Origin of the sequence: Micromonospora sp. D93, assembly GCF_018070365.1 — a bacterium.
GTDB classification, from domain to species: domain Bacteria; phylum Actinomycetota; class Actinomycetes; order Mycobacteriales; family Micromonosporaceae; genus Micromonospora; species Micromonospora ureilytica.
The window spans coordinates 1-56819 of record NZ_JAGPXW010000038.1 but is presented as its reverse complement, the minus strand read 5'-3'; the positions used below and the strand labels follow the sequence as shown (position 1 = coordinate 56819).

Here is a 56819-nt window from a genome sequence, read left to right as displayed (position 1 = left end):
CGGCGTCGACGTCCCGGACGGCCGCCTCGAACGAGTAGTCGCCTGAGCGCTTCGACTTCCTGCCGCGAGCCCGCTCGTCGTAGGTGATGTGCCGGAACCCGGTGCCCAGGTCGGCGATGACCCGCCGCCAGTAGCCCTGGGTGGCGAACTGGCCGTTGAGGTAGACCACGGGGGTGCCGGGACCGCCGGTGTCGGTGACGGCCAGGGCCGTGTCGTCGACCGACACCATGCCGGTCCACGCCGTACTGGTCGAGGACATGCTGTTGTTCGTCATCTCGATCCGTCCTTTTCAGAGGCTGCGGGCGTGGATGTCGCCCTGCATGGTGCTGGCGTGGATGTCGAGCTCGATGGTGCCGTCGTTCCTGAGGGCGTTGCTGACCCGGCCGTGGCCGGTGCCGGCGTCCAGGGCGGCCGAGATGCCGGCCGCCGCCGCGACCGAGATGTCGCCGGACTGGGTACGGAGGACGACTTTGCCGCGCATGGCCTCGCCGATCCTGATGTCACCCCGGCCGGTGCTGATCTCGGCGGCGCCGTGGAGCCGGCCGACCTCGACGTCGCCGTCGATCGCGGTGAGGCGAACGCTCGCCGCCTCGTCAATCTTGATTTCCCGGTACGCCCCGTCGAAGGCGACGTCGCCGAGGCGGCCGACGCCCCGAAGCTCGGCGCTGGCGGTCCTGGCCTCGACATGGGAGTCGGCGGGCACCCGGACGGTGACCTCCACAGAGCCGGAGGGTCCGAAGAGTTTGTTGATGGGACGTGCGGTCGTGATTCGCAGGACGCCGTCGGCATAGACGACGGTGGTCTGCTCGGCGGCCCTGGTGTCGCTGCTCTTGGTGGGGTCGGCCGGGAGGATCTCGACGGTGGTGTCGGCGCGGTCCGCGGCGATGAGCTGGATGCGTCCGGCGGGGATGTCCAGGACGGCGGAGATGGGGGCGGGGGTGTCGAACGTCTGCATCGTGCTCTCCCAGGTTGGCGCTTGTTTCTGATGTGGGAAACGCTACGTTGCTTTCCAGTTTTTGCAACAACCTTGTTGCAGCAAATCAGTGTTTTCGCTGCTCAACCTCGTAAAGTTGTTGCAACGACCCTGAATCTAATGCAACGCCATCCCCATCTTCGTTGCATTGGCGTGCGGGTTAACGCTATGGTGACGGGGTCGGGGCGGCCGCCCTACGGGACCACGAGGGGGATCGCGATGCCGGGAGGCAGGCTCAGCCAGCAGGAACGCCAGCAGATCGCGCTGGGGCTGGCCGACAGCCTCCCCTACGCCGAGATCGCCCGACGCCTCGACCGTCCCACCTCAACGGTCACGCGTGAGGTGATGCGCAACGGCGGCCCCACCGGCTACCGCGCCGACCTGGCCCACCACGCGACCGAGCGCCGCGCCCACCGGCGCAAGCCAGTCCCCTCCCGTCAGGCCGAGGCGGCCCGCCGACCAGACGGACGCGACGCCCAGGCCATGGCCGACTACGAGGAGACGTTCACCACCGTCCTCATGGCCTCCGGTCTGAACAAGATGGGGGCCCGAGTGTTGACCAATCTGTTCCTCACCGACTCAGGCAGCCGCACCGCGTCTGAGCTCGCCCAGCGCCTCCAGGTCAGCCCGGCGTCGATCTCCAAGGCGATCACCTTCCTGGAGAGCCAGAGCCTCGTCCGCCGCGAACGCGACGAACGCCGCCGCGAGCGTTACGTCGTCGACGACGAGCTCTTCTACCAGGCGACGATCGCCAGCGCTCGGGCCAACGACCATCTCGTCGCGACCGCACGCCAGGGCGTCGCCCTCCTCGGCGCGCACACTCCCGCCGCCGCCCGTCTGGAGAACATCGCCCGCTTCCTCGACTTCATCAGCGAAAGCATCACCCGCTCCGCCGAACAGGCCCGCGAGGTTCTCCGCAGCAGGCCTTCCACCGCGACCAGCCACGTGCCACCGGGTCACAGCGACCAGGCGGCGATCCGTTCGTAGCGCGCTCGGCCGCCGCGAGGCGCAGACGGGCGACCTGTGCGGCGAGATGATTGACGGCCTGGACGGACGGCCGGACCGCGACGAAGAGTCGCACAGCGTGTGGCCGGTCAGCGGTGCCGCTGCCGAAGCCCAGCTCGGGCCGCCGGAAGGGCCAGCCCGGCGGCGTGCAGCACGCCCTCCACCCGGACCCGCTCGATCTCCTGATCGACGCCCTCCAGCTCGGCGAGGTGCTCGGTGATGCCGAGGGCGCGGCAGGCGAGGCGAAGCCGGTCGTCGTACGCCTGGAGCAGCGCGCTGTGCCAGACCATCGACCGGCCGGTGCCGCCGACCCGCTGACCACCGAGACGGCGCAGGTCCGCGGCGAGCTGCTCCAGCGGCCGACGGTCAGTGCTGTCGAACTGGCTGAGGTCGATGTCCCGGGTCAGCGCGTCGGCCTCGACGGCCCGGTCGAGACGGGCGATCGTGCGCTTCTCCCGTCGGCGGTCACGCCACTCGGACCAGCCGCAGACCACCCGGTCGAGGATCTCGTCGTAGCAGAAGAGCAGCGCGAATGCCGCCGGCAGACTGGCCACGGCGAGGAACGCCAGGGCCAGCATCAGCGCACGTCCGACTCCCACGTATCGACGCTAAGCCCCACCGTGCCACCCCGCCAGCGATTTGGCCGCATCCGCGCAACGGGACGCGGCCAGCGCCGGTGGTAAACCTCAGCAGTCGGTGGAGGTGACGTAGAAACGGGGCATCGGCAGCACCCGGAAACGCAGCCGGGCGCCGGAGTGGCGCAACTGCCAGGTGAGGGCGATCAGCGCGGCGGCCAGCGAGATGAGCCCGCCCATCCAGATGCTGGCACCGGCACCGTAGTGCTCCGCGACCCAGCCGATCAACGGCGCGCCGACCGGGTTGGTGCCCAGGAACACCAGCACCCACAGGGCCATCACCCGTCCGCGGAAGGCCGCGTCGACGCCCATCTGGATCCGCTGGTTGGCGGCCTGCGCGAAGAACACCATGCTGAAGCCGGTCGGCACCAGCAGGGCCACGACCAGCCAGTACGCCGAGGAGAGGCCGACCAGGGTGCCGAAGCTGGCGCAGGCGATCGCCGCGCCGAGCACCAGCCACACCGACGGGCGGCTACGGCGACCGGTGCCGCTGAGCGCGCCGCCGAGCGCGCCGACGGCCAGCGCCGTGCTGAACAGGCCGAAGGAGGCAGCGCCGGTGTGGAAGACCGTCTTCGCCAACGCGGCGAGGGTGAGCTGGAAGTTGAAGAGCGACATGCCGATCACCGACATGATCGCCATCGGCAGCAGCAGGTCGGGGCGACGCCACACGTACCGCAGGCCGTCGACGACCCGGGCGGACGCCCGCTCGTCGCGCGGCAGCAGGGCGTCGCGGTGCAGGTCGGCCGTACGCATCCGGACCACGTTGACCAGGGGCGCGATGGAGCTGACAGCGGTGAAGAGGAAGACCGGGCCCACGTCGAACGCGGCGATGGCCAGGCCGGCGACGGCCGGGCCGACGATCCGGGCGGAGTTGAACACGGCGGCGTTCAGCGACAGCGCGTTGGGCAGCAGCGGCGTGCCGACCAGTTCGGAGACGAACGCCTGCCGGACCGGGGTCTCCACGGCATTGGCCGTGCCGAGCAGCGCGGCGAAGGCGAAGACGTGCCAGAGCTGCACCAGGTCGGTGAGGACCAGCAGGGACATGCCGAGCGCCAGCAGGCTCCAGAAAGCGTTGGCGGCGAAGAGCAGCACCCGCTTGTCGTACCGGTCGGCGAGCCGGCCGGAGAGCAGGGTGAGCAGGAGCACCGGGGTGAACTGGCAGGCGGTGACCACGCCGAGCGCGGTCGCCGAGTTGTTGGAGAGCTCGAGGACGAGCCAGTCCTGGGCGATGAACATCATCCAGACGCCGATCAACTTGATCAGCTGCCCGGATGCGAAGAGGCGGTAGTTGCGGACCTGTAGGGACTGGAACATCGTGCTCAGCTTCGCCTGCACTCTTGGTGCGCCTCCTCCGGACGTACGCGTCATCGACAGGTGACGGCACGGACCCGGTGGCGCGGGTGCGGCTCAGGCGCGAGCGAGCTGCTGGAGAATCTCGGCGGCCCTCTGCAGGGTCTCCCGTTCGTCCTCGTCGAGTGCGGCCAGCCGGTGGGCCAGCCACTCGTCGCGGGCCCGCTCGAACTGGTCGAGCACGGCCTGCCCTCCTTCGGTCGCCGCGAGGATGACCTGCCGGCCGTCGGTCGGATGGGGTGTCCGCCGCACGAGGCCGCGGTCTTCCAACTTCCCGACGATCTTGGTCATCGTCGGCGGCTGCACCCGCTCCACGTCGGCCAGCTCCCGGGGTGTCATCGCGCCCGCCAGCCGCAGGCTGGTGAGCGCGGAGACCTGGGTGACCGTGAGGTCGCCGACCGGTCGGGCCTGTCGGACCCGCCGGTTGAGTCGGGTGATCGCATCACGCAGCTGGGGAGCCAGCTGCGCCGGTGGCACGCGTTCCGCCGTCACCGTCCGCTCCGTCACAGTAGTTAGCCTAACTAATGAGCATGGCTAACGAGATCCGTTATGACCAGGCTCACGAGGGGATTCAGATGGTACGGGCGGGGAACCCTGATCGACTCCCCGCCCGGACGTGTCTCAGAGCACCAGGGACTCGATCGGCCCACGCAGGAAGTACAGCACGAACAGCGCGGCCACCCCGTACAGCAACGGGTGGACCTCCCGGGCCTTGCCCCGCGCCAGCTTGACCACCACGAAGGTGATCAGACCTGCGCCGATCCCGTTGGAGATCGAGTAGGTGAACGGCATCAGCACGATGGTGAGGAACGCCGGAATGGCGATCTCGTAGTCCGACCAGTCGATCGTCCGCACCGCTGTCATCATCAGGAAACCGACCACCACCAGGGCCGTCGACGCCGCCTCGAACGGCACGATCACGACAAGTGGCGCCAGGAACATCGCGAGCAGGAAGAGCGCGCCGGTGACCAGGTTGGCCACGCCGGTCCGCGCACCCTCCGCGACACCGGCGGCACTCTCGATGTACGACGTGTTGCTGGAGGTGCTGGCCGCACCGCCGGCCGCCGCCGCGATCGAGTCGACGAGCAGGATCTCCTTGGCCTTCGGCGGGGTGCCCTGCTCGTCGAGCAGGCCGCCCTCCTGGCCGACCGCGACCATCGTGCCCATGGTGTCGAAGAAGTCCGTGATCAACAGCGTGAAGATGAACATCAGCACGACCAGCCAACCGGCCCGGCCCCACGAGTCGAGCACGTTGAACTTGCCGAGCAGCGACAGGTCCGGCAGGTCGACCACCGTCTTGGGCAACTCCGGCACGTTCAGCGACCAGCCCTTCGGGTTGGGCTGTCCGTTGACGAACGACGGGCCGATGTTGCCGATCGCCTCGACGATCACCGCCAGCACCGTCGAGGCGAGGATGCCGATCAGGATCGCGCCCTTCACCCGACGGACCACCAACACCAGCGTGATCAGCAGGCCCACCACGAAGACCAGCATCGGCCAGCTCACCAGCTTGCCGCCGATGCCCAGGCCGACCGGAACCGTGGTGTTGGCGGCGTCCGGGATGCGCCGGACGAAGCCGGCGTCCACCAGGCCGATGATGGTCAGGAACAGGCCGATGCCGACCCCGATCGCGGTCTTCAGCTGGGTCGGCACCGAGCGGAACACAGCGGTCCGCAGACCGGTCAGCACCAGCACCGCGATGATCAGACCCTCGATCACCACCAGGCCCATCGCGTCGGCCCAGGTCATCTCGGGAGCGATCTCGTACGCCACCAGCGCGTTGACGCCCAGACCGGCGGCGAGCGCCAGCGGGAACCGGCCGACCACACCCATCAGGATGGTCATCAGACCGGCCACCAGCGCGGTCGCGGCAGCCAGTGCGGGAATCGGAAGGCTCTTGCCGTCACCGTCGACGGCGCCGCCCAGGATCAGCGGGTTGAGCACCACGATGTACGCCATCGTGAAGAAGGTCGCCAGGCCACCGCGTACCTCACGGCTCAACGTCGAGCCACGGGCGGAGATCTCGAAGAACCGGTCGAAACCGTTACGCGGATGAGCGGGATTGGGAGGTGTGCCGTTCTCGGGCGGCGCTACTGCCATCAGGTCCTCGCAGGTGATCTTCCAGTTGTCGCGCGCATCGTCCCAGATCGTCGGTGGGCAGGGGAAGCAGATCCCGTACGCTTGCCGAATGCCGAACGAGCAGCCACCGCGGCCCGCACCACTGGATCCGCCGATGGTGCCGTTCGCCCTCGCCGGGTTGATCGCGTGGGCGGTGGCCGGGCTGGTCCTGCTGATCTTCTTCCGGGGTTGGCTGACCGACCACGGTCACCAGAACTGGCTCTGGACCTGCCTCGCCGGTTTCCTCTGGGGCTTCCCGGGCCTCGCCGTGATGATGCGGCACGACGCCAACCGACGCCGACGCCGCGCGAGGTGACCTGGCCACCGCGCCGGACCACTCCGGCGCGGACGATCAGGAGTGCCCGTACGGCTCCGCCGGCTCAGCGGCCTCGACCGAGCCCGGTGCCCGGCTGACCGACATGGCCTCCACGGCGCTGTCGTCGTACACCGTGGGCAGTTCCTCGACCGCGGTCTCTGCCGCCTCGATCAACGTCTCGGAGTGAGCGCCGCAACCGTGATCGGCGCTCACCACCCGGCCGTCGTCGGGGGCGTAGAAGTTGCCACACGCCCCGAATGCCTGCCGCATCGCACCGGCCAGCGGCAGGTAGAAGCCGCAGGTGCCGCAGCGGGCGGCGGTCGGAGCGGCGGTCGAGATGGCCGCGGCGGGGCCGTGGTCACCCTCGTACCAGCGCTGCGCCGTGTCGATGCGCCCCTCCCGGGAGAGCACGCGGGCGCGCCCGAGGCCCAACTCCCATGCCGTCTCCTCGACCGCCGGGTCGTCGGAGAGCAGGTAACCCGGGACCAGTCGATCGTCGTCGGGGGAGGTCGGGAGCAGGTCGCCCGGGCCCAGATCGCCCGGCTTGAGACGCTCCTGCCAGGGCAACCAGCCGGGCGCGAGCAGCGCGTCCGGGCCGGGCAGCAACACCGTCTCGCAGATGGTCACCGTCTTGCTGCGTGGCACCCGGGTGACGGTGACCGCCCAGCGCCAGCCGTTGTAGCCGGCGAGACGGCATTCGAAGTAGTGGGTGACCAGCCGATCACCCTCGGCCACGACCTGCAGGTGGTCGCCGACATCGTCGGCGTCCACCTCGGTGATGCCTGCGCGGGCCACCTCGACGGCGGCGGCGCAGACCTGGTCGAGACGGGCGGCGCGGGTGGAGGCGGGCCTGGTCACCTCACCATTGTTCCCCATGCGCCTCGCAGGGGTGACAGGGACTCCCGGGGAACCTTTCCCAGCGGTGGTGCGGCGTACCCGGATCGGATGGGCGAGGATGGTGCACATGCCGTCGTACTCCCGCTCCGGGCGATCCGTCCTCGGCCGGACCGTCGGCACCGGCATTCGTGCCATCCGTCTGCTGTTACGCGGTTCGGTGGGCAGCGGCCGCTGGGTGACCCGCCGGGCCGGTCGGGCCCGCGCCCGGGGCGCCGGCGGCGAGGTCGGCATGGTTCGCCTGTTCGACCTGCACGCGCTCTCCTGTGCCGGTGACACTCTGATCGCCATTGGTCTGGCCGGCACGATCTTTTTCAACGTGCCGCTCGGCGAGGCCCGCAGCAAGGTCGCCCTCTACCTGCTGGTGACCATGGTGCCGTTCGCGATGCTCGCCCCGGTGGTGGGCCCGCTGCTGGATCACTTCCGGCACGGCCGGCGGTACGCCCTGGCCGCGACGATGCTCGGCCGCGCCTTCCTGGCCTGGTTGATCTCCGACTACATCCACGGCTTCGGGCTCTATCCGGCCGCGTTCGGGGTGCTCGCGCTCTCCCGGGCGTACGGCGTGGCCCGCTCCGCGGCGGTGCCCCGGTTGTTGCCGGAGGGCCTCGGCCTGTCCCAGGTGGGTGCCCGGGCCAGCGTCTACGGCACGGTCGCGGGCGCGCTGGTGGCGCCGATCGGGTTGGCCGCGTTCTGGTTCGGGCCGCAGTGGCCGCTACGGGTCGCGTCGGTGATCTTCCTGGTCGGCATGGTGATCTCGCTGCGGCTGCCACCGAAGGCTGACTCGGAGCCACCGGAGCGGGTCCCCCGGCCACTGCGCGCGCTGGGCCGTCGCCGTGGCGATCGGCCGCTGGGCCGGGGCCGACCGTCCGGCCGGCTGGTGATCGCCACCCTGATCGGCGCGGCGACGCTACGCGCGCTCTACGGCTTCCTGCTGCTCTTCCTCGCCTTCGCGATCAAGAAGGGCGACCTGACCACCGTGGTGTTCGGTCGGGATCTGGGCGCCGAGTGGGCGTTGGGTGTGGTCGGCGGGGCGCTCGCGGTCGGCACCTTCCTGGCCACCGCCATCGGCACTCGACTGCGCATCCATCGGCCGACCGCCATCCAGTCCAGCAGCATGATCATCGTGGCCGGGGTGGCGGTGCTCGCCGTCATCCAGTTCTCGCTGCTGATGGTCGCCCTGCTCTGCCTGGTCGCCGCGATGGCCAGCGGGATAGCCAAGCTGGCAGTGGACGCCTCGATCCAGGAGCGCATCCCGGAACGGTTGCGGGCCAGTTCCTTCGCCCACTCCGAAACGGTGCTGATGCTCGCCTTCGTCGCCGGCGGCGGGCTGGGGCTGGTGCCGTTCGATGGTCGGATGGGCATCGCCGTCGCCGCCGGGGTCGGCGTACTGGCCGCGATCCGAGGTGTGCTGGCCGCCGCCCGGCTGCGCGGCGAGAAGCTGGCCGGCCGGCCGCTCGGCGACGACGAGCTGACCGAGGCCGAGCTGGCGGACGAGCCAGGAGACCCCGCACCCACGTCACCGGCGCCGGCCCAGACCAGCTCCCCGCAGCACGACGACCCGAGCCTCGCCCCGCCGGGCTACCACATCTACCGTCCGTCGTCGGCGGTTGGCGGGCCGGGAGGCGGGGCCGACGACGAAACCCGGCGCGAGTCCCCCGGCTCACTCTCGTGACCGGTCTGCTGGTGGTGACGGCGGTTCCCGCCGAGGCGGACGCGGTCCGCGCCGGGCTGACCGACCGCACCGTGACCGTCACCCCGATCGGTGTGGGCCCGGCCGTCGCCGGTGCCGCCACCGCCCGGCTGCTGGCGCTGGCCGAGGCCGCCGGCCGCCCGTACCGTGCGGTGGTCAGCGCCGGTGTGGCCGGCGGCTTCACCGGCCGGGCCGAGGTCGGCGACACGGTGCTCGGCACCGCCAGCATCGCCGCCGACCTGGGCGCCGAGTCGCCCGACGGTTTCATCCCCGTCGACGAGCTGGGCATGCCGCTCGCGATGCTCGGCGCCGGCAGCAGAATGCCGGCGGACCCGGGCCTGCTGGCGGCGCTGCGGGCCGCCCTCCCGACGGCCACGGCCGGCCCGGTGCTCACGGTCAGCACCGTCACCGGCACCACCACCAGCACCGACGAGCTGCGCCGGAGGCATCCGGAAGCGGTCGCCGAAGCCATGGAGGGGTACGGCGTGGCGGTCGCCGCGGCGCAGGCCGGGGTGCCCTTCGCCGAACTACGCACCATCTCCAACCCGATCGGCCCCCGCGACCGGGACGCCTGGCGGCTGCACGAAGCCCTCGCCGCCCTGACCGCGGCAGCCCCGGCGCTGCGCTGACCCGGCGCTGCGCTCAGGAGAAACAGCGCTTGCCAGGGTTTCCCAGGCGCAGTGCGGCTGGGCGGCGTGCCTCGATCTCGAAGCCGCACGCCCGCAGCAGGTCGGTGCCGGATCCCTCGGCGATTGCGGCCGCGTCGTCGATGCCCGCCTCGCGCATCCCGGTCACCAATGCGGTCACCAGCCGGCGCCCAAGCCCCAACCGCCGGTACCGGGCATCAACGAGCACGCCGTCGAGCACCATCTCCCGCTCCGGCTGGTCCGGATGCCACTCCCCGTACTCCAGGAACGGGCTCCGCTCATGGGCCCGCAGCTCACCAACCAGTTGCCCGTGGGGCAGTTCGGCGACGTACCGCCAGCAGGTGGCCGGCAGGTCGCTACCGGTCACCCGACGCACCTGCGTAGTCCGCCGCACCTCGGCACCCCACCGCCGGTTGTCGCGATAGCGCCGGTTCAGCTCGTACGCGGCCGGTGGCAGCGGAAGTGGATACCGCTCAGGCGGCAACCGGTACCACTCCGCCCACCAGGCGCCGGGCCAGTCCCGAGGCTCGTGGACCGGCCAGACGTCCAGGTGAGCCGGGTACCGGCGGCCTGCCTCGTCCCGCATGTCGTCATGCGGGACCGGCGTGGGTTCACTGACGCCGGAGATCAATGGTGGGACGCCAATCGCCACCTTCCCACCCGCCGCCCGCACCAGGCGCTCCACTGTCCGGAATCGGGGATCGACCGCCCGTCCCGACTCGATCCGGGCCAGCGTCGGCTGCGGCACCCCGGATTTCTCGGCCAACTGCCGCTGACTCAGATCGGCCGTACGCCGCAAGGCTCGGAGCGCCGGGCCGAGATCGGCTCCGCTGGCCTCGTCGATGTGGTCACTCGCCTCGGTCACAGTCCGATGTTCCCGACTCGTCAGCGAGCTATCAACACCCTTCGTCGGGCTGTGGATAACCCTGTGGACAACCCCTCCGACCGGTGGATGACCTACTTCTGCGGATCCCTTTGGAGCTGAATCGTTTGCGGCATCACCACTTTCCCGGACCCGCCGCGGTCCAGCCGCTCCCAGCTCCCAGCTCCCAGCTCCCAGCCCTCAACCTTCGGCTCCCAGCCCTCAGACCTCGGCCGTCGGCCCTCAGCTCCCAGCCCTCAACCCTCAACCCTCGGCCCCCAGCCCTCGACCCTCAACGCCAGCGCCCGGCCTCCGGCCCTGGCTCTGGGCTGCGGGCTAGCGGGCTAGCGGGCTAGCGGGCTAGCGGGCTAGCGGGCTAGCGGGCTAGCGGGCTAGCGGGCTAGCGGGCTAGCGGGCTAGGACCCCAACTCCGGACCACGGTCACCGACTCTGGGCGATTCGTTTACGGCATCAGCTCCAAAGGGAGAGTGGGGAGGGTGCCCGACCCTGCTGGGCCAGCCGTTTCCGCGCGTCGTTCACCCGGCGGGCATTCATCGGAGTTCGGGCCGCCGCCCGCTCCGACGCGGATCACGGTTACGGGTGTCGGGCGCCAGTCGCCAGTCGCCAGTCGCGGATCACCGGTCACGGGTCACGGGTCACGGTCACGGTCACGGTCACGGTCACGGATCACAGTTGCGGGGTGGGCACGGGCCCCGGGCAGAGGACGGGGCTAACGTGAGGGGGTGGCGCTCTCCCTGGCGATCTCGCCCTGCCCCAACGACACGTTCGTCTTTCACGCGCTGGTGCACGGGCGGGTGCCCGGCGCGCCTGCGGTCGAGGTGACGTACGCCGACGTCGACGTCACCAACACGGCGGCCGAGCGGGGCGCGTTCGACCTGGTGAAGGTGAGCTTCGCGGCGCTGCCATGGCTGCTCGACGACTACCACCTGCTGCCCTGCGGCGGCGCGCTCGGTCGCGGCTGCGGCCCACTGGTGCTCACCCGGGGCGACCGGGACGGCGGGCCGGACCGCACCGACCTGACCGGCGCCACGGTGGCGGTGCCGGGTGACCGGACCACCGCGTACTTGCTGTTCCGGCTCTGGTCGGCCGGGCGGCCGCCGGCCCGGATCGAGGTGGTCCCGTTCCACGAGATCATGCCGGGCGTGGCGGCTGGGCGTTACGACGCCGGGCTGGTCATCCACGAGGCCCGATTCACGTACCACCGACACGGCCTGAGCGCCCTTGTCGACCTCGGCGAGTGGTGGGAGGCCGACACCGGCCTGCCCATCCCCCTCGGCGCGATCCTGGCCCGTCGTGGGGCGGTGGACCCGGAGGCCGCGGCCGGCTGGGTCCGCGAGTCGGTCCGGCAGGCGTGGGCGGACCCGACGGCCAGCCGGGAGTACGTGCTGGCGCACGCCCAGGAGATGGAACTCGACGTGGTGGACCGGCACATCGGCCTCTACGTCAACGAGTTCACCGCAGACCTGGGCGAGGCCGGTTTCGCCGCGGTGGCGGCACTGCTCGACCGGGCCGCCACCGCCGGCCTGGTGCCTCAGACCTCCAGCTCGCGGGCCACCGCGTGGACCAACTGAGCGATCTTCTGCGCGGACTTCTTGTCCGGGTACCGACCCCGGCGCAGGTCGGGCTGGACCTTCGCCTCCAGCACCTTGATCATGTCTTCGACCAGGCCGTGCAGCTCCTCGGCCGGCCGACGGCGCAGCTCCGCCATCGACGGCGGCGCGTCCAGCAGCTTGACTCCCATGGCCTGGGCGCCCCGGCGGCTGTCCACCACACTGAAGTCGACCCGCTGGCCACCCTTGAGGTCGGTGACACCCGCCGGCAGCGCCCCCTTGGGCAGGAACACGTCGCCGCCCTCGTCACTCGTGACGAAGCCGTATCCCTTGGCCGTGTCGTACCACTTCACTCGACCCGTAGGCACCTGAAAACCCCTGCTTCACTTGAGCCGCTACTGCTCCAAGGCTAGCTGGATCATCCCGTCGAGCGCCGCTGGGAATTCGGTGAGCTCGTTCAGCACCACTTCCGCCCCGGCCGCGCGCAGCTCATCGGCGGAGCAGGGGCCGGTCGCGACACCGATGCCGGGCACCCCGGCCGCTGCCGCCGCCACCATGTCCGCGACGTGGTCACCGACGTAGTGGGTGGCGCCGTGCTCCCGCAGCGCTGTCGCCTTCTGCTCGGCGAACAGGTCGCCGGCCAACTCGTCGACAGTGAGGCCGAGGTGGTCCAGGTGCAGCCGGGCCAGCCGGCCGATCTTGGACGTGACGACCAGCACCCGGCCACCCCGCGCACGGATCGCGTCGATGGCCTCCCGTGCGCCGGGCAGCAGGAGCGTCGGGGTGATCGCGTACGCCGGATACAGCTCGCGGTACACCTGCACGGCCGACTCGACCTGATCCAGGGGAAACCAGTGCGCAATCTCGGTACGCAGCGGCGGCCCGAGCCGGGACACCGCCAGGTCCGCGTCGACCGGCACACCGGTCCTCGCGGTCAGCGCCCGGTACGTCGCGGCGATGCCGGGGCGGGAATCCACCAGGGTCATGTCGAGGTCGAATCCGACGGTCAGTGCGGGCATGTCGAGAAACGTACCGGCTACTCCCAGTCGGCCGGACGTCCGAGGGGCGCGGAAGCCCGGTGCCGGGCTAGCGTGGAAAGACGATGACCACCTCACTCGCCGACCACCTGCGGTCGCTGCCCGACGAGTCACTGGCCGCGCTCCTCCAGCTGCGGCCCGACCTCGTCGTGCCCGTGCCGGCCGACGTCTCCGCCCTGGCCATCCGGGCCCAGTCCCGGGTCTCCGTGGCCCGCGCGCTGGACGGTCTGGACCAGTTCACCCTCCAGATCCTCGACGCCGCCCGCCTCACCCGAAATCCGGACGACGCCACCACGGCCACCGACAGCGTGCTCGCGATGGCGACCGCCGGGCCGCAACCGCCGGCTCCGACGGCCGTCCGGGCCGCCGTGGGCCGACTGCGTGCGCTCTTCCTGCTGTACGGCCCGGAGCACGCGCTCCAGGTGGTGCCCGCCGTCGACGAAGTCTCCCCGCACCCCGCTGGGCTCGGCCGGCCCGCCGCGGACCTGGACCCGCGCACGGCGGCGCTCTGCGCGGACCCGGCGAAGCTCCGACGGACGGTGCTCGCCGCCCCGCCCTCCGCTCGGGCGATCCTGGACCGGTTGGCGGCCGGCCCGCCGGTGGGCAGCGTGCCGCCGGGGGCGTTGCAGGCGCCGCCGCTCGGCGCGGAGGACCCGGTCCTCACCGACCCGACCAACGGTGGCGCGCCGACCGGCTCCCCGGTGCGGTGGCTCGTCGACAACCGGCTGCTGGTCCCCGTGACGACCGGCTCGTCCACGGCCAGCGGAACTGTGGAGTTGCCCCGCGAGGTCGGCCTGCTGCTGCGCCGCGACAGCGGTCCGCTCGGGCCGCTGCGCACCAGCCCACCGCAGGTGGCCGCCGCACCGCGCGAGCCGAAGGCGGTCGACTCGGCCGGGGTCGGGCAGACCATGGAGGTGGTCCGGCACACCGAGGGGCTGCTGGAGCAGCTCGCCGACGAACCCGCGCCGGTGCTGCGTTCGGGCGGCATCGGTGTGCGGGATCTGCGCCGGTTGGCGCGTACCGCCGGGCTGGACGAACCGACCACGGCGCTGCTGCTGGAGGTCGCGTACGCGGCAGGGCTCGTCGGTGAGCTGGAGATGCCCGGTTCGGTCACCGGCCGGTACGGGGCGGATCAGCAGGTTCTGCCGACCGGCGGGTACGAGGTGTGGCGGGCCGCCTCGCTGGCCCAACGGTGGGAGCAGCTCGCCCGAGCCTGGCTGACAATGACCCGGCAGGTGGGGCTGGTCGGCCGCCGTGACGACCGGGACCGGCCGATCACCGCGCTCTCCGCCGAGGCCGAACGGGCCAGCGTGCCGGCCACCCGACGTGCGGTGCTCGGCGTACTCGTCGATCTGGAGCCGGCGACGGCGCCCACCCCGGAGGAGGTGCAGGACCTGCTGGACTGGCGGGCCCCACGCCGCAGCCGGGGCCGGGACGCCGCCCACCGGGAGGTGTTGGCCGAGGCCGCACAGCTGGGCGTGACGGGTTTGGGGGCGCTCACCTCGTACGGTCGGCTGCTGCTCGGTGACCTGACGTCGGCCGACGAGCGGGGCGGCGACGACCCGCTGGGCGTGCACGCGGACGTCGAGAGCGGCGACCCGTCCAGTGCCGCCCGGGCGTTGGACGCGTTGCTGCCCGCACCGGTCGACCACTTCCTGGTGCAGGCCGATCTGACCGTGGTGGTGCCCGGCCCACCCGAGCCGGCGCTCGCCGTCGAGCTGGAGGCGATGACCGAGCTCGAGTCGGCCGGCGGGGCCAGCGTGCACCGGGTGACCACGGCTAGCGTGCGGCGGGCACTGGATTCCGGCTACACGGCCAACGACCTGCACGACGTGTTCCGGCGCCGGTCGCGTACCCCGGTCCCGCAGGGACTCACCTACCTGATCGACGACGTGGCCCGTAAGCACGGTGGTCTACGGGTCGGCCTGGCCGGGGCGTACCTGCGCAGCGACGACGAGACGCTGATCAGCGAGGTGCTGGCCGACCGGCGGCTGGAGTCGTTGGCGCTGCGCCGGCTCGCCCCGACGGTGCTGTGCACGCAGTATCAGGTTGGTCGGCTGCTGGGCGCGCTTCGCGACGTGGGGTACGCCCCGGTGCAGGAGGACGGCACCGGCAGCACAGTGCTGGCCCGGCCGCGAATCCGGCGTGCCCCGCCCCGGGTGTCGGTGACGACTCGGACGATCGACCCGCTGGCCGCCCCGAAGCTGCCGATGCCCCGGCTGCTCGGCGTGGTGGAGCACATCCGGCGCGGTGACGCGGCGGCGCGGGCGGCCCGACGGGCACCGGCGGTGGTGCGCGGCGGCGCGCCGGGGCTGGGTGGCGGCCCGGTGCCGGCGCACACCCACAGCGAGGCCCTGGCGGTGCTCCAGCAGGCGGTCCGGGACAAGGCGCTGGTCTGGGTCGGTTACGTCGACGCGCACGGGGCAACCGCGTCGCGCCTGCTCAAGCCGGTCTCGATCGGTGCCGGCTACCTGCGGGCCGAGGACGAACGGACCGAGATGCTGCACACGTTCGCGCTGCACCGGATCACCGCGGCGGTGGTGGCGGACTGACCGGCGGCGCCCCGCGCGGGCGCTGTGGGTCAGCGGCGGCTACGGCGTACGGTGCCGACCACCGAGATGATCAGCAGCAGCGCGAAGCCGGCGCCGGCGGACTCCCCGACCGAGTCGACGAAGCCCTGCTGGAGCACCAGCCAGCCGAAGAGGAACCACCCGAGGAGGAGCGTCGCGGCGACGGCGTACGCGATCACTGTCGCTCGGGACACCTCGTCGGGTGATGCTTGCTCGTGCTCCGCGATCACGTCACGGTCGACCGTCATGCCCAGCCTCCCCGCCCGGTCCGGCCCTGGACTCCCAGGGTGACACTCGAAAGTCCGGTCGGACAGGGGGTTACCGCCGTGATTCGGTACGTGTCGCTCAGGTGCCGGGGCGCCGGCCGATCAGCACGACCCGGGTGCCGACCTTTCCGAGCTCCCACATCCGGACGGCGTCGGCGTGCAGGAGGTTGACGCACCCGTGCGAGCCGATCGACTTCTCGTGCAGGTAGGTGGTGGTCTCGTGGAAGCCCATCCCCTGGGTGAAGTGCTGCCAGTACGGCAGCCACACCTCGTACGGGTTGGACCACTCCTTGGGGTTGCGGTAGTTGACGGCGTACGTGCCGGCCGGGGTGCGGTAGCCGGACATGCCGGTGCGGGTCACCGTCGGCGCCATGATCACCTTGCCGCCGCGGAGCGCCCAGACGGTCTGCCGGGTCAGGTCCACGCAGAACGTGGTGCCGGTGCCGGCCTTGCAGCGGGTCGTGTCGGTGGTGACGAGGCGCTGGGCCACGTCGAGGGTGGTCGGTCCGGCGCGACCCTCGACGGGGCGGATGCCGTACCTCTTCTGGAACTTCTTGATCGCGGCGCAGTCGGCGGCGGACTGCCGACCGTCCACGGTCACCGCCCCGAACCCGCCCAACCGGGCCAGGTGGGTCTCCACCGCGCGCTGGTGCTGCCCCTGGGGGCAGCCGGCGACTGTCGGCGTACCGGTGCCGGGGGTCGTCGTGGGTGCTGCCGTGCGGGTCGGCTTCGGCGTGGGTTTCCGGGAGGGTTTCGGGGTGGGCACGGCCGGCGTGGGCCGGCCGTGCTGGTCCGGCCCGGACGTGTCGCTCGCCCCCGTTGCCTGTTCCGCCGCACCGGCTGGGGCGGCTCCCCCGCCACCACTCCCGCCGGACTGCGGATCGAACGCGCACGCACCCGCGCCGACCAGCACGACCACCACAAGGGTGACCAGCCGGGAAGTAATCCGGACATGCTCCATGGCACCTCCCCAGACAGTCGTCCCTTTACTAGACGTTCGTGAGTGCCGTCACGGTTGCGGCCGGTGAGCATCTTTCTTCCGTCGTCCCGCATCGTGCAACACTGGATGGTCGGCCAGCGGCGGGTATGCGACCCGTCCCGGCCGGACGGCCAACCGAGGAGAGGACGCTGGCGTGAGCGGTGGACCACTGATCGTGCAGTCGGACAAGACCCTGCTGCTGGAGATCGACCACCCCGACGCGCAGGCCTGCCGGATGGCGATCGCGCCGTTCGCGGAGCTGGAACGCTCGCCGGAGCACGTGCACACCTACCGCCTGACCCCGCTGGGTCTGTGGAACGCCCGCGCCGCGGGGCACGACGCCGAGGGTGTCGTGGACTCGCTGCTCAAGTACTCCCGCTACCCGGTGCCGCACGCGCTGCTGGTGGACGTGGCCGACACGATGGACCGGTACGGCCGACTTCAGCTCGCCAACGACCCGGCGTACGGGCTGGTGCTGCGCGCACTGGACCGGCTGGTGCTGATCGAGGTGGCCAAGAGCAAGAAGCTCGCCGGGATGCTCGGCGACAAGATCGACGACGACACCATCCGGGTGCACCCGTCCGAGCGCGGCCGGCTCAAGCAGGCGCTGCTCAAGCTGGGCTGGCCGGCGGAGGACCTGGCCGGTTACGTCGACGGTGAGGCGCACCCGATCGAGCTGGCCGAGGCCGGCAAGGACGGGCGCAAGCCGTGGACGCTGCGCTCGTACCAGCGGGAGGCCGTCGAGGCGTTCTGGGCCGGCGGGTCGGGGGTGGTGGTGCTGCCCTGCGGCGCCGGCAAGACCCTGGTCGGCGCGGCGGCGATGGCCGAGGCGAAGGCGACCACCCTGATCCTGGTCACCAACACTGTCGCCGGCCGGCAGTGGAAGCGGGAGCTGATCGCCCGCACGTCGCTGACCGAGGAGGAGATCGGCGAGTACTCCGGCGAGCGCAAGGAGATCCGCCCGGTCACCATCGCCACGTACCAGGTGCTCACCTCGCGGCGCGGCGGCACGTTCACACACCTGGACCTCTTCGGGGCCCGCGACTGGGGCCTGGTCGTCTACGACGAGGTGCACCTGCTGCCCGCGCCGATCTTCCGGTTCACCGCGGACCTCCAGGCCCGCCGCCGGCTGGGCCTCACTGCGACTCTGGTACGCGAGGACGGCCGCGAGGGTGACGTGTTCAGCCTCATCGGCCCGAAGCGGTACGACGCGCCGTGGAAGGACATCGAGTCGCAGGGCTGGATCGCCCCGGCGGAGTGCACCGAGGTCCGGGTGACCCTGACCGACGCGGAGCGGATGTCGTACGCGACTGCGGAGGCCGAGGAGCGCTACCGGATGGCGGCCACCGCCCGCACCAAGCTGCCGGTGGTCAAGGCGCTTGTCGACCGGCACCCGGACGACCAGGTGCTGGTGATCGGCGCGTACATCGATCAGCTGCACCAGCTCGGCGAATACCTGGACGCGCCGATCATCCAGGGCTCGACCACCAACAAGGAGCGGGAGCGGCTCTTCGACGCGTTCCGCACCGGAGAGATCCGCACCCTGGTGATCTCGAAGGTCGGCAACTTCTCCATCGACCTGCCCGAGGCGGCGGTCGCGATCCAGGTGTCGGGGACGTTCGGGTCGCGGCAGGAGGAGGCGCAGCGGTTGGGGCGGGTGCTCCGGCCGAAGGCCGACGGCCGGCAGGCGCACTTCTACACTGTGGTGTCCCGGGACACGATCGACACCGAGTACGCGGCACACCGACAGCGCTTCCTCGCCGAGCAGGGGTACGCGTACACGATCATCGACGCCGACGACGTCCTCGGCCCGTCGCTGCCGTCCCTCGACTGACCCGCGCGCCGCTCGATCGACTCCATATCGGCGATGTCGCAGCGCCCACGGCATTTCGACGCCGCGCCGTCGCCGATATGGAGTCGACCTGCACTCAGGCCGAGTTGACCAGGAAGTGGTAGCTCGTCGTGTCGGTCCACACGCCGTCAGCTGTGCGTCCGCGCACCCTCATGGTCTGGAAGCTTGTCGCGATCGGCGCGTAGCTCGCGGTGGCGACTCCGGCAGCATTCGCCGCGACCAGCACCGCCGGCCCGTCGTCGACCGTGTACTCGAATTCGACGACGCCCGGAGAGCCCTGGGTGAAGGTGAAGTCACCCGGCACGCCGACGCCGCCGCCCCACTCATTGGCCGGGTAGGTCACCGAGGACACGAGCGGCGCCGTGCCGACCAGGAACGGGTAGTCCGTCTGTGGCGTGTATTCCCCCGCCTCGGTTCGGCCCCGCACCGAGAAGACGTTCGCCCCGTTGCGATCCATCGTCAGCATGATGTCGGTGCCCAGCGAGTTGGGGGTCTTCGGCACGCTCTGCCAGGTGCCGCCATTGAGCTGGTACTCGAAGGTCGTCACCTCGCCGATCTCCGTGTAGACCGAGAACCTGCCGATCGCACCGATCCCGCCGATGGCCGTGTACTCGTCGTAGCCGCTGTGCACGTTCACGCGCGGATCGCGTACCCGGAACTCGTACCGCCGCTGCGCGCTGGCCGTGCCGTCCGCCGCCCGGCTGGTCACTGTCAACACGGTGCTCCCAGGATGCGGCGGCGTGATCTCGATCGTGGCCCGACCGTCGGGCCCGGCGGCCACGACCTGCTCTTCGCCGTTGTAGTCCACCAGGTAGCGGTACTCCACCACGTCGGAGCGGCCCGGGTTGAAGGTGAACTGGCCCGGCTGGCCCGGCTGGCCGGCGGAGCCGCTCTCGGGGTAAACACTCGACGTCACCACAGGTGCGTCACTGACCTCGAACGTGTAGGCCCGCGTCGGCGAGAAGGACCCGTCCAGGAAGCGCGTCCACACCGCCAGCGTGTTGCTGCCGGAGCGATCCGGGGCGAGGGTCAACCGAGCCTCGTTGTCGACCTGGTCGAGGACCTGCTCGGGCCCGTCGTTGTACCGATAGACGAAGACGTCCACGTTCGGCATCGCGGTGCTGATGTGGAACTCACCGGGGATACCCACGCCGCCCCAGGCGCCGTACTCGTAATAGGTCTGCGAGTAGACGCTCGGCTTCGTGTCGATGACGTTGAACTCGTACTGGACGATTTCCGAGACGGTGCCGTCGGCGCTGATGCTGCGCACCATGAACGTGTGCCAGCCCGGGTCGGCCGGCGTCCAGTTCAGCGCCGCGGTGCCGTCCGCTGCCGCGTCGATGCGTTGCATCTCGCCGTAGAGCAACCCGTACTCGTACGCCACCACCCCGACCCGGCCGGGTCGGAAGGTGAAGCTGCCCGGACGACCCACGACACCGTTGTGGTCGGGGAAGGCGAAGTCGGCCGACTCCACGAGCGGGGTGTCGCGGACTAACACCTCCCCGGTGTACGCGCCGACGAACTCGGTGCCGACGTAACTGCGCACCTCAAGCCGGATGGAACCAGCCTGCGGGAACGTCACAGGGACTTCGGTGGTGCCGTCGTTGCTCGCCGGGACCCTGGTCTCGTCGCCACCACCGATCGTGTAGCCGAACTCGGTGACCCCCTCGACGTTTGTCGAGATCGCCAGTTGACTCGCCAGGCCGACACCACCGACCGTCACCTGCACCTGCGGTGCGGTGGATCGCACGGCGAACTGGTAGTCGGTCACCTCGGAGGAGTTCGACGCGCTGTCCACACTGCGCACGCTCAGGGTCTCGTTGTAGGAGGTGGGCGTGTATTCGAGCGTGACGTTCGCGCCGGGTGCGGGAGCGGCAAGGTAGCTGTACGTCTCGCCGTAGCGTCCCCAGTAGTAGCCGACCACGTCCGACGACCCGTTCGCCGTGAAGACGAACGTGCCCGGCACCCCGGAGCCGCCATGGGGTTGGCCGTCGTCCGGGTATTTCGTCGAGGTCACCACGGGCGGGGCCGGTCGCTGCCCGTCCACCTTCACGTAGCAGGGCTGAGCCCACTTCGAGTAGTCCTGACCGTCAAAGGCGCGAGCGGTCCACGCCACAACTGTCCCGTGCGGGTACTGCGACATCTCCCAGGGGACCTTGGCGAGGGTGCTCCCGTAACTGGAGCCGGGCTGCTCGGACCGCTGGTCCTCGTGGCCGACCGGCCAGGCGGCGAACTGCGCGTTGAGGTACGCGTCACTGCTGTCCGCATCCGCGCCCCGGAGCATGAAGGTGTAGCTGCGCGGGCCGACCGGTTGTGGGTTCTTCTTGGTGCCGCAGGACCAGGATGGCCATTCGAGCCCGAGCTGTTCGACAGTCGGGGCGTGGTTGACATCACTGCGGATCACTGGGTACGGATGGAGCTTGCGGCCGTGCGAGAGCTTGCCCTCGTCGCCGTGCGGCACGGAGATCTCGACGGTCAGGGTCTGCTTGTCCTGATCGGCCAGCCTCTGCAGGGCCGGCCTGATGTCCCAGACCAGATAGCCGGGACAGGTGGCCGAGCCACCGGCCAGGATGGTGCCGATGAGTTCGCGCCGGCGCGGCTCCGACTCCCAACTCGTGGTCGTCTTGATCGGATCGGTCCGCCAGAGCTGGATCGGCTGAGCCGCCGCGCAGTCGGCAGCCGATCGCTCGCCGATGATCAGATCGGCCCGGTGGACAATTGCCTTGCGAAAGCGCGAGACGTCGAAGGTGAAGTAGGACCGCGACCTGTGCTTGTTGCCCCGCGCATCTGCCCAGGCGCCGATCGGCGCGTCTCCGGCAGGGTTGACGAACGACTTTTTCGGTAGATATGAATCTGTGTAGGCCCAACCGGACTTCCGCAGGTCCAACTGTTCATCGGCCTGTGCCGGACTGGCGGTGACGGTGACCAGGCTCGCTCCGAGCATGATCCCCATTGCTGCGGCCAGCATTCTTCGTACGCGCTCGACCATTGTGTCCCCCCGGACGAGAATGGCGCGCCTCGCCATCCCATTCGCGAGAGTATCGATACGCGCCAAGCGTTCACGTCCCGAAATCCCGCTCTGTCGCCGACCGGACGGTAAACGCTGATCGACTCGACTTCCCGCAAGTCGGGCCGTCCGGGGCACTTCGATGCCACGGTTTGGCGAATTCCGAGTCGATCAGCCGTCGGGCGCGAGCACCCGCTCAGCGCCGTCGGGACTCGGCGACGAAGACCCCTCGACCTGGACGACCCACCAGCACACCGTCGCCACGCAGTCTCGCCACCGCCCGGCTGATCGTGGACTGGGAGACGTCGTATTCATCTGCCAGCACCCGCCCGGACGGGAGTTGCGACCCAGGCGGATACGTCCCATCCTTGATCTTCTTTAGGAGGTCGTCGAGCAGCTCGTCCATTGTGGGCGGGATAGGCACGTGGAGCCCCTTGCAGTCGGTTGGCTCGCCCAGTATTGATCAGCCGCTTCGACGCAGGCAACGTATGTAGCGCGAGTGACATAGGTGGGTAGATAACTCGGAGACGTTGTTGACATAGGTGACTCAGTATCGGTAGCGTCGCTCTCGGTGATGCGGTGCCGCTGCGGTCGGTTGGCGCTTCTCGTACTGGTCACGCATCGCTGTTCAGGGCCCCACCCGCCGCGCTCCCCCGCGCGGACCCGCTGCCGTACCCCCGAACGGCCGCAGGTGGGCGGTCTCCGCCGAGCGCAACCGGCGGAGGCCGCCCCTCCACGTCGATCCCATCCGACGAAGGGCAACCACCGTGCGCAACCAGACCCGTCGGCCTGCGAGCCGACGCGACGAGCCACCTCCGACAACAGGGTGGGAAGAGTCGCCGCAGCCCTGGCAGATCTTCGAACGGCGCCGCTACCGATGACCGACCGCTGGGTGATCCACCTGCCGATCACCGCGCCTGACCTGCTGCGCGCCCGGATCTTCGCGCGTACCGCCGCTCGGGTGCTGGTCCGGCTCAGCGCGCGGGTCGAGCCGGGCGGGGTGACCGTCTCGGCGGAGGACCAGCAGGGCGTACGACATTGGGTCTTCTGTGATCGGCCACTGCCCGGCGGTGCGCGGTGCGCCCTACCGGTCGACCACCTCGCGCCGTGCGGGCGACGACCGGGTCAGCCCTGATCGGCAACGCTCACGGGGAGAAGCGGTCCACCAGGACCGAGAGCCGGTGGTCGTGGCCGGCGCGTCGGAGTCGGCCGCTGCGCATCAGCGTGACCAGCCCGTGCAGGCCGGCCCAGAAGGTTTCGGTGACCGTCTCCAGGTCGTCGTCCCCAACGACCGGGCGCACTGTCTCGGACAGTTCGGCGAAGCCTCGGGCCAGGTCCGTCGGGACGTCCTGAGTGGCGAACGGCAGGTCCACGGCGAGGGTGAACATCGCGTCGTAGATCGCGGGCCGCTGCTGGGCGAACGCGACGTACGCGGCTGCCACGTCGGCGACCGCCTGCCGGGGACTGGCGGCCGAGGCTCGGGCCGTGGCCACGGCGTTGGCCAACTCGGCGAAGCCCTCGACGGCTACCGCCGCCATGATGGCGTCCTTGCCCTTGAAGTGGCTGTAGAGGACGGGCTGGCTGTACTCGATTTCGGCGGCGAGCCGCCGGGTGGTTACCGCGTCCCAGCCTTCTGCCAACGCCAGGTCCCGTGCCGCGCTGATGATCGCCTGCTCCCGCTCAGCCCGCTCACGCTGCCGGCGCGCCTGTGTCGACATGACAGGATCCTAGCACCGCTAGCGATCCTGGCGATGCTCTGCTAGCGTCGCTCTCACATCTAGCGCCGCTAGGAATTGGAGCAGACTCATGCTGGCACCCCTCGCCTACGGCCTCGCCGTCGTACTCAGTCTTTTCGTTGCCTTTATCGGTCTGCGGTTCCTGCTGGTGCCCCAGGCCGCAGCTGCGGGGTACGGCGTTCCGGCCCGGCCGGACGGCGATCCCGCCTACCTGACGGTCAAGGGCCTGAAGGACCTCACCTTCGGGCTGCTCGGCCTCACCCTGATCGCCTTCACCACCGCCGACGCGGTCGCGTGGTTCATGCTGGTCGTCGCGCTCGTCCCGCTGGGCGACACCGTCATCGTGCTGCGGAACGGTGGAACGAAGGCCGTCGCCTTCGGCATCCACTTCGCCACCGCCGTAGTGGTCCTCCTCGACGCCGCCCTGCTGTTCGCCCTGTGACCAGCGCGGGTCACGACGTGGGGGGTGGGCAGCGGTCGGGGAGGGTGACCTCGCCGGGGCGGTGGTCGAACGTCTGCATCGTGAACCACTCGTCCAGCTCCGGGTCGAAGAGGTTCTGTAGGCCGAACTGCAACACCTGCCACCAGCGGCTCGGGTCCCGCTGGTCGACGTAGATGTCGCCGAGCGCGAGCGGGAACCGGAAGAACTCCCCCGGCACTGTCGAACCGCCGACGACGCCGACCCGCCAGTGGTCGACGTGCCGGTCCTGGTCACCCTGCAGGATCTCCGGACCCACGTAGCGGGAGGTCTTCAGCTTGTCGTTGAAGATCTGGCGGTTGAAGAACCCGGGGATCTTGCTGCACGCGCGGGGCGGGAACAGCGGGATGTTCGGCCACCTGTAGGTGAGCGTGTAGAGCGTGTTCTCGTAGATCAGGTTCGTGAACCAGATCGGGTGGTCCGGGCCGCCGGCGGTCATCTGACTGTTGCCGTTCCGGCCCTGCCAGCTGAACGGCACGTCGATGCCGAGGTCACGCACGATGTACCGGCCGGTGCCCTGGAAGTCGGCGGGGAGCAGCGGTGGGCGCGGCTCGCGCGGGTCGGGGACGGTGGGGCCGTCGGCCTGGGCCGCGCGGGGCAGCGGTGCCGCCGCCGGACCGGGCGCGACCACCCCGAGGGCGAGCAGGCCGCCGGCCACCGCCGCAACCACAGTCCGATGTGTACGCCGCAACGCCATCTGCCCTCCGCCGGTGCCCAAAAGTGGCCGGTGCCCGACCGCGCGTGTCTTCGGCGAAGCGTAGGAGCAGGAGAAACGTGAGAGCAGGCGGAACGAATGGCCTCCACCGGACGGGTGACGAGACGGCCTCAGAGGACCCGGGTCACCCGCTCGGCGGCGACGACCGCGTCCCGTCGCGACGGGTCGAGGTTGGCGCTGATGACCACGGAAGCGCCGGCCGAGAGCGGCGCGAGCAACCACTTCAGCGGCTGCTCGGTCTCGGCGGCGTCGACCAACAGGCGGTCACCGGCACGCAGCTCCAGCATCCCGGCGAACTCCTGGGCGAGCGCACCCCACTGGCCATAGGTGGTGCCGTCCGCGGTGGCCGGGTCCGACGGGTGGATGGCGGTGTGGTCGGGCGCGGCGTCGCCGTGCCGAAGCACCTCGACGGACCAGTCCAACCAGCCCAACGGCACGTCGTCCAACTGCCCCGGCCCGGTGCCGACGAGATAGCGGTGCGGCGCGTCCGGCACGTCCTCCAGCCAGTCATCCTGCCGCTCCGGCGTCACGAAGACCGCGTCGAACGGCCGGTCGCCGCCGGGTTCGAGCACCGCCAGGCCCGCTGTGGCGCGCGGTCGGAACGACACCGCCAGGCCGGAGGCCCAGGCGCCCAACAACACCGCGGCGGTACGCCAGTGCGGAGGCAGCAGGACCGCTACGCGGCTGCCGGGGCCGAGCCCGCAGCCGTCCCGCAGCAGGCTCGCGCTGCGGGCGGCCCACGAGCCGACCTGCTGTGCGGTCAGGTCGACGCGCTCGCCGGTCGCCTCGTCGCGGTAGCTGAGCAGCGGAAGCTCGACCTCGACGGGTCGGGCCGCCAGGTCGGCAGTGACGGTTGGCTGCATCTCCACGCTCCCCGGGGGTCGACGTCGGCACCACAGTACTCAACGACTTTGGTCACCCCGGTCGCCGACCGATGGCCGTATCGGGTGACCGGGTGGCCCGCGCACGGTACAGATGACCCCCGAGACGCCGTCGAGGAGCGCCCATGCCGATTGGACCCGACCCCGTCGCCGCCGCGCGTCTGCCACTGCGCCGGCGGCTCCTGCCGGTGATCGCATTGCTGCTGCTCGCGCCCTGGGCGGCGGAGTGCTCGTGGGGTGGCTTCGCCATTGACGACTTCCTCCCGGTGCTGATCTTCCTGGGGCCGATGTACGGCGGTGCGGCGATCCTCATCCGGGAGACCGCCCGGCACCTCGGCGCGGGTTGGCCGACGATCGTGCTGCTCGCTGCCGCGTTCGGCGTCCTCCAGGCCGGGCTGGTCGACCAGTCGCTGTTCAACCCCGACTTCCTCGACGACACCCAGTACGCCGACACCCGGGCCGCCGCCGAGGCGACGCTGGTGCCGGGGCTCGAATTCAGCCTCCGGCAGGCCTTCGACTACGTGGGCAACCACATCGTGCTGACCATCTGCGCGCCGATCGTGCTCATCGAGTCGTTCCTCGGGGCGGACCGCCGGCACCGGCCGTGGCTGGGCCGACCCGGTCTCCTTGTCGTCGGTCTGATCTACCTGCTCGGCAGCCTGTTCATCTTCTCCGACATCAACGGTGACGAGGGCTTCCTGGCCAGCCCGCTTCAACTGTCCTTCGCCACGGTGCTGGTCCTCGTACTCGTCGGAACGGCGCTGCTGCCCCGCTGGCGCCGCGCCCGCCCGCGCCGGGCCCGCCGGGTGCCGCATCCGCTCTGGGTGGGTCTGCCGGTCGTCCTGGTCCGCCTCGGCTCCGACCTGACGCCCGGTTGGGCGGGGATGGCGATCGCGCTGGCGCTGGCGGCCGCCGCCGGAGGGTTGATCGTGTACTGGTCGTCCCGCAACGGTTGGGGGCCGCGGCACGTGCTCGTGGCCGGCACGGCGGGCCTGATCATGGCCTCCGCGTTCGCGTACCTGGTGCCGCCGTACTCCCCGGCGAGCCCGGCGGCGGCCCTGGCCGGCGACGTCGCGGTCACCGTCGTCACGGTCACCCTGGTCGTGGGTGCCTGGTGGCGGCTGCGCCGTGCTTCGCCGACCGTTCATGTCGACGCAAGCTGACGCTCCCCGACAACTGTCAGCCTCCGTGCGGGTACGACCTAACGGAGGAAGTCCTTGACACTCAGAAGAGCATTCACCGCGCTCACCGCAGCCGGTGTCGCCGCCGCCAGCCTGACCGGGGCCACCCCCGCGTCGGCCGGCGCGCACCACCACCCTTCGCTCGTCTTCGACCGGGTCGCCACGTACCCGGTGTTCCAGAACCGTCCGGCCGGCGAGGATCCGACGACCGCGACGGTCGCCGAGATCTCCGCGGTCAGCGAGGACGGTCGCACCCTGATCCACACCGACGCGCTGGCCCGGCGTATCGGCTTCCTGGACATCTCCCGTGCCGACCGGCCGCGCGGCCTCGGCACCATCTCTCTGGCCCAGCTCGGCAACACCGAGGACGAGCCGACCTCGGTCGCCGTGGTCGGCAGGTACGTGCTGGTGGTGGTGAACACCAGCGCCAGCTACACAGCGCCGTCCGGCCGACTCGACGTGATCGAGCTGGCCAGTCGGAAGCGGGTGGCCAGCTTCGACCTCGCCGGTCAGCCCGACTCGATCGCGATCAGCACTGACAAGCGGTACGCGGCGATCGCCATCGAGAACGAGCGCGACGAGGAGGCCACGCCGCCCGGCGGTGAGGAGGGCGACCTGCCCCAGGCGCCCGCCGGTTTCGTGCAGATCGTCGACCTGGCCGGGAAGGCACCTGCCGGTTGGCGACTGCGGCCGGTCGCGCTGACCGGGGCCGACGGCAGTGCGCTGCCCGCGCTGGCGCAGGCCGGCCTCGCCGCGCCGACCGACCCCGAGCCGGAGTACGTCTCGATCAACAGCCGCAACCAGTTGGCCGTGACGCTTCAGGAGAACAACGGCGTCGCCCTGATCGACCTGCCCACCGGCCGGATCACCAAGGTCTTCAGCGCCGGCACCGCCACGATCAGCGGCATCGACACCAAGAGGGACGGTGTCATCGACCTGACCGGCAGTATCACCGACGTACCGCGCGAGCCGGACGCGGTGGCCTGGGTCGACGACCGCTATCTCGCCACCGCCAACGAGGGCGACTGGCACGGCGGCACCCGTGGCTGGTCGGTCTTCGACAGCCGCAGCGGACGCGTCGCCTGGGACGCCGGCAACACCTTCGAGCGCCTCGCCGTCACGTACGGGCTGCACAACGAGGACCGGGCCGCCAAGAAGGGCACCGAGCCGGAGGGCGTGGCCGTCGCCGAGTACGACGGCGTCCGGTACGCCTTCGTCGGATCGGAGCGGAGCAACTTCGTCGCCGTCTACGACCTGGGCGACCCCATCCGGCCGGTCTTTCGGCAGGTCCTGCCGACCACCAACGGGCCGGAGGGGCTGCTTCCCATCCCGTCGCGCGGGCTGCTCGCGGTCTCCAGTGAGGAGGACGACGCTTCGGTGAACGTTCGGGCCTCGGTGTCGCTCTTCCAGCTCGGCAAGGGCACCCCGGCGTTCCCGAGCATCGTCTCCGGCACCGACCGGGCCGGCACCCCGACCGGTTGGGGCGCACTCGGCGCGCTGAGCGCGGTTCCGGGCAAGCGGGACCAGCTCTACAGCGTCACCGACGCGGCGTACGGCCAGACCCGCATCCTCACCATCGACGCGAAGCGGACCCCAGCCGTGATCACCGGCGCGCTGCCGGTACGGGACGCGGCCGGCGCTCCGGTCGGGTACGACGCGGAGGGCATCTTCGCCCGCTCCCAGGGCGGCTTCTGGCTCGCCGTGGAGGGCGCCAAGGGCGCGGAGAACAAGCTGGTCCGGCTCGACGCCGCCGGGGTGACCCGGCAGACCGTCGCGCTGCCCGCCGAGATCGCGGCCGGCCTCGGCAAGCAGGGCCTGGAGGGGGTCACCGCGATCACCGACCGGCAGGGCCGGGAGATCGTCTGGGTGGCCGTACAGCGGGAGTTGAGCACCGACCCGGCCGGCATCGTCCGGCTCGGCCGCTACGACGTCGCGGCGGGCACCTGGAGTTGGTTCGGGTACCGGTTGGGGACCACCACAGTGCCCGGCGACTGGATGGGCCTCTCCGAGATCACAGTGGTCGGTGACCGGCTCGCGGTCATCGAGCGGGACAAGCTGAACGGCCCGGCCGCCACTGTCAAGCGGATCTACACGGTGCCGCTGCCCGGTGCGGCGGCGACAGGTCCACTGACCGTGCTGCCGAAGAGGCTCGCCGCCGACGTGCTGCCCGCGCTGCGCGCCACCAACGGATGGACGCAGGAGAAGCTGGAGGGCCTGACCGTCGCCGGCAACGGCGAGGTGTACGCGATCACCGACAACGACGGGGTCAAGGACGCCACCGGCGAGACGGTGCTCCTGCGCCTCGGTTCCAGCCGCAAGGTCTTCGGCCACCGCTGAGCCGACAGCCGACGCGGCCCGGCGTCCACAAGCGTGGACGCCGGGCCGCACTCCCGTCAGCGGGTGGGCAGTTCCGGGCCGCCGTCGAGCAGGGGGGCGAGCAGGTCGTCGTACTCCTCGACCCGGGTCAGGACCTCGGCGGCGGTGAACTGGCGGACGGCCGGTTTCCGGCCGCGCGCGCCGGCCTCGACCTCGTCCCAGGTCAGCGGCGTCGACACCGACGGCACCGACTGGGCTCGCAGCGAGTACGGCGCCACTGTGGTCTTCGCCGCGTTGTTCTGACTCCAGTCGATGAAGACCTTGCCCGGCCGGAGGTTCTTCGCCATCTTCGACACGATCAGCTTGGGCTGGGCCTGCTCCAACTCCTGGGCGATCCGCCGGGCGTAGTCGGAGACGAGATCCGACGACTGGGTGCCGGCGATCGGGCAGCAGAGCTGCATGCCCTTCTTGCCGGAGGTCTTCGGGTACGACTCGATGCCGTCGTCGGCGAGGCGGTCGCGCATCAGGACCGCCACCGGGCAACACTCGGCGAGCCCGGCCGGCGGCCCCGGGTCCAGGTCGACGACCATCATGTCCGGGTCCTCGCCGACCTTCCACTGCGGTGTGTGCAGCTCCAGCGCGGCCAGGTTCGCCAGCCAGACCAGGGTGGGCAGGTCGTCGGCGACCACGTAGTCGATGGTTTCCCGGCCCTTCGTCGACCCGGGCGCGGGCAGATTCTCCACCCGCACCCAGTCCGGGGTCGCGGCCGGCTTGTTCTTCTCGAAGAACGACTTGTCGTCCACCCCGTTGGGGAAGCGGATCCGGGTGACCGGTCGGTCCCGCAGGTGCGGCAGCAGCACCGGGGAGATCCGGGTGTAGTAGTCGATCACCTCACCCTTTGTGAACCCGGCCGCCGGGTAGAGCACCTTGTCCAGGTTGGACAGCTCCAGCGCACGGCCCTCGACGTCCACCCGTAGCCGCTCAGTCGGCATCGTCGACCTCCTCCGGAGGCTTGTCCGGGCGCAGCCGCAGCACCCGGGGGAAGCGCAGCCGGCCGTCGGGGGTGCGCTGGCCGTACTTCACCTCCACCACCACCAGGGGTTCTACCCAGATGGCACCCCGCGCATCCTCGCGCGGCACACCCGGCGCGAACGGTGACACGCCGGAGCGCAGCGGCTCCAGCTCGGCCAGGAGCTGCCGCTCGATGGCCGCGCCGATCCCGCCGCCGACCCGACCCCGGTAGATCAACCGACCGTCCGGGCCGGGCACCCCGACCAGCAGCCCGCCGATCCGGCGCGCGCCCGGTCGCCAACCGCCGATGACGAAGTCGCCGGTCACCTCCAGCTTGACCTTCACCCAGTCGGGCGAGCGCACCCCCGGGCGGTAGACGGCCCCGACCCGCTTGGCCATCACACCCTCCAGGCCGTGCTCCCCGGCCGCCTCGTAGGTGGCCGGCCCGTCGGTGAACGTCGGCGGCACCGCCCACCGGAGGCCACCGAGCGCGAGCGCGTCCAGCGCCTCCCGGCGGCGCTCGTACGGCCAGCCGGTCAGGTCGTCGCCGTTCAACCGGAGCAGGTCGAAGATCATGTACGTCACCGGCATGACCGCTGCCAACCGGGCCGCCTTGTTCCGGTCCCGGACGTGCATCCGCTCGGCCAGCGCGGTGAACGACGGCTGCCCGCCCTGGCCGAGCAGCACCACCTCGCCGTCGAGCAGCGCGTCGTCCACCTGCTCGGGCAGGGTGGCCAGCTCCGGGTACGCGGCGGTGATCTCCACGCCGGAACGGGCATACAGGTGCTGGCCGCCGCCGGAGATGTCGGCCAGGGCGCGCACGCCGTCCCACTTGAACTCGTAGGCCCAGCCGTCACCCGCCGGGAGCGGCCCGGTCATCGCGAGCATCGGCTTGAGCGGCGCGCCGGGCACGACCCGACTGTAGTAGCAGCCCGAACACCTCGCGTCAGGTTCTTTCGGATGCGAGCATGGTCGATACCGGGGAAGGGAGCGCAGGATGCGTGCCATCTGGAAGGGAGCCGTGTCGTTCGGGCTCGTCTCGATCGGGGTGAAGCTCTACTCCGCCACCGAGGAGAAGGACATTCGGTTCCACCAGGTGCACCGCGAGGACGGCGGTCGGATCCGCTACAAGCGCACCTGCTCGGTCTGCGGCGAAGAGGTCACCTACGACGACATCGCCAAGGGCTACGACATCGGCGGTGGCGAGATGGTGATCCTCACCGACGAGGACTTCGCCGACCTGCCGCTGACCAGCTCCCGTGCCATCGACGTGCTGGAGTTCGTGCCGGCCGAGCAGGTCGACCCGATCCTCTACAACAAGGCGTACTTTCTCGAGCCGGAGGGCGCGGCGACCAAGCCGTACGTGCTGCTGCGCGACGCGCTGATCGACTCGGAGCGGGTCGCCATCGTCAAGGTGGCGCTGCGCCAGCGGGAGCAGCTGGCCACGCTGCGGGTCCGCGAGGGTGTGCTGCTGCTCAACACCATGCTCTGGCCGGACGAGATCCGTACCCCGGACTTCGGCTTCCTCGACGAGGATCTCAAGGTGCGCCCGCCGGAGCTGGCCATGGCCAGCTCACTTATCGACTCGATGACCGGCGAGTTCGAGCCGGACGTCTTCACCGACGACTACCGGGCCGCGTTGCAGGAGGTCATCGACGCCAAGGTGGAGGGTCGGGAGGTCGTCCAGCCGGAGGAGGTCGAGGAGGCCCCGGCCGCGGCGGTGGACCTGATGGCCGCGTTGAAGGCCTCGGTGGAGCGCGCCAAGGCGGCTCGCGGCGAGCAGCCCGCCCGCAGTAGTGGTGGTGGTGGCGGCGAGCCGACGCCCATCTCGTCGGCCCGGTCGGCACAGAAGGCGGCCGAGAAGAAGACGGCCAAGGCGCCCGCGAAGAAGACAGCCGCGAAGAAGACGGCCGAGAAGAAGACGGCCGAGCCGGCGAAGAAGACCGCCGCGAAGAAGACAGCCGCGAAGAAGGCGGAGCCGGCCAAGAAGACCGCCGCGCGCAAGACCGCACCCCGCAAGAGCGCCTGACGTACGGCAGCGGCGGCGGTGTCCGCCGGGCCGGGTACGCTCCGCCGGCCGCTGGCGACCGGAGGAGCCCCCATGCCGTACACCCCTGATCTGGACCGGTTACTGACGCCCGGCGCCCGCTTCACGGACGAGCACGGCGGATACGTGATCGAGGTTCACCCGGTGGGCGACATCGTGTTGCCGACTGGCCGCGTGGTCGGGTGTGACCCGCTGGTGTGCCCGGAGGCGGAGCCGTTCACGGTGACCGTGCCGCCGGGGCGGCATCCCGCCCGCGCCTGGGTGGCGGTGGTGCTCCGGGAGGACGCCGAGGTGGACCGACGGGTCGCCGCGCTGGAGCTGGTCGTCTCCACCGAGCCGACGATCCGTTGGGAGCCGGCCGTCGCGGGTGACCAGGACGTCGCCACGCTCGGCGCGGACGACTACTTCGGGTACGGGGTGGACGCCGGTGTCGGCACCTTCGCCGACCCGACCGCGCTCGCCGTCCTGGAGGGCTGGGACTCCGACCGGGTCGAGGAGGTGTTCATCCCGACCGAGCTGCCCTCGTCCCCGGTTCCGGGGCTGATCAGCGCCGTGTTGGACGAGGCCAGCGGCGCCAACGTCGTCACCGTGGCCACGGGTTGGGGCGACGGCTGCTACGGCACCTGGATCGGTCGTGCCGCCGATGGCCGGGTCACCTCGTTCGTGACCGACTTCATGGTCGTCCCGGAATAGGCGCCCGGGAAAGCCCCGGAACTGTCGCGCTGGGCGATCCGAGGCGTCCGCGGCCGGCACGGTAGGCCGCGGTGCGGGTACCGTGTGCGTCGGCTTTCCCCCCGGCACCGGGTGCCGGCCACACTTCGCAGCAGGGAGTCGACGACGTGAGCGAGCGGACGCAGCAGAAGGGCCCGGACCAGAGCCCGGCAACCAAGTCGGGGCGCCGCCTGGCCGCCCAGTTGGCGGAGAAGAAGGCCGCCGACGCGAGGCGCAAGCGCAACGCGTGGGCCAGCGGCCTCGCCGCCGTCGCCGTGGTCGGGGTGCTGATCGGCGTCTTCGTGACGATCGGCGGGGGCGACGACAAGCCCAAGACCCAGGCCGACTCGACCCCGTCCGCCTCCGCCCCGGCCCCCGACGAGGCCGGCGCGCCGCCCGCTCCGCAGCTGCCCGAGGGCGCCGACCCGGCGCTGGGCAGCAAGCCGACGGTGACGCCGGGCACGGGTGACCTCAAGAAGCTCACGGTCACCCCGCTGATCAAGGGCACCGGCCCGGCCGTGCAGAAGGGCCAGAACATCACCACCAACTACGTGGGGGTGTTCTACAAGGACGGCAAGGAGTTCGACTCCTCCTGGAAGGCCGGGCAGCCGGCGACCTTCCCGATCGGCGTCGGCCAGGTCATCCCCGGCTGGGACCAGGGCCTGGTCGGTGTGACAGTGGGCAGCCGGGTGCAGCTCGACATCCCGGGCGAGCTGGCGTACGGCAACGAAGCGGCCGCCGGCGACGGACGTCCGACCGGCCCGCTGCGCTTCGTGGTGGACGTGCTCGCCGCCCAGTGACCTGTCCGGGTCGTCCCGGTTGCCGCCGGGTCGCGATGGAGTTGTTCACATGGGGCTTCCGGCCCGTCACCCAGCGGCAGTAGGTTCGGCGTCACCCCGGGCGGTTCGCCGCCCGGGGTGAGCAGCATCCGGAACCGGGACGCGGAGGTGCATGTGACGGCGCTGGACGAGCCTGGGCGGACCGCCCGGTCGATGTGGGCGTACTTCGAGCCGGTGCACGCGGTCACCTACCTCCACCCCCGGGCCCGCGCCGCGTACGAGGCGGTCGGGCTGCGCGGCTACTGGCGTGGTTACTTCGCCGGCCGGGCCGCGCCGCTGGGAGCCACCGAGGCGGCCCCGGTGATCGCCGCCTTCTTCAACTTCGCGCCGCCGATGGTGGCCCGCGCGCTGCCTGCGGTGTGGCGGTTGGCCACCCCGCAGGAGGCGTTGCGCGCCCGCCTGACCGGTGCCGTGCAGGCGCTCGCCGAGCTGACCTACGAGCTACCCGAGTCGCATCTGGTGGAGGCCGCCGACCTGCTGGAGCGGGCCGCCTCGGCGGCGCAGACCGCCGGCCGGGTGCTCGCCGCGGTCAACGCGGCGCTCCCGGTCGGGGAGTACCCTCTCGCGCGGCTCTGGCAGGCCGCCACCACGCTGCGCGAACACCGGGGGGACGGGCACGTGGCGGCGCTGGTGGCCGCCGGGCTGGACCCGGTGGAGACGCTCACCGGGCGGGTCGCGCTCGACGGTTCGTCGCCGCAGTACCTGCTGGGTCGGGGCTGGTCCGAGGAGCAGTGGCACGCCGCCCGCGAACGGCTCACCCGGCGGGGCTGGTTGACCGGGGACGGCGCGGCCACCGACCAGGCCCGCACCGCGTTCCAGGCCGTCGAGGACGCCACCGACCGGGCCGCCGCACACCCGTGGCAGGCGCTCGGCTCCCAGGACACGGACCGGCTCCGGGAGCTGCTGGAGCCGATCGCCCGGGCCGGCCACACCCTGCTCCCCGAGGACAGCCCGCTCGGCCTGCCCGCGCTGCCCGGCTGACCGGACGCCCACCCGTCGGGCAGGATGGGCCCGTGACGGATGCGGTGGTATTCGACCTGGACGGCGTGATCGTGGATTCCGAGCCGGTGTGGGAGGAGGTCCGCCGGGCGTACGTGGCGGCGCACGGCGGGACGTGGCAGCCGGACACGCAACGCCGACTGATGGGGATGAGCACCGGCGAGTGGGCCCACTACCTCAGCGGAGAGCTGGGCGTCGGCCGCACCGCCGAGCAGGTCGCCGTCGAGGTGGTCGAGGAGATGACCCGACGCTACCGGGACCACGTACCCCTCATCGACGGTGCCGACCAGGTCGTACGCCGGCTGGCCGCGCGGTGGCCGCTCGGGTTGGCGAGTTCGTCGCCGACCCGGCTGATCGAGGCGGCGCTGGCGGCGACCGGTCTGACCGACGCGTTCGGCGCGACCCTCTCCACCGAGCAGACCGAGCGGGGCAAGCCCGCGCCGGACGTGTACCTGAGCGTGGCGCAGCGCCTCGGCGTCGACCCGACCCGCTGCGTGGCGGTGGAGGACTCGTCCAACGGGGTGCGCTCCGCCGCGGCGGCGGGGATGCGGGTGGTGGCGGTGCCGCACGGCTCGTACCCGCTCGATCCGGACGCCGCCGGGCTGGCCGTGGTGACGCTGAAGGCGATCGGTGAGCTGACCCCCGAGCTGGTGGACGAGCTGGGTTGACAGGGGTCGAGCGGGGTAGAGACCACGGATGAAGGCCATCGTGTACGAGCGCAACGGCGACCCTTCGGTGCTCGATCTGGTCGACCGGCCGGTTCCGGAGCCGGGTGCGGGCGAGGTCCTGGTGCGGATGGCGGTCTCCGGGGTCAACCCGACCGACTGGAAGTCCCGCCGCAACTCCCCGCCGGACGGGTGGCAGATTCCCGGGCAGGACGGCGCGGGGGTGGTCGAGGCGGTCGGCGAGGGGGTCGACCCCGACCTGATCGGTGAGCGGGTGTGGGTTTGGGAGTCGGCCTGGCAGCGACAGTGGGGCACGACGGCGGAGTACACGCTGGTGCCGGTCCGGCAGGCGGTACGCCTCGGCGACGCCGCGTTCGAGCTGGGCGCAGCCCTGGGTATCCCGTTCCTCACCGCGCACCGTTGTCTGACCGCTGGCGAGTTCATGCCGGACACGCTGCGGGCCGGCGCGTTGGCGGATCACACGGTGCTGGTGCAGGGCGGCGCGGGCGCGGTCGGCAACGCCGCGATCCAGCTCGCCCGCTGGGCCGACGCCACGGTGATCGCCACTGTGAGCAGCGCGGAGAAGGCGCAGCTCGCGGCGTCGGCCGGCGCCTCCTATGTGATCAACTATCGGGAGCAGGACGTGGTCGAGGAGGTCCACAAGATCGCCCCCGACGGGGTCCACACGATCGTGGAGGTCTCCCCCGCCCGCAACGCCTCGACCGACGTGCAGGTGCTGCGGCACGGTGGCGCGGTCTGCATGTACGCCGACAACGGCGGGGCCGAGGTGAGCATCCCGATTCGGGCGATGATGGCGCCGAACGCCCGCTGGCAGTTCGTGCTGGTCTACACGGAGCCGAAGGCAGCCAAGGCGCAGGGCGTGAAGGACGTGGCGGCGGCGGCCAGTCAGGGCGGCATCCGGGTGGGCGCGGACGCGGGCCTGCCGCTGCACTACTACCCCTTGGCCGAAGCGGCTGCGGCGCACCAGGCGGTGGAGGACTCGACGGTGGGCAAGGTGCTCATCACCCCCAACGACGCCTGATTTGGTCGCTGAGCACCTGTTTTCCCCATCAGCAGGACAGAAGCGAATAACTTTCGCAACAATGACTGTGTGCGGGTCACCCCGCGTGGAGCGGGCGGCCCCGGCGCGGTGCGAACGCCGGGGCCGCCCCTGGGGAGGGTTGTCCTTCCGCCCAATAGGCGACGGGGCTCAGGAGAACGTTACGGGGCGGTCAGCTCCCGGACAGTCAGCTCGCCCTCGGCGTACCGCGAACGAACGACCTTCTTGTCGAACTTGCCCACGCTCGTCTTCGGCACCGTGTCGATGAACGCCCAGCGCTCGGGCAGCTGCCAGCGCGCCACCGACCCGGCCAGGAAGTCCCGCAACTCCTCGGCGGTCACCGAAGCGCCCTCCCGGAGCACCACGGTGGCCAGCGGACGTTCGTCCCACCGCTCGTCCGGGACGCCCACCACGCACGCCTCCAGCACCGCCGGGTGGGCCATCAGCGCGTTCTCCAGCTCCACCGACGAAATCCACTCACCACCGGACTTGATCACGTCCTTGGCGCGGTCGGTCAGCGTGATGTACCCGTCCGGCGAGAGGGTGCCCACGTCGCCGGTGCGCAGCCAGCCGTCGCGGAACTTCTCCTCGTCCGGGGCCTCGTCACCGACGTACCTGGCGGTCACCCACGGCCCCCGGACCTCCAGCTCGCCCACGGCCTTGCCATCGGCGGGCATCGGGTCGCCCGACGGGCCGACGATCCGTGCCTGCACGCCCGCCGGCACCCGCCCCTGGGTGTAGCGGTAGCGCCACGCCTGCTCGCCTGTCGCACCGGCGGGCGGCCGCGAGACCGACCCCAGCGGGGACATCTCGGTCATCCCCCAGGCATGGATGACATCGATTCCGTGTCGCTCGTCGAACGCGTGCATCAGCGCCGGCGGGCACGCGGAGCCTCCGACGATCACCTCACCGAGCGAGGAGGTGTCCACGTCGTGGGTGTCCAGGTAGGCCAGCAGATCGGTCCAGATGGTCGGCACCGCGCCGGCCAGGGTGGGCCGCTCGGCGGCGATCATCTCGGCGATCGGCGCGGCCTGGAGGAACCGGTCCGGCATGATCAGCGACGCGCCGGAGAGGAAGGCCGCGTACGGCAGGCCCCACGACATGGCGTGGAACATCGGCACGATGGCCAACTCGCGGTCGGTCGGCCCGAGACCGAAACCCTCAGGCATGCAGACCTGCAACGAGTGCAGATAGATCGACCGGTGCGAGTAGGCCACACCCTTCGGGTTGCCCGTGGTGCCCGAGGTGTAGCAGAGCGCCGCGGCGTCCCGCTCGTCGACCTCGGGCCAGTCGTACGTGTCGGGCCGGTCGGCGAGCAACGCGTCCCAGTGGTGCACAGTGATCCGGTCGCCGGCGGCCGCCACCAGCGGCGCCGGGTCGCCCCCGCCGACCACCACGACGTGCCGCACAGTGGTCAGCTCACCGATCACGCGGACCAGCAGCGGGAGCAGCGTGCTGTCGACGAGCACCACCCGGTCCTCGGCGTGATTGGCGATGTAGACGACCTGGTCGGGGAAGAGCCGGATGTTCAGCGTGTGCAGCACCGCACCCATGCTCGGCACCGCGAAGTAGGCGACCAGGTGCTCGTTGTTGTTCCACATGAAGGTGGCGACCCGCTCGTCGCCGGTCACCCCACACTCGTCGCGCAGCGCGTGTGCCAGCCGGGCGGCGGCACGGCCCACCTCGGCGTACGTCATCCGGCGGGCTTCGGCGCCCGTCCAGGTGACCACCTCGGCGGTGCCGTGCACCAGTGCACCGTGGTCGAGGATCCGGGAGATCTGCAGGGGGGCGTCCATCATCGTGCTACGCATGGGTAACAAGCTAGTGTCGCCGGTCACACGTTGGGAACCCCCGTAAGTTGGCGCAGGTGAGCATCTCCTGGGCCGACTCGTACGTGGGGCAGTTACGCGCGCTCGCCGGGGACCGGACGCTGATGTTCGTCGGCGCCCGAGCCGTGGTGAGCGACGACGCCGGACGCGTTCTGCTGATCAAACGCTCGGACAACGGCCAGTGGGCCATGCCGGCCGGCGCGATGGAGCTGGGCGAGTCGATCGCCGACTGCGCGGTACGCGAGGTCCGTGAGGAGACCGGGCTGCGCGCGTTGCGGGTCTGCGCGTTCGCCCTCTACACCGGCCCGGACCGGACGAGCACCAACATGTACGGCCACACGTACCAGGTGTTCACGACGGCGTTCAAGGTGGAGGAGTGGGACGGGCAGTTGGCCCGGGTCACCGACGAGACCACCGACGCCGGCTTCTTCGCCCGCGACCGGTTCCCCGCCCCACTCTCCACCTCGGTCATCGAGACCCTGGCCGACCTGGACGTCTTCGACCAGACGAACCGGCTCATCCTCAAGTAGGTCGGCCGGGCCGCGTTACTGCGGGTAGCGGAGCCCGGCGAAGAACCCTTCCTGGATCCAGTTCGGGTACGCGACGGGCAGCTTGGTGGCCTCGTCCAGCTCGGTGAGATCCTCCGCGGTCAGCGTGAGGTCCGAGGCGGCGATGTTGTCGACCAACTGCTCGTGCTTGCGGGCACCGACGATCACGCTGGTCACGGCCGGCCGGGACAGCAGCCAGGCGACCGCCGCCCGGGCCGGGCTGACCTCGTGCCGCTCGGCCACGCCCTTGAGCACGTCGACCACCCCGAAGGCGTGCTCCGGGTCGAACGGCGTGAAGCTGGCGTAGCCGGGCTGGGCGCTGCGCGCGCCGCTGTCGGCGACGGCGCCGTCCCGGCTGACCTTGCCGGAGAGGAAACCACCGGCGAGCGGGCTCCAGACGGTCAGCCCGACACCCTCGTTGAGCGCCATCGGCACCACGTCGCGTTCCACGTCCCGACCCAGCAGGGAGTAGTACTCCTGCACCGAGACGAACCCGGCCAGCTTCTCCCGGGCGGAGATGCCCAGCGCCTTGGAGATCTGCCAGGCGGCGAAGTTGGCGGCGCCGATGTAGCGGACCTTGCCCTGCCGGACCGCGTCGTCGAGCGCGCGCAGCATCTCCTCCATGGGAGTGATGTGGTCGAAGTTGTGGATCTGGTACAGGTCGATGTGATCGGTGCCCAGCCGGCGCAGGCTGTCCTCCAGGTTCTGCATGATGTGCAGCCGGGAGGTGCCGACGTCGTTCGGGCCGGGGCCGGTCCGGGAGTGCACCTTCGTCGCCAGCACGACATCGCGACGCCGCTTGCCGAGCGCCTTGCCGAGAAGTTCCTCGCTCTCGCCGTCGCTGTAGCCGTCGGCGGTGTCGACGAAGTTGACGCCCGCGTCCAGCGCGGTGTCCACCAGCCGCTGCACCTCGGGCAGCGCCAGCGCACCGAGGGTGCCCCAGAGCGGGTGCCCGCTGCCGCCGAAGGTCATCGCGCCGAGCGAGATCTCCGAGACGTACACCCCGGTGTTGCCCAGCAGTCGGTACTTCACGTGTGTTGCTCCTCGTGGTGGGTCGGAGGCCGAGGTCAGGCGCTCCGTGGTCACTATGTCGGACACTGTGTCCGGCAACGAGCGTACGTCGCCCACCCGACCCCCGGCCACCTAGGATTCCGGCTATGCCCTCGATCACCCGCCGCCGCCCGCGCAACCCCGACGGACGTGCGGCAGTCGAAACGCGGGTGCTGGCTGCCACCGAACGGCTCCTGAAGGAGGGGATCCGCTTCACGGACCTCGGCGTGCAGCGGATCGCCGCCGAGGCCGGCGTGGCACGGTCGACCTTCTACACCCACTTCCGGGACAAGACCGAACTGCTCATGCGCCTCGCCGGCACCATGCGGGAGAGCTCGTTCGACCGCACCGGCGGCTGGGACCCGGGCGGACCCGGCGATCCACTCGCACGGCTGACCGAGGTCTTCGCCGACGTGATCCGGATATACCGGACGTACGCCCCGGTGCTGGCCGCGGTCAGCGAGGTCGCCGCGTACGACGAGGCGGTCCGGGAGTACTGGGCGGCCGGGCTGGAGAAGTTCGTGGCCCGGACCGTGGACGCGCTCCGGATCGAGCAACAGGCCGGGCGTACCCCCGCCGACCTGGACGTGACGGCGGCCAGCCGACTGATCGTGGTCGGCGGCGACCGTTTCCTGGCCGACCATGTCAGCACGACCTCGGCCGACCCCGACACCGACGCGGCGGCCGCCCGGGAGTTGGCCGCGACCTGGTGGTACGGCGTCTACCGCCGCCCCGCCTGACCACCGACGGCCCGACCGACACCGAGCGCCCCGGAGCCGTCCGGGGCGGTCGGGTCGAGACGCTCAGATCATCGTCTGGGACTTGGCCTCCATGTCGGCGGCCGCCTCCTCCTTGGATTCCCGGGTCAACGGCTTACCGCCCGGCGCCGGGGCCTCGCCGCCGAGCGGGTCGGCACCACCGGTGGCACCCTTCGGGCCGGCACCCCGCAGCTGCGTGTTGGGCAGCGCCAGGGTGACCACCACCGCCACGATCGCGATCAGACCGGCGGTCAGGAAGACCATGTCCAGCGCGTCGACGAAGGCGCCCTGGATGGCCGCGCGCACCGGCCCCGGCAGGGCCAGGATTGTCGCCGGATCGTTGATCGAGATGTTGGCGCCGCCACTCGCCGCCACCGCGGCCTGCTCCTGCGGCGGAAGCTGCGCGATCGCGCCGGGCAACCGGTCGGCGAGCCCGCCGGTCAGCCGGGACGAGAGCACCGTGCCGAGGATCGCCACCCCGAACGAACCGCCCAGCGACCGGAAGAAGGTCGCCGAGGAGGTGCCAGCACCCAGGTCGCGTACGGAGACCGCGTTCTGCACCGCCAGGATCAGCGACTGCATGCACAGACCCAGCCCGACGCCGATCACCACCATGAACCCGAACGCGACCCAGAGTGAGGTGGCCACCTCCAACTGGGTGAAGAGGAACATGCCGACCAGGAGGGTCGCCGAACCGGCCACCGGGAACCACTTGTAGCGGCCGATCCGGGTCATGGCGCGGCCGGTCAGGATCGAGGTGATGATGATGCCGGCCATCATCGGCAGCATCAGCAGACCACTGCGGGTGGGTGAGGCGCCCTTCACGATCTGCAGGTACAGCGGAATGAAGATGATCGAACCGAACATCACCAGACCGATGATGAGCAGGGCCGAGTTGGCCAGCGCGAAGGTGGCGCTGCGGAACAGGCGCAGCGGCAGGATCGGCTCGGCCACCCGGGCCTCCTGGAGGACGAAGAGCACCCCCAGCACCGCGCCGACCACGAAGAGCGTGATGATCACGCCGGAGCCCCAGGCGTACTCGTTGCCACCCCAGCTCAACGCGAGCAGCAGCGAACTCACCCCGGCCACCAGCAGACCGGCGCCGAGCCAGTCGATCGAGTGGTCCCGACGTTCGAACGGGATCAGCCGCATCACGTGGTAGCAGACGACGATCGCCAGGATCGCCAGCGGCACGTTGATGTAGAAGATCCACCGCCAGTCGGTCTCCGCGAAGTAACCGCCCACCAGCGGCCCGGCGACCGACGAGATCCCGAAGACCGCGCCGAACAGGCCCTGGTAGCGACCACGCTCCCGGGGTGACACCACGTCCGAGATGATGGTGAACGCGAGCGTCAGCAGACCACCGGCGCCGAGACCCTGGATACCTCGGGTGACGATCAACTGGGTCATGTTCTGCGACAGCCCGGCCAGCAGCGACCCGACCAGGAACGTGCCGATCGAGAAGAGGAAGACGGGTCGGCGGCCGTACAGGTCGGCCATCTTGCCGTAGAGCGGCGTCGACGCGGTCGAGGCGAGCAGGTACGCGGTGACCACCCACGAGTAGTGGTTGATTCCGCCCAGCTCGCCCACGATGGTCGGCAGCGCCGTGCCGACGATGGTCTGGTCGAGTGCGGCCAGCAGCATGCCGGTCATCAGGCCGAACATGAGCAGTCGGATCTGCTGACGGTTCAGCACCGGCGCGTCTGAGGCTTCGGTGGTCATGTGCCCTTCTATCCGCCGAGCAGCAGAACATGCGCCGAACCCCCAAAAAAACAACCTCCCACCGCCCCCCCTAGAGCGCGTTGATCATGAAGTTATTGCCGCCGCGCGCGGCGTGTCGTGGCAATAACTTCATGATCAACCGGGGGTTTGTCCGAAACGGCCCAGCCCAGCACGAAGGGCATGCCGGTGACGTAGCCGCAGGTCAGACACCGCGCAGGTTTGCCCGCCAGGCCGCTGGGGACCCGGGGAGGCATGGCAGGAGCAGCAGCGGAACAGCGCCGGCTCGCCACCGTCGTGGAGAGCTGGCTCGGACGCCCAGTCCTGATCGTCGGTGACGCCATGTTGGACGAATGGCGGTTCGCCGACTCCGACCGGCTCTGCCGGGAGGCGCCCGCACCGGTCCTCACCCTGCGTCGGCGCATCTCCGCCGCCGGTGGGGCCGCGAACACCGCGGTGAACGTCGCCGCCCTCGGCGGCCGGGCAGTGCTGGTGGCACCGGTCGGCGCCGACGTCGCCGGGGACGAACTGCACGACTGCCTGGACCGCGCGGGCGTCTGGGACCGCACTGTCAACCAGCCCGGGCGGCCCACCCCGGTGAAGCGGCGAATGTTGGCCGGCAACCAGATCCTGCTGCGTGAGGACTCCGGAGATCCGGAGGACGCCCTGGACCACGACGGGGTGTCCCGGCTGCTCACCGCCCTGAGCTGCGCGACCGAGGAGTTGCGCGCCGCAGCCGGTGGGGAGGCACCGACCCTGGTGGTCTGCGACTACGGCCTGGGCGCGCTGCCCGCGCCGGTCCGCGCGTGGCTGGTCGAGAACCGCCAGCGGTACGCCACCGTCGCGCTGGACGCCCATGACCTGGCCGACTGGCGGGGCCTCGCGCCGACAGTGGTCACCCCCAGCTTCGCCGAGGCGACCCGACTGTTGGCCCGGGCGGGCGGTACGACCCGACCGACTGGCGGAACCGAGTTGCACCTGGAACACCCGGACGGCGACCCGACCGACGGGCCGTCGGAGATGACCGCGGGCGCGGCCCCGGGCGCGGTACGCGCCGACGACGTCACCGTCCCGGACCCGGCACAGGACCGCAGTCCCGGGCCGGTCGGTGAGCCCACCCCGGGCGAGGGACGGGTGGCTCTCACCGGTGACGGGCTCAGTGTCACCGGCACCGGCGTCACGGTGAACACCCGGGCCGGAGAGGGCGTCGACCGGGCCGTCCTGGCCGAGTCGCGGCTGGCCGAACTGCGTGCGCACACCGGCGCAGACGTGGTCGCGGTGACCCTGGACACCGAGGGCGCGGTGGTCGGCGGCGCCGACGGGGAGCCACGACGCAGCCACAGCACCCCGGTGCCGGCGAGCCACGCCGTGGGTGCCGGCGACGCGTACCTGGCGGCGATGACGTTGGCCCTGGCCGCCGACGCGCCCCTGCCCACCGCAGCCCAACTGGCCCAACTGGCGGCCACCATCACCGTCTCGGACACCGGCACCTGCGTGTGCCGGCGGGACGACCTGCTCGCCGCGCTCGACCAGCCGACCGGCACGACGAGCCACCCCGCGCTCGTCGGCGGCGACGAGTTGGACGCGATCGTCGCCGAGTACCGCGAGGCGGGACGGTCGGTGGTCTTCACCAACGGCTGCTTCGACGTGCTGCACCGCGGGCACGTGCGCTACCTGGAGCAGGCCCGCGCGTTGGGCGACCTGCTCATCGTGGCGGTCAACTCCGACGACAGCGTACGACGGCTGAAGGGCCCGGACCGGCCGGTCAACCCGGTCGAGGACCGCGGCGCCCTGCTGGCCGCGCTCGCCTGTGTGGACCACGTGGTGGTCTTCGAGGAGGACTCACCCGCCGCGCTGATCGAGGCGGTCCGACCCGACGTGTACGTCAAGGGCGGCGACTATCCGCCGGAGCTGGTGCCGGAGGCGCCGCTGGTGCGCCGGCTGGGCGGTCAGGTGCGCACCCTGGGGTACGTGCCGGACCGGTCCACCTCCGCGATCATCGAGCGGATCCGGTCACACAGCCAGGACCCGTCGCCACACATCAACGACCCGTCGCTCAGCTCCCGCACCCAGGCGTCGTGAACCGCCCCCTCGACCCCGGCGCCCCGGAGGAGTTCCGCGCCGACCGGCTGGTCGACGTGCTGATTCCGACCCGGAACCGGCCCGCCGAGCTGGCCGTCACCCTGGGTGGGCTCGCCGCCCAGGACGGCGTACCCGGCTTCGGCGTGGTCGTCAGCGATCAGTCCGACGGGGATCCGGCGTACGCGCATCCCGCCGCGGCCACAATGGTCCGGGCGCTGCGCCACCGGGGTCACCCGGTGCTGCTCACCCGCCGGCTGCCCCGGCGAGGGTTGGCCGAACACCGCGCGTACCTGCTCGCCGCCTCGGCCGCCCGGTACGTCCTCAGCCTCGACGACGACATCTGGCTGGAACCGGGTGCGCTGCACCGACTGGTCACCGCGATCGGTGAGCTGGGCTGCGGGTTCGTCGGCAACGGCGTGCACGGGCTCTCGTACACCGATGATGTGCGGCCGGAATCGCACGGCCACTACGAGGAGTGGGCGGGCACGCCCACACCTGAGCGGATCCGCCCCGACACCCCGGAGTGGAACCGGGCCCGGATCCACTCGGCCGCCAACCTGCTGCACATCACCGAGCAGTTGGCGCTGCCACCGGGTGCGTGGCGGGCGTACAAGGTTTCCTGGATCGGCGGGTGCGTGCTCTACGACCGCGCCAAACTCGTCGACGCCGGTGGCTTCGACTTCTGGCGTCGGGTGCAGGAGAAGCACCAGGGCGAGGACGTGGCCGCGCAGCTCGCCGTGTTGTCCCGCTACGGCGGCGCGGGCATCCTGCCCAGCGGCGCGTACCACCTGGAGTCACCCACCACCGTCACCGACCGGGACGTGGAGGCGTGGGAGGTCGTCCTCGCCGACGAGGACACCCCGCGGCCGGCCTGAACTACTGGGTGAGCAACTCCCGGGCGGCTTCCAGCACCTCGATCACCGGAACGTCGGTGACGAACGAGTCCCGGTGCGGGCACTCACCGTCGCCGGGCCGGTGCGGATAGATGCCCGGTGTGCAGTCGACCCCGCAGACCGGGCAGTGCACAGTCCAGGAGCTGATCGGCCGGTGCCGGCCCCGCAGCGGGCTGGCCCCGTTGATCAGGTTGCCGACCCAGAAGATGCCCACCGTGGGCGTACCCACCGCCGCCGCCACGTGCAGCGGGCCGGTGTCGTTCGAGACGACCAACGCGCAGTCGGCGTAGCAACCCAGCAGCCCGCCGAGGCTGAGCGTGCCCACCTGCGGTCGCACCGGCACCCCGGCCGCCGCGACGACCCGGTCCACCACCTCCTGCTCGGAGGGCGTGCCGGTGACCAGCACCTCGTAGCCGTCCCCGTGCAGCGCGCGGGCCACCTCGGCGAAGCGCTCGGCGGGCCACCGGCGGCGGGTGTCGGTGGCGCCCGGATGCAACGCCACCCGGGGGCGGCCCGCGGGGCAGAGCACCCGGGCGGCCTCGGCCCGGTCGGCGTCCGTCACCGCCAGCGTCGGCGTGATGGTGGTGGCCGGTGCTCCCGCCAGCGCCACCACCTCCAGGTAGCGGATCACCTCGTGCTGGTAGTAGACGTAGCGGAGCCACCGGTCCAGCGGCGGCGCGTCGTCGGCGCGCAGGCCGACTGTCAACCGGGCGCCAAGCCGACTGATCAGCGGGTTGGAGTTGGCGCCCCCACCGTGGATCTGCACCGCCACGTCGAATTCCGCACCGGTGGCAACGGCCAGGAAGTCGTCCATCGACGACTCCGGCTCGCCCGCATCCGGGGTACGGATGCCGGGCGTCGGCGGCACCACCAGCACCCGGTCCACCGGGCCCGGCCGGTCGCGCCAGAGCTTCGCGTGCCACGGCGCACCGAGCAACACGATCTCCGCCGAGGGGTACGCGCCGCGCAACGCGTCCAGCGCCGGCAGGGCGAAGATGAAATCGCCGAGCGCGTTGGCGCGCAGCACGGCGATCCGCCGCACGTCGGGAAGGCGCTCGGCGGTCGGGCCGAGCACGGAAGGGCTGACCATGCGGCCCGCTACGGCCGGTCGATCTCGCCGGCGGTGTCCGGGCGGTGCAGCTCCCGGTCCGCGGCGGGATCGGCAGGCATCGGCGTACCCGTGGAAAGATCGCCGGAGCGCGGCCCGGTGCGGCCCACAGTGATGGTGCGCGGCGCGGGCCGCGTCGCCCGAGGTAGACGGACCCGGAGCAGACCGTGGTCCATCACCGCGTCGATGGCGTCCGGCTCGACCCGCGACGGCAGATTGACCCGGTACTCGAAGCCGCGCGTCTCGAAGCCGCCGGGGATGCCCTGGTCGGCGTTGACCTCCGCCTCCGAGCGGGCCCGCACGCACAACTCGAGGTCGTCCAACTCGACGGCCACCTCCTCCGGTGCCACCCCGGGCAGCCGGACGACCACCTCCCAGCCGTCCGAGGTCTCGGTCAGCTCGACGTCGGACGCCCCGGCCCGACCACCGACCAGGCGGCTCAACTCGGAGCGCAGCGACTGCAACTCCCCCATCGGGTCCCAGCCCTGCTGCCGGCCGCCCCGCCACCCCCGGCCGAAGCCACCAAACTGCTGTTCGCTCATCACACCTCTCCGATCCGCTGGGTGGCCGCCGGCGGCCGTAGCGAGCTGGGCGCGTCCAGGCCGGCGTCGCTGTCGACGCCCACACCGAGCCGGTCGACCAGCTCGCCACCGAGCCAGGCGCTGATGCCGAGAATCGCCAGCGCGACCACCTCGATGGCGACCAGTGCCCCGCCCGCGGCCCGGGAATCCGCGTTGAGCCGCACCGCCCACACGGCGGCGAAGAGCAGGATCACCGCGACGTTGGCGCCCGCGTGCAGCAGACCCACCCGCTTGGCGCGGGTGCCGGTCGGGATCGCCAACAGGTCGAACGAGCCGGCCGCCGCGGCGAGTAGGCCGCCGATCAGGCCGACCGTGATGTTCCAGTACGCGACCTCACCGAGAAAGTCCGGACCACCCACGGTGTCCACCACGTCGAACAGCACCGCCGTGGCCAGCAGCGCGACCGGGAACATCACCAGCATCGGATGGACTGGGTGACCCAGCACCTTGAGTCGGCTCTCCATCTCCCGGCCTCCACTGGTCGGCGTCCTGCGAAACGGTCTCGTTTGCGGCGGCGCGTCGCGTGAGGCCGTACCCCCGGCAACCATGCACAAACCTCGCGCTGGTCACGGCGGCCTAGGCTGACGACGGTGGTGCCCGCCACCGGGTCAACGGCTGAGGGAGGACAACGTGACGGTGGAGATCACCTCGCACGAGGAGTTGCGCGAGTTGCTCGGCGTACCGCACGCTCGTGCCGCCAACAAGGAACGCACCCGCCTGCACGAGCGCGACCGCGAGTGGCTCGGCGCCTCGCCGTTCTGTCTGCTCGCCACGGCCGGCGCGGACGGCAGCTGCGACGTCTCCCCCAAGGGCGACCCGGCCGGGTTCGCCCTGGTGCTGGACGACACGACCATCGCCCTGCCCGAGCGGCCCGGCAACAAGCGGGCCGACGGCTACCGCAACATCCTCGACAACCCGCACGTCGGGATGCTCTTCCTGATCCCCGGGCGGACCGACACGCTACGGATCAACGGACGGGCCCGCCTGGTCAGCGACGCGCCCTGGTTCGACGACATGGTGGTCAAGGGGCACCGGCCGGTGCTCGCCGTGGTGGTGGAGATCGAGCAGATCTTCTACCACTGCGCGAAGGCGTTCCTGCGGTCCGCGCTGTGGCGGCCGGAGACCTGGCAGCCCGAGACACTGCCGACCCGGGCACGCCTGATCAAGGAGGTCGAGGCACCGATGGAGAGCCTCGAAGACCTGGAACGGCACTACGGCCCGGAGTACGCCAAGAAGATCTACGTCTGATCCTGGCCCTCGCCGCGCGAGCCGCGTGATGCCGCTCAGGCCGACCAGCCGGCCGGGTTGCCGAACGACTCCCGGGAGATCCCGGAACCGGTATCCGGCCACGACCCGAACCGGTCGTTGTGCAGGTGCGCGAAGAAGTAGCACATGGCTTCGCAGTCGGCGTCCAGCAGAGCCATCGCGGGGTCGGCGAGGACCGCCTCGTAGTACGCCCGTCCCAGGGCCACGATGAAACCTCGGCAGTAGAGGAAGCCGTCGTCCGACCCGTCGGTCACCTCGTGGATGTCCTCCCGATCGAGGTCGTGCAGCTTGCGCTCCACCACCCGGTCGAGATCGGTCAGCTCCTGCCCCGTCAACTCGACGGTCAGCTGCCCGAGGCGGTCCAGGAAGGGATCAAGCCAGGCGTCGATCGCGGAGGACGGGCCGCCATCGTCATCGCCGTGGTCATCGGCGGGGTCACGCTCGACGAGGGCCTGCCGCAGCGCCAAGGGTTCGGCGCCCAACTCGGCCCAGGCCGCCTCGACGAGTGCCCACAGCCGGGCCTCGTCGGCGGGGGTGGGCAGCTTCCCGGGGGCATCGGTGGTCACGGTCACCAGCGGACCATATCGACCACCGCCGACACTTTCGCCACCTCCGCAGACCACCAGATCATCGGGCCTCCACATCGGACGGTCGCCGTGTCGCTGGTCTAGCGTTGCCGTCGTGGACGATGACGGCTGGTTGGCAGAAACCCGTACCTCCTACGACACGGTCGCGGTCAGCTACGCGCGCCTGGTACATGACCTCTTGGCGGGAGCACCGCACGAACGAGCCGCTCTGGCGTCGTTCGCGGAGCTGGTGCAGGGTGCCGGCGGTGGGCCGGTCGCGGATGTCGGCTGCGGACCGGGGCGAATCACCGCCCACCTGCACACACTCGGCGTCGACGCCTTCGGGATCGATCTCTCGCCCGGGATGATCGACGTGGCCCGCCGTGATCACCCGGAACTGAGGTTCGAGGTCGGTTCGATGACCGACCTCGATCTGGCCGATGGCTCGGTCGCCGGCCTGATCGCCTGGTACTCCCTCATCCACATCCCCGACGACCAGATCGGCGCGGTGTTCGCGCACTTCCGGCGGGTGGTGCGTCCCGGTGGGCCCCTGCTGCTCGGCTTCCACGTGGGCGACGAGACGACAGTGAAGACGGAGGGCTACGGCGGCCACCCGATGAACGTGCACGTCCATCGTCGGCAGCCAGCCCAGGTGGCGGCCTGGCTGCGCCGGTACGGGTTCACAGTCGACTCGCAGACCACCGTCACCTCGGCGGAGAGCCGGCTCGGCGGGATCATCGTCGGACGACGGGAGCCCTGAGCGGCGCCGCACTTGCCGAGACATCGCCGGGGCGGCGACCGACTGTGAAACGTGACGAGCCCTTTCGCGATGGGTGGCCCGGGTGGCGGGGCCTTCGACACGGTGGCCAGGGCTTATGCGTCTTATCGTAAGTAAATTCCACTTTCTCCTAAATCTACCTATATGACGCCAAAACCCCTCTCGACCGACCAACCAGTCGAATACGCTACGACTCGCCCAGCCGATAACGGCAGGTGACTAATAGGTAGCTCTGGGTGTATCCGGGGTGGCTCTGGAGGGGTCATGAGCAACAACCGACGGCTGCGGCGGCGACTTAACCACGGCCGGGCCGCTTCCGGGCTGAGTTCCGCCCTACTGGTAGTCGGAATGACGGGTGGGCCCGCAGCCGCAGCCCAACCCGTGGAAGCGAAGCCGTCCGCACAGGACGTGCACGTCGGTACGCCCGGTCCGCTCGGCCAGTACGGCGGGTGGCCCTCAAGCCTCCTAGCTGTCCGCCAAGACAGCGACGGGCCTGACGACTCGTGGGACCAGTACCCCGACGGGCAAACGGACTACGGCCCACAGGGCTGGCAGAGCCCATGGGGCGGCCACGACAAGGACAAGGGGGGCTACCCGCACGGCAAGCGTGGCCCCCAAGGCCCCCAGGGCGCGCAAGGCGACGCGGGCGCACAAGGCGCTACCGGCGCCCAAGGCCCGCAAGGCGACGCAGGCGCGCAAGGCGCTCAGGGCGACGCAGGCGTCCAGGGCGCTCAAGGCTTCCAAGGCGCGACCGGCTCGCAAGGCTCGCAAGGCGACACGGGCGCACAAGGCGCGACCGGCGCCCAAGGCCCGCAAGGCGACGCAGGCGCACAAGGCGCTCAAGGCTTCCAAGGCGCGACCGGCTCGCAAGGCGACACGGGCGCACAAGGCGCGACCGGCGCACAAGGCCCGCAAGGCGACGCAGGCGCACAAGGCGCTCAAGGCTTCCAAGGCGCGACCGGCTCGCAAGGCGACACGGGCGCACAAGGCGCGACCGGCGCCCAAGGCCCGCAAGGCGACGCAGGCGCACAAGGCGCTCAAGGCTTCCAAGGCGCGACCGGCTCGCAAGGCGACACGGGCGCACAAGGCGCGACCGGCGCCCAAGGCCCGCAAGGCGACGCAGGCGCACAAGGCGCTCAAGGCTTCCAAGGCGCGACCGGCTCGCAAGGCGACACGGGCGCACAAGGCGCGACCGGCGCACAAGGCGCGACCGGCGCCCAAGGCACTCAGGGCGACGCAGGCGCGCAAGGCGCTCAGGGCGACGCAGGCGTCCAGGGCGCTCAAGGCTTCCAAGGCGCGACCGGCGCGCAAGGCCCGCAAGGCGACACGGGCGCACAAGGCGCGACCGGCGCGCAAGGCGCTCAGGGCGACGCAGGCGTCCAGGGCACTCAAGGCTTCCAAGGCGCGACCGGCGCCCAAGGCCCGCAAGGCGACACGGGCGCCCAAGGCGCGACCGGCGCCCAAGGCCCGCAAGGCGACACGGGGGCCCAAGGCGCGACCGGCGCCCAAGGCCCGCAAGGCGACGCAGGCGCGCAAGGCGCTCAAGGCTTCCAAGGCGCGACCGGCGCCCAAGGCCCGCAAGGCGACACGGGCGCCCAAGGCGCGACCGGCGCCCAAGGCCCGCAAGGCGACGCAGGCGTCCAGGGCACTCAAGGCTTCCAAGGCGCGACCGGCGCCCAAGGCCCGCAAGGCGACACGGGCGCACAAGGCGCACAAGGGTTCCAAGGTGCACAGGGGGCGCCGGGCGACACAGGCGCACAAGGCGCTCAGGGCTTCCAAGGCGCACAGGGAGCCCAGGGCGACACGGGGGCACAGGGCTCCCAGGGCCTGCAGGGTGCCACGGGCGCCCAAGGGCCCCAGGGCGTGGCGGGCAACGGAATCGAGGCCGCCTACATTCAAGGCCCACTGACGGTTATCGCAGACACCCCTGTCAATTTCGGCTGCGAGCCCGGAGACATTGCTGTCGGAACCGGATATCAGCTCTCGGGGGCAGGCGTCAATCCGGTGCTCATCCAGCCGCTCTCGACCAGTGGCTACCAGTTCACCTTCACCGGCGGAGGTGCCGATATCTGGGTGTCCTGCATTTCACTCGGCACGCCGGTGGCATTGACAGCTCCGTCCAACACGTCGGGCCGGGCGACGTCCAACAGTAGCGGGGCCAGCCGGCCGGACAGCAGGTCGAAGCGCCCCGTTGTCGTCGAGGAGGAGAAATGAGCATGCGCCAGATATTCGGGTCACTCGCCTGCGGTGCGGTCCTGCTGACCGGAGTCACGGCATGCAGCGACAAGCCTGCCGAGAAGCCACAGACGAACAACGCCGGCAACAAGACGAACGGCGACACGGAGACTACGCCGGCGGACCTGCTCAAGCTCGGTGTCGAGCAGGGCCAAGCCGGCAATTTCGACGCGGCGAAGGCCACCTTCGAGAAGCTGCTGGACGTCGAGGCCGACAACAAGTTCGCCTGGTTCAACCTGGGCTACATCGCCCAGTCGCGCAACCAAGCCGACGAGGCGGTCAGCGCCTACGACAAGGCATTGGCGGCGGACGCCAACTACAAGCCTGCCCTCTACAACAAGGCCATCGCTCTGGAAGGTAAGGCACCGACCACGTCGATAGACATCTACCGCAAGGTCGTGTCGATCGATGACAAGTCGTCAACCGCCTACCTCCGACTGGGCACGTTGCTGTCCCAGTCCGGCGAGGACGCGGCGGCGCGGGACGCCTTCAAGGCCGCGATCCGTCTGGACAAGGGGCTCACCTCAGCGGTTCCAGCGAAGTACCGACCGACCCCTACCTCTAAGTCCTCGACTCCGGCGGGTAGGTGATCGGCTCCATGCGCGCACCTCGCGTAACGGTCTTCACGGGGAGCAACCGCACCCGTTTCATCGACGAATGCTTCGAATCCCTCGTCGCGCAGACCTTCACTGACTGGGAATGGGTGGTCATCCTCAATCAGGGGTCGCGTTGGCGGCCCGAGAGGCACGACGATCGGATCCGGCTCATTGTCCAGGACGACCTGAACGGCGTCGGCGCCGTGAAGGGGTACGCCTGCGCCGAGGCTGCCGGGGAAATCCTGGTTGAACTTGACGACGACGATCTGCTCAGCAGCGACTGTCTGCAAGAGATAGTCGACGCCTTCGACTCCAACCCGGAGGTGGGATTCGTCTACAGCGACACCGCGCAGATCCAGGAGGACGGCACCCGCTGTGAAGACCGTTTCGCGAGTTCGTTCGGCTGGCGGCACTACGACGACAAGGTAGACGGCCGCGAAGTGCTGGTCTGCCGGGCGTTGCCGCCGACGCCGCACAACGTGAGCTACATCTGGTACGCACCGAACCACGTACGGGCGTTCCGCCGGGACATCTACGAGAAGGTCGGCGGGTACGACGAGTCGCTCGACGTCGCGGACGATGCCGATCTCATGGCTCGGATGTACCAGGTGAGCGAGTTCCATCACATCCAGAAATGCCTGTACCTCCAACGCATGCACGCCAAGAACACGCAGCGCATTCCAGATGTCAACGCTCGCATTCAGCAGCGCACGGTGGAGATCTACGACCGGGACATTCAACATAATGTGCTGGCCTGGTCGCGACGGCAGGGACTTATGGCGCTCGACCTGGGCGCCGCTCACAACAAGCCGGAGGGGTACCTCGGCCTGGATTACCACGACGGGCAGGGCGTCGACATCGTTTGCGACATAACGAAAGGTGTCGACCTACCGGACAACAGCGTCGGAGTCATTCGGGCGGTGGATTTCCTGGAACACATCCCGGACAAGATCGCGCTGTTCAACGAACTGTACCGACTGCTCGCACCGAACGGAATGTTGTTGTCGCTGACTCCCAGCACCGACGGCCGAGGCGCCTACCAGGATCCAACACACGTGGCGTTCTACAACGAGAACTCCTTCTGGTACTTCACGGACGCCAAATATTCTCGGTTCGTACCTGAAATCACATGCCGGTTCCAGGCGTCGCGGCTGGTCACGTACTTCCCGAGTGAATGGCACAAGGCACACAACATCCCGTACGTCTCGGCGAACCTGATAGCAATCAAGGACGACGCCGTGCGCAACGGTGGCCTGCTGAACATATGACCATCGCGCGGCGGGCACTGCCAGGCGGCGCCCGCCGACCCCTGGGTTGAGTGGCCGGGCTGGGCCTCCACTACGTACTGTCGTCTCGTGGTTGACACCGATGAGGCGATCCAGATCGCGATGCGGTTCCTGGCCCGTCGCCTCGCGGAGCGTCAGGATCTGCGCGAACCACCGAGCGTGCAGGGGGTGACCGTCGAGCAGGTGATGACCGTGACCGGCGCGAGGCCCTGTCACATCGTGAGTTTCGGATGGCCGCTGCGGGTGGCTGTCGATCAGGAAACGGGCGACGCGGACATGCTGCGGTAAGAGATGCCCGTCGGCGGTGACCGTCCTGGGCATCGGCTACTGGCACGTGGATGGCACGGACCACGCGTTAGGGGATCGAGGCCCTAAGCTGTCGCGGTGACTGAGCATGGCGTGATCGATCTCGACGAGCACAACCATGTGCCGGCCGAATCGGGTGCCACCTCCACCCGTCGTGCGGTCAAGAAGGCCCAACTGCGCATCATGGCCGCCTTCCTGGTCGGCTTGCTGCTGGGCGGCATCAGTGTCAACGAGTTGCGAGACCGTCGTGAGCAGCGGGAACGGGCCGCCTCGGTCGCACTCGTCGTCATACCGGGGGCGGCCCGTACCGACGGCGTCGTTACCAAGGACGTCGCCGAATTGGACGGGTCGGTGGAAGTGTCCAACTTTGGCCCTCTGCCGGTCACGATCCGTGCGGTGCAAGCGCAGACATCTGGCGTCCTGATTCAGGACACCGGCCAGTCCCAGTCGCTGCGCCCCGGGAGCACCCGCTGGCTCGACGTCAAGCTGCGGCTTCAGTGCCCGCCCGAAGTCCGGGACGAGCCGTTGCCGATGCGCGTCTCAGTAGAGACAGCCGACAGGAAAGTCAGAGAGTTCGGCTACCCGGTAGACCTGTACCGAAGCGGCTGGCACAGCCAGGCTGGGATCCTGTGCTTGAAAGCAGGTCTGGACTGGTGAGATGTGACAACGGGGCCATGGGCTTGAGGGACGTCCGGCGGCGCTGTCGTGGACCTTGGGAAACGGCGAAGCCCAGGCCAATGACCTGGGCTTCTGTACCGAGCCGCCTGACGGAATCGAACCGTCGACCTACGCATTACGAGTGCGTCGCTCTAGCCGACTGAGCTAAGGCGGCAACGATCAGCAAGTGTACGGCACCCCGGCGGCGCCGCCGGAACGGGATACCCCCATCGCGCCCGCCAGCACCAACCGGACATCGGCCGCTATCTGGACGCTTACCGGACAGCGGATGATCGCGGCCGGGACTACGCTGCGGCGGGTGAGCGACGAACGCGACCACCCCGAACGTCAGGACGAACCCACCGAACGCCCTGACCGTGCGCCGGCCGGTGAACGCGCCGCCCACCGGCCGCGCAGCACCGACCCGCTGGAGCTGGGCTTCACGCCGCGCAAACCGGTGCCGTGGCTGGCGCCGTTCCTGCTGATCAGCACCGGCATTCGGACGCTGCTCGCGGTGCTCTTCGGGGCGTACCTCGACAAGCGCGAGTTGCAGAACGCGTTCGGTGACGGCGTCTTCCGCCAGGTCGGGCCGGACGGCGGGTTGTGGCTCGACTACGTGGCAGACCTGGGTGACGGCTTCAACGCCACGTACTCGGTGGCGTACCTGTTGGCGCAGCCCGAGCTGACCGTCGACGGGCACCGCCTACCCCGGGCACAGACCCTGGTGATGGGCGGCGACCAGGTGTACCCGTCGGCGGCCTACGCCGCGTACGAGGACCGGTGCAAGGGCCCCTACCAGGCCGCCCTGCCGGTGGCCCCGGCCGCGAAGCCCACGCTCTTCGCGGTGCCGGGCAACCATGACTGGTACGACGGCCTCACCGCGTTCCTGCGGTTGTTCGTCCGCTCCCGGGACCGGAACTTCGCAGGCTGGGGCACCGGGCAGTCCCGGTCGTACTTCGCTGTGGAGTTGCCGGCCGGCTGGTGGTTGCTCGGCGTGGACGACCAGTCCGGCTCGTACCTCGACGACCCGCAGCTGGCCTACTTCGACGAGGTGGCCCGGCGGCTCGGCCCGGAGTCCAAGGTGATCATCGCCGCGCCGGCGCCGACCTGGGTCAAGGCCGCCGACAACCCCACGGCGTACGACTCGATCGACTACTTCATCCGCACGATCATCGACCCGACCGGGGCGCGGGTGCGGCTGCTGCTCTCCGGCGACCTGCACCACTACGCCCGCTATTCGGGGCCGGACCGGCAGCTGATCACGTGCGGTGGGGGCGGCGCCTACCTCTACCCCACGCACAAGCTGCCGGAGCGCATCGAGGTGCCACCGCGGGACACGCTGGCCCGCAAGGCCAGCTCCACCCAGCCGTACGACCTGGTGGCCCGTTACCCGGACGCCGCGCGGTCCCGTCGCTACGGCTGGGGCATCTTCCGGCGGTTGCCGTTCCGCAATCCCGGCTTCACCACGTTGCTCGGCACCCTGCACACCCTGCTGATGCTGGCCATGGCGGGTGCGACGGCGAACTGGGCCGACAGCACCGACCAGCGGCTGTTCAGCGTCCCGCTGGTGGTGATGGTGCTCGTGACCGTGCTGGCGGCGGCCCTGTTCGCCAAGCCGCCGAGCGCGAGCGGCAAGCGTCACGCGCGGCACTGGATCCTCGGCGTCGGCCACGGCGTGGCGCAGGTGGCCCTGGGGGCGGCCGGCACCTGGGCGTGGTTGGCGCTGCCGTTCTACGACTGGCCGTGGCCGCTGCCGGCAGCCGCCGCGGCGGTGCTCTACGGCCCGGTGATCGGTCTGGTCGCAAGCCAGCTGGTGGCGGCGTATCTGCTGGTGGCGGGCTCGTTCGGGGTGAACGTCAACGAACTCTTCGCCGGCCAGGGCATTGAGGACTCCAAGTCGTTCCTGCGGCTGCGCATCGACCCGGACGGCACGTTGACCATCTACCCGTTGGGGGTGGACCGCGTCTCCCGCGACTGGCAGGTAAATCCCGACCAGTCCCCCACTGAAAGCTGGCTAATCCCCAAATCCCCCCTAACCCCCCACCTAACCGAACCCCCCACAGTCCTGCGCTAAACCCACCCCACCCCACCCCGCCGCTCCGTTGATCATGAAGTTATTGCCCCGACACGCCGCTGAGGGTGGCAATAAC

The 56819-nt window shown here is 70.6% G+C and carries 55 protein-coding genes and 1 tRNA gene (1 of these 56 running past the window's edge); 29 read left to right on the top strand and 27 right to left on the bottom strand.

All coding sequences use genetic code 11. From position 1 onward, the window contains the following. Positions 1-274, bottom strand: partial view of an alpha/beta fold hydrolase gene (locus KBX71_RS30100; protein WP_210821141.1) — the 5' portion only. It extends 557 nt beyond the left edge of the window; only the first 274 of its 831 coding nucleotides appear in the window; it begins with the start codon at positions 272-274; its stop codon lies off the left edge, out of view. A 15-nt stretch (positions 275-289) separates the two neighbouring features. Continuing rightward, positions 290-955, bottom strand: coding sequence for a DUF4097 family beta strand repeat-containing protein (locus tag KBX71_RS30095; RefSeq protein ID WP_210821140.1), 666 nt, complete (start codon positions 953-955; stop codon positions 290-292). Between the two features lie 237 nt (positions 956-1192). Here KBX71_RS30095 and KBX71_RS30090 point away from each other — a divergent pair, with 237 nt between their 5' ends. Next, complete coding sequence (locus KBX71_RS30090) at positions 1193-1960, top strand: helix-turn-helix domain-containing protein (RefSeq protein ID WP_210821139.1); 768 nt, start codon at positions 1193-1195, stop codon at positions 1958-1960. A gap of 107 nt (positions 1961-2067) precedes the next feature. Here KBX71_RS30090 and KBX71_RS30085 read toward each other — a convergent pair whose 3' ends face one another. The 4 genes from KBX71_RS30085 to KBX71_RS30070 all read right to left on the bottom strand — a co-directional run bounded on the left by KBX71_RS30085 (position 2068) and on the right by KBX71_RS30070 (position 6063). Then, positions 2068-2577, bottom strand: coding sequence for a hypothetical protein (locus tag KBX71_RS30085; protein WP_210821138.1), 510 nt, complete (start codon positions 2575-2577; stop codon positions 2068-2070). Between the two features lie 87 nt (positions 2578-2664). Beyond that, positions 2665-3948 (bottom strand): MFS transporter, encoded by a 1284-nt coding sequence (locus tag KBX71_RS30080; protein WP_210821137.1) that lies wholly within the window; start codon positions 3946-3948, stop codon positions 2665-2667. Positions 3949-4020: 72 nt separating this feature from the next. Further along, a complete protein-coding gene (locus KBX71_RS30075; RefSeq protein WP_030486369.1) occupies positions 4021-4470 on the bottom strand; it encodes a MarR family winged helix-turn-helix transcriptional regulator in 450 nt (149 codons plus the stop codon). A gap of 114 nt (positions 4471-4584) precedes the next feature. Further along, entirely contained in the window at positions 4585-6063 is a 1479-nt protein-coding gene (locus KBX71_RS30070) for an NCS2 family permease (RefSeq protein ID WP_210821136.1), read from the bottom strand. A gap of 88 nt (positions 6064-6151) precedes the next feature. Between KBX71_RS30070 and KBX71_RS30065 the strand changes: the two genes are divergently transcribed. After that, positions 6152-6397 carry a DUF2530 domain-containing protein gene (locus KBX71_RS30065; RefSeq protein ID WP_091395273.1) on the top strand — a complete coding sequence of 82 codons (246 nt, stop codon included), beginning with the start codon at positions 6152-6154 and terminating at the stop codon, positions 6395-6397. Positions 6398-6433: 36 nt separating this feature from the next. On the opposite strand, the gene KBX71_RS30060 is transcribed toward KBX71_RS30065, so the two are convergent. After that, on the bottom strand, positions 6434-7273 hold the full coding sequence (locus KBX71_RS30060; RefSeq protein WP_231396406.1) for a DUF3027 domain-containing protein: 840 nt from the start codon (positions 7271-7273) through the stop codon (positions 6434-6436). An 88-nt stretch (positions 7274-7361) separates the two neighbouring features. Between KBX71_RS30060 and KBX71_RS30055 the strand changes: the two genes are divergently transcribed. After that, the gene (locus tag KBX71_RS30055) at positions 7362-8963 is read left to right on the top strand and encodes an MFS transporter (protein ID WP_124817144.1); all 1602 of its coding nucleotides are present in this window, start codon (positions 7362-7364) and stop codon (positions 8961-8963) included. Then, the gene (locus tag KBX71_RS30050; RefSeq protein WP_210821135.1) at positions 8960-9610 is read left to right on the top strand and encodes a futalosine hydrolase; all 651 of its coding nucleotides are present in this window, start codon (positions 8960-8962) and stop codon (positions 9608-9610) included. The genes KBX71_RS30055 and KBX71_RS30050 overlap by 4 nt, the downstream gene beginning before the upstream one ends. A gap of 13 nt (positions 9611-9623) precedes the next feature. On the opposite strand, the gene KBX71_RS30045 is transcribed toward KBX71_RS30050, so the two are convergent. Beyond that, positions 9624-10493: a helix-turn-helix transcriptional regulator gene (locus tag KBX71_RS30045; protein WP_307847390.1), complete on the bottom strand. Its 870-nt coding sequence runs from the start codon at positions 10491-10493 to the stop codon at positions 9624-9626. A 740-nt stretch (positions 10494-11233) separates the two neighbouring features. Between KBX71_RS30045 and KBX71_RS30040 the strand changes: the two genes are divergently transcribed. Then, positions 11234-12082 (top strand): 1,4-dihydroxy-6-naphthoate synthase, encoded by an 849-nt coding sequence (locus tag KBX71_RS30040; RefSeq protein ID WP_210821134.1) that lies wholly within the window; start codon positions 11234-11236, stop codon positions 12080-12082. Here the strand turns inward: KBX71_RS30040 and KBX71_RS30035 are convergent. Both KBX71_RS30035 and KBX71_RS30030 read right to left on the bottom strand, forming a co-directional pair. Then, the gene (locus KBX71_RS30035) at positions 12043-12429 is read right to left on the bottom strand and encodes a cold-shock protein (RefSeq protein WP_030486362.1); all 387 of its coding nucleotides are present in this window, start codon (positions 12427-12429) and stop codon (positions 12043-12045) included. The genes KBX71_RS30040 and KBX71_RS30035 overlap by 40 nt on opposite strands. A gap of 27 nt (positions 12430-12456) precedes the next feature. After that, positions 12457-13080, bottom strand: a complete 624-nt coding sequence (locus KBX71_RS30030; protein ID WP_210821133.1) for an HAD family hydrolase — start codon at positions 13078-13080, stop codon at positions 12457-12459. A gap of 83 nt (positions 13081-13163) precedes the next feature. On the opposite strand from KBX71_RS30030, the gene KBX71_RS30025 reads away from it, so the two are divergent. Beyond that, a complete protein-coding gene (locus KBX71_RS30025) occupies positions 13164-15650 on the top strand; it encodes a helicase-associated domain-containing protein (protein WP_210821132.1) in 2487 nt (828 codons plus the stop codon). A gap of 29 nt (positions 15651-15679) precedes the next feature. On the opposite strand, the gene KBX71_RS30020 is transcribed toward KBX71_RS30025, so the two are convergent. Together KBX71_RS30020 and KBX71_RS30015 are read right to left on the bottom strand one after the other, a co-directional pair. Beyond that, complete coding sequence (locus tag KBX71_RS30020) at positions 15680-15916, bottom strand: hypothetical protein (protein ID WP_196928645.1); 237 nt, start codon at positions 15914-15916, stop codon at positions 15680-15682. Positions 15917-16013: 97 nt separating this feature from the next. Next, positions 16014-16895, bottom strand: coding sequence for a L,D-transpeptidase family protein (locus tag KBX71_RS30015; protein ID WP_210821131.1), 882 nt, complete (start codon positions 16893-16895; stop codon positions 16014-16016). 172 nt (positions 16896-17067) lie between these two features. On the opposite strand from KBX71_RS30015, the gene KBX71_RS30010 reads away from it, so the two are divergent. Further along, positions 17068-18747: a DNA repair helicase XPB gene (locus KBX71_RS30010; protein ID WP_210821130.1), complete on the top strand. Its 1680-nt coding sequence runs from the start codon at positions 17068-17070 to the stop codon at positions 18745-18747. Positions 18748-18841: 94 nt separating this feature from the next. Here KBX71_RS30010 and KBX71_RS30005 read toward each other — a convergent pair whose 3' ends face one another. Further along, a complete protein-coding gene (locus KBX71_RS30005; RefSeq protein ID WP_247684343.1) occupies positions 18842-21733 on the bottom strand; it encodes a hypothetical protein in 2892 nt (963 codons plus the stop codon). A gap of 235 nt (positions 21734-21968) precedes the next feature. Next, positions 21969-22178 (bottom strand): winged helix-turn-helix domain-containing protein, encoded by a 210-nt coding sequence (locus tag KBX71_RS30000; protein ID WP_210821128.1) that lies wholly within the window; start codon positions 22176-22178, stop codon positions 21969-21971. A 471-nt stretch (positions 22179-22649) separates the two neighbouring features. On the opposite strand from KBX71_RS30000, the gene KBX71_RS29995 reads away from it, so the two are divergent. Beyond that, positions 22650-22907 (top strand): hypothetical protein, encoded by a 258-nt coding sequence (locus tag KBX71_RS29995; protein ID WP_210821127.1) that lies wholly within the window; start codon positions 22650-22652, stop codon positions 22905-22907. A 10-nt stretch (positions 22908-22917) separates the two neighbouring features. Here KBX71_RS29995 and KBX71_RS29990 read toward each other — a convergent pair whose 3' ends face one another. Beyond that, positions 22918-23490: a TetR/AcrR family transcriptional regulator gene (locus KBX71_RS29990; protein ID WP_210821126.1), complete on the bottom strand. Its 573-nt coding sequence runs from the start codon at positions 23488-23490 to the stop codon at positions 22918-22920. An 88-nt stretch (positions 23491-23578) separates the two neighbouring features. Here KBX71_RS29990 and KBX71_RS29985 point away from each other — a divergent pair, with 88 nt between their 5' ends. Further along, entirely contained in the window at positions 23579-23950 is a 372-nt protein-coding gene (locus KBX71_RS29985; RefSeq protein WP_196928651.1) for a DUF4267 domain-containing protein, read from the top strand. A 10-nt stretch (positions 23951-23960) separates the two neighbouring features. Here the strand turns inward: KBX71_RS29985 and KBX71_RS29980 are convergent, their stop codons facing one another. Then, on the bottom strand, positions 23961-24656 hold the full coding sequence (locus tag KBX71_RS29980) for a hypothetical protein (protein WP_210821125.1): 696 nt from the start codon (positions 24654-24656) through the stop codon (positions 23961-23963). Positions 24657-24811: 155 nt separating this feature from the next. Then, positions 24812-25564 (bottom strand): TIGR03089 family protein, encoded by a 753-nt coding sequence (locus tag KBX71_RS29975; RefSeq protein WP_210821124.1) that lies wholly within the window; start codon positions 25562-25564, stop codon positions 24812-24814. 143 nt (positions 25565-25707) lie between these two features. Here KBX71_RS29975 and KBX71_RS29970 point away from each other — a divergent pair, with 143 nt between their 5' ends. Next, on the top strand, positions 25708-26745 hold the full coding sequence (locus KBX71_RS29970) for a hypothetical protein (RefSeq protein ID WP_210821123.1): 1038 nt from the start codon (positions 25708-25710) through the stop codon (positions 26743-26745). A gap of 54 nt (positions 26746-26799) precedes the next feature. Beyond that, positions 26800-29100, top strand: coding sequence for an esterase-like activity of phytase family protein (locus KBX71_RS29965; protein ID WP_210821122.1), 2301 nt, complete (start codon positions 26800-26802; stop codon positions 29098-29100). 56 nt (positions 29101-29156) lie between these two features. Here the strand turns inward: KBX71_RS29965 and ligD (KBX71_RS29960) are convergent, their stop codons facing one another. Both ligD (KBX71_RS29960) and ligD (KBX71_RS29955) read right to left on the bottom strand, forming a co-directional pair. Next, positions 29157-30071 carry a non-homologous end-joining DNA ligase gene (ligD, locus tag KBX71_RS29960; protein ID WP_210821121.1) on the bottom strand — a complete coding sequence of 305 codons (915 nt, stop codon included), beginning with the start codon at positions 30069-30071 and terminating at the stop codon, positions 29157-29159. Further along, positions 30061-31002, bottom strand: a complete 942-nt coding sequence (ligD, locus tag KBX71_RS29955) for a non-homologous end-joining DNA ligase (RefSeq protein WP_210821120.1) — start codon at positions 31000-31002, stop codon at positions 30061-30063. Before ligD (KBX71_RS29955) ends, ligD (KBX71_RS29960) begins: the two co-directional genes overlap by 11 nt. 85 nt (positions 31003-31087) lie before the next feature. On the opposite strand from ligD (KBX71_RS29955), the gene KBX71_RS29950 reads away from it, so the two are divergent. The 6 genes from KBX71_RS29950 (at position 31088) to KBX71_RS29925 (ending at position 36393) form a co-directional block, all read left to right on the top strand. Then, entirely contained in the window at positions 31088-32119 is a 1032-nt protein-coding gene (locus KBX71_RS29950; protein WP_210821119.1) for a Ku protein, read from the top strand. A 72-nt stretch (positions 32120-32191) separates the two neighbouring features. Beyond that, positions 32192-32830, top strand: a complete 639-nt coding sequence (locus KBX71_RS29945; RefSeq protein ID WP_210821118.1) for a DUF4241 domain-containing protein — start codon at positions 32192-32194, stop codon at positions 32828-32830. Positions 32831-32976: 146 nt separating this feature from the next. Further along, positions 32977-33648 carry an FKBP-type peptidyl-prolyl cis-trans isomerase gene (locus KBX71_RS29940; protein ID WP_210821117.1) on the top strand — a complete coding sequence of 224 codons (672 nt, stop codon included), beginning with the start codon at positions 32977-32979 and terminating at the stop codon, positions 33646-33648. A 192-nt stretch (positions 33649-33840) separates the two neighbouring features. Further along, positions 33841-34668: a hypothetical protein gene (locus KBX71_RS29935; RefSeq protein WP_210821148.1), complete on the top strand. Its 828-nt coding sequence runs from the start codon at positions 33841-33843 to the stop codon at positions 34666-34668. 32 nt (positions 34669-34700) lie between these two features. Further along, positions 34701-35354: an HAD family phosphatase gene (locus KBX71_RS29930; RefSeq protein ID WP_210821116.1), complete on the top strand. Its 654-nt coding sequence runs from the start codon at positions 34701-34703 to the stop codon at positions 35352-35354. A 28-nt stretch (positions 35355-35382) separates the two neighbouring features. After that, entirely contained in the window at positions 35383-36393 is a 1011-nt protein-coding gene (locus tag KBX71_RS29925; protein ID WP_210821115.1) for an NADPH:quinone reductase, read from the top strand. A gap of 179 nt (positions 36394-36572) precedes the next feature. On the opposite strand, the gene KBX71_RS29920 is transcribed toward KBX71_RS29925, so the two are convergent. Then, positions 36573-38207 (bottom strand): fatty acid--CoA ligase, encoded by a 1635-nt coding sequence (locus KBX71_RS29920; protein WP_210821147.1) that lies wholly within the window; start codon positions 38205-38207, stop codon positions 36573-36575. A gap of 71 nt (positions 38208-38278) precedes the next feature. Between KBX71_RS29920 and KBX71_RS29915 the strand changes: the two genes are divergently transcribed. Beyond that, complete coding sequence (locus KBX71_RS29915) at positions 38279-38770, top strand: NUDIX domain-containing protein (protein WP_210821114.1); 492 nt, start codon at positions 38279-38281, stop codon at positions 38768-38770. A gap of 15 nt (positions 38771-38785) precedes the next feature. Here KBX71_RS29915 and KBX71_RS29910 read toward each other — a convergent pair whose 3' ends face one another. Continuing rightward, positions 38786-39820: an aldo/keto reductase gene (locus KBX71_RS29910; RefSeq protein WP_210821113.1), complete on the bottom strand. Its 1035-nt coding sequence runs from the start codon at positions 39818-39820 to the stop codon at positions 38786-38788. 125 nt (positions 39821-39945) lie between these two features. Here KBX71_RS29910 and KBX71_RS29905 point away from each other — a divergent pair, with 125 nt between their 5' ends. Continuing rightward, a complete protein-coding gene (locus KBX71_RS29905; RefSeq protein ID WP_210821112.1) occupies positions 39946-40578 on the top strand; it encodes a TetR/AcrR family transcriptional regulator in 633 nt (210 codons plus the stop codon). A 63-nt stretch (positions 40579-40641) separates the two neighbouring features. Here the strand turns inward: KBX71_RS29905 and KBX71_RS29900 are convergent, their stop codons facing one another. After that, positions 40642-42318 (bottom strand): MDR family MFS transporter, encoded by a 1677-nt coding sequence (locus KBX71_RS29900; RefSeq protein ID WP_210821111.1) that lies wholly within the window; start codon positions 42316-42318, stop codon positions 40642-40644. A gap of 252 nt (positions 42319-42570) precedes the next feature. On the opposite strand from KBX71_RS29900, the gene rfaE2 reads away from it, so the two are divergent. Then, entirely contained in the window at positions 42571-44397 is a 1827-nt protein-coding gene (gene rfaE2, locus KBX71_RS29895; protein ID WP_210821110.1) for a D-glycero-beta-D-manno-heptose 1-phosphate adenylyltransferase, read from the top strand. Next, on the top strand, positions 44394-45272 hold the full coding sequence (locus KBX71_RS29890; RefSeq protein ID WP_210821109.1) for a glycosyltransferase family 2 protein: 879 nt from the start codon (positions 44394-44396) through the stop codon (positions 45270-45272). Before rfaE2 ends, KBX71_RS29890 begins: the two co-directional genes overlap by 4 nt. Before the next feature lies 1 nt (position 45273). Here KBX71_RS29890 and KBX71_RS29885 read toward each other — a convergent pair whose 3' ends face one another. The 3 genes from KBX71_RS29885 to KBX71_RS29875 are packed head-to-tail and all read right to left on the bottom strand — an operon-like array spanning position 45274 to position 47443. Further along, positions 45274-46380, bottom strand: coding sequence for a glycosyltransferase family 9 protein (locus tag KBX71_RS29885; protein ID WP_210821108.1), 1107 nt, complete (start codon positions 46378-46380; stop codon positions 45274-45276). Positions 46381-46388: 8 nt separating this feature from the next. Next, a complete protein-coding gene (locus tag KBX71_RS29880; protein WP_210821107.1) occupies positions 46389-46940 on the bottom strand; it encodes an Hsp20/alpha crystallin family protein in 552 nt (183 codons plus the stop codon). Then, positions 46940-47443: a DUF2231 domain-containing protein gene (locus KBX71_RS29875; RefSeq protein WP_091395370.1), complete on the bottom strand. Its 504-nt coding sequence runs from the start codon at positions 47441-47443 to the stop codon at positions 46940-46942. Before KBX71_RS29875 ends, KBX71_RS29880 begins: the two co-directional genes overlap by 1 nt. A 166-nt stretch (positions 47444-47609) precedes the next feature. Between KBX71_RS29875 and KBX71_RS29870 the strand changes: the two genes are divergently transcribed. Beyond that, complete coding sequence (locus KBX71_RS29870; RefSeq protein ID WP_210821106.1) at positions 47610-48227, top strand: pyridoxamine 5'-phosphate oxidase family protein; 618 nt, start codon at positions 47610-47612, stop codon at positions 48225-48227. A 35-nt stretch (positions 48228-48262) separates the two neighbouring features. On the opposite strand, the gene KBX71_RS29865 is transcribed toward KBX71_RS29870, so the two are convergent. Next, a complete protein-coding gene (locus KBX71_RS29865; protein WP_307847386.1) occupies positions 48263-48817 on the bottom strand; it encodes a DUF4240 domain-containing protein in 555 nt (184 codons plus the stop codon). Between the two features lie 109 nt (positions 48818-48926). On the opposite strand from KBX71_RS29865, the gene KBX71_RS29860 reads away from it, so the two are divergent. The 6 genes from KBX71_RS29860 to KBX71_RS29835 all read left to right on the top strand — a co-directional run bounded on the left by KBX71_RS29860 (position 48927) and on the right by KBX71_RS29835 (position 54669). Beyond that, on the top strand, positions 48927-49571 hold the full coding sequence (locus tag KBX71_RS29860; protein ID WP_124816358.1) for a class I SAM-dependent methyltransferase: 645 nt from the start codon (positions 48927-48929) through the stop codon (positions 49569-49571). A 282-nt stretch (positions 49572-49853) separates the two neighbouring features. After that, positions 49854-51803, top strand: coding sequence for a spore surface glycoprotein BclB (locus KBX71_RS34450; RefSeq protein ID WP_210821104.1), 1950 nt, complete (start codon positions 49854-49856; stop codon positions 51801-51803). Then, positions 51800-52414 (top strand): M48 family metallopeptidase, encoded by a 615-nt coding sequence (locus KBX71_RS29850; protein WP_210821103.1) that lies wholly within the window; start codon positions 51800-51802, stop codon positions 52412-52414. The genes KBX71_RS34450 and KBX71_RS29850 overlap by 4 nt, the downstream gene beginning before the upstream one ends. Before the next feature lie 8 nt (positions 52415-52422). After that, positions 52423-53688, top strand: coding sequence for a glycosyltransferase (locus KBX71_RS29845; RefSeq protein ID WP_210821102.1), 1266 nt, complete (start codon positions 52423-52425; stop codon positions 53686-53688). Positions 53689-53775: 87 nt separating this feature from the next. Then, on the top strand, positions 53776-53994 hold the full coding sequence (locus KBX71_RS29840) for a hypothetical protein (RefSeq protein WP_210821101.1): 219 nt from the start codon (positions 53776-53778) through the stop codon (positions 53992-53994). Between the two features lie 96 nt (positions 53995-54090). Then, positions 54091-54669, top strand: a complete 579-nt coding sequence (locus tag KBX71_RS29835; protein ID WP_210821100.1) for a hypothetical protein — start codon at positions 54091-54093, stop codon at positions 54667-54669. A 101-nt stretch (positions 54670-54770) separates the two neighbouring features. Here the strand turns inward: KBX71_RS29835 and KBX71_RS29830 are convergent. Next, positions 54771-54844 (bottom strand) — tRNA-Thr (locus tag KBX71_RS29830). A gap of 12 nt (positions 54845-54856) precedes the next feature. Between KBX71_RS29830 and KBX71_RS29825 the strand changes: the two genes are divergently transcribed. Beyond that, positions 54857-56743, top strand: coding sequence for a metallophosphoesterase (locus KBX71_RS29825; protein WP_374102666.1), 1887 nt, complete (start codon positions 54857-54859; stop codon positions 56741-56743). Positions 56744-56819 lie beyond the last annotated feature (76 nt).

Bases quoted from the DNA above. Each gene is read 5' to 3' on its own strand.
- KBX71_RS30000 (WP_210821128.1), bottom strand. From the start codon at position 22,178: ATGGACGAGCTGCTCGACGACCTCCTAAAGAAGATCAAGGATGGGACG.
- KBX71_RS30015 (WP_210821131.1), bottom strand. From the start codon at position 16,895: ATGGAGCATGTCCGGATTACTTCCCGGCTGGTCACCCTTGTGGTGGTC.
- KBX71_RS29995 (WP_210821127.1), top strand. From the start codon at position 22,650: ATGACCGACCGCTGGGTGATCCACCTGCCGATCACCGCGCCTGACCTG.
- KBX71_RS29925 (WP_210821115.1), top strand. From the start codon at position 35,383: ATGAAGGCCATCGTGTACGAGCGCAACGGCGACCCTTCGGTGCTCGAT.
- KBX71_RS29970 (WP_210821123.1), top strand. From the start codon at position 25,708: ATGCCGATTGGACCCGACCCCGTCGCCGCCGCGCGTCTGCCACTGCGC.
- rfaE2 (WP_210821110.1), top strand. From the start codon at position 42,571: ATGGCAGGAGCAGCAGCGGAACAGCGCCGGCTCGCCACCGTCGTGGAG.
- KBX71_RS30055 (WP_124817144.1), top strand. From the start codon at position 7,362: ATGCCGTCGTACTCCCGCTCCGGGCGATCCGTCCTCGGCCGGACCGTC.
- KBX71_RS29905 (WP_210821112.1), top strand. From the start codon at position 39,946: ATGCCCTCGATCACCCGCCGCCGCCCGCGCAACCCCGACGGACGTGCG.
- KBX71_RS30025 (WP_210821132.1), top strand. From the start codon at position 13,164: ATGACCACCTCACTCGCCGACCACCTGCGGTCGCTGCCCGACGAGTCA.
- KBX71_RS30020 (WP_196928645.1), bottom strand. From the start codon at position 15,916: ATGACGGTCGACCGTGACGTGATCGCGGAGCACGAGCAAGCATCACCC.
- KBX71_RS30095 (WP_210821140.1), bottom strand. From the start codon at position 955: ATGCAGACGTTCGACACCCCCGCCCCCATCTCCGCCGTCCTGGACATC.
- KBX71_RS30065 (WP_091395273.1), top strand. From the start codon at position 6,152: ATGCCGAACGAGCAGCCACCGCGGCCCGCACCACTGGATCCGCCGATG.
- KBX71_RS29850 (WP_210821103.1), top strand. From the start codon at position 51,800: ATGAGCATGCGCCAGATATTCGGGTCACTCGCCTGCGGTGCGGTCCTG.
- KBX71_RS29975 (WP_210821124.1), bottom strand. From the start codon at position 25,564: ATGCAGCCAACCGTCACTGCCGACCTGGCGGCCCGACCCGTCGAGGTC.
- KBX71_RS30070 (WP_210821136.1), bottom strand. From the start codon at position 6,063: ATGGCAGTAGCGCCGCCCGAGAACGGCACACCTCCCAATCCCGCTCAT.
- KBX71_RS30005 (WP_247684343.1), bottom strand. From the start codon at position 21,733: ATGCTGGCCGCAGCAATGGGGATCATGCTCGGAGCGAGCCTGGTCACC.
- KBX71_RS29950 (WP_210821119.1), top strand. From the start codon at position 31,088: ATGCGTGCCATCTGGAAGGGAGCCGTGTCGTTCGGGCTCGTCTCGATC.
- KBX71_RS29985 (WP_196928651.1), top strand. From the start codon at position 23,579: ATGCTGGCACCCCTCGCCTACGGCCTCGCCGTCGTACTCAGTCTTTTC.
- KBX71_RS29900 (WP_210821111.1), bottom strand. From the start codon at position 42,318: ATGACCACCGAAGCCTCAGACGCGCCGGTGCTGAACCGTCAGCAGATC.
- KBX71_RS29885 (WP_210821108.1), bottom strand. From the start codon at position 46,380: ATGGTCAGCCCTTCCGTGCTCGGCCCGACCGCCGAGCGCCTTCCCGAC.
- KBX71_RS29990 (WP_210821126.1), bottom strand. From the start codon at position 23,490: ATGTCGACACAGGCGCGCCGGCAGCGTGAGCGGGCTGAGCGGGAGCAG.
- KBX71_RS30090 (WP_210821139.1), top strand. From the start codon at position 1,193: ATGCCGGGAGGCAGGCTCAGCCAGCAGGAACGCCAGCAGATCGCGCTG.
- KBX71_RS34450 (WP_210821104.1), top strand. From the start codon at position 49,854: ATGAGCAACAACCGACGGCTGCGGCGGCGACTTAACCACGGCCGGGCC.
- KBX71_RS29920 (WP_210821147.1), bottom strand. From the start codon at position 38,207: ATGGACGCCCCCCTGCAGATCTCCCGGATCCTCGACCACGGTGCACTG.
- KBX71_RS29945 (WP_210821118.1), top strand. From the start codon at position 32,192: ATGCCGTACACCCCTGATCTGGACCGGTTACTGACGCCCGGCGCCCGC.
- KBX71_RS30030 (WP_210821133.1), bottom strand. From the start codon at position 13,080: ATGCCCGCACTGACCGTCGGATTCGACCTCGACATGACCCTGGTGGAT.
- KBX71_RS30060 (WP_231396406.1), bottom strand. From the start codon at position 7,273: ATGGGGAACAATGGTGAGGTGACCAGGCCCGCCTCCACCCGCGCCGCC.
- ligD (WP_210821121.1), bottom strand. From the start codon at position 30,071: ATGCCGACTGAGCGGCTACGGGTGGACGTCGAGGGCCGTGCGCTGGAG.
- KBX71_RS29935 (WP_210821148.1), top strand. From the start codon at position 33,841: ATGTGGGCGTACTTCGAGCCGGTGCACGCGGTCACCTACCTCCACCCC.
- KBX71_RS29845 (WP_210821102.1), top strand. From the start codon at position 52,423: ATGCGCGCACCTCGCGTAACGGTCTTCACGGGGAGCAACCGCACCCGT.
- KBX71_RS29875 (WP_091395370.1), bottom strand. From the start codon at position 47,443: ATGGAGAGCCGACTCAAGGTGCTGGGTCACCCAGTCCATCCGATGCTG.
- KBX71_RS29880 (WP_210821107.1), bottom strand. From the start codon at position 46,940: ATGAGCGAACAGCAGTTTGGTGGCTTCGGCCGGGGGTGGCGGGGCGGC.